The 41,996-nt window shown below is 74.4% G+C and carries 37 protein-coding genes (1 of these 37 only partly in view); 17 read left to right on the forward strand and 20 right to left on the reverse strand.

All coding sequences use genetic code 11. The features are described 5' to 3' along the window. From AC069X_RS32955 to AC069X_RS32965, 3 genes are all read right to left on the reverse strand, one after another. Positions 1–528, reverse strand: the 5' portion of a protein-coding gene (locus AC069X_RS32955; RefSeq protein WP_478734444.1) for an ATP-binding cassette domain-containing protein. The gene continues 471 nt to the left of window position 1, outside the view; the window shows 528 of its 999 coding nt (coding positions 1–528); it begins with the start codon at positions 526–528; its stop codon lies off the left edge, out of view. Between the two features lie 79 nt (positions 529–607). Further along, entirely contained in the window at positions 608–1,453 is an 846-nt protein-coding gene (locus AC069X_RS32960; protein ID WP_478734446.1) for a DUF4097 family beta strand repeat-containing protein, read from the reverse strand. Between the two features lie 81 nt (positions 1,454–1,534). After that, positions 1,535–2,050, reverse strand: coding sequence for a hypothetical protein (locus AC069X_RS32965; RefSeq protein WP_478734447.1), 516 nt, complete (start codon positions 2,048–2,050; stop codon positions 1,535–1,537). Positions 2,051–2,438: 388 nt separating this feature from the next. Here AC069X_RS32965 and AC069X_RS32970 point away from each other — a divergent pair, with 388 nt between their 5' ends. Together AC069X_RS32970 and AC069X_RS32975 are read left to right on the forward strand one after the other, a co-directional pair. Further along, on the forward strand, positions 2,439–2,804 hold the full coding sequence (locus AC069X_RS32970) for an STAS domain-containing protein (protein WP_478734449.1): 366 nt from the start codon (positions 2,439–2,441) through the stop codon (positions 2,802–2,804). After that, entirely contained in the window at positions 2,801–3,292 is a 492-nt protein-coding gene (locus tag AC069X_RS32975) for an ATP-binding protein (protein WP_478734451.1), read from the forward strand. Before AC069X_RS32970 ends, AC069X_RS32975 begins: the two co-directional genes overlap by 4 nt. Here AC069X_RS32975 and AC069X_RS32980 read toward each other — a convergent pair. Further along, on the reverse strand, positions 3,246–3,833 hold the full coding sequence (locus AC069X_RS32980; protein ID WP_478734453.1) for a hydrolase: 588 nt from the start codon (positions 3,831–3,833) through the stop codon (positions 3,246–3,248). The genes AC069X_RS32975 and AC069X_RS32980 overlap by 47 nt on opposite strands. A 143-nt stretch (positions 3,834–3,976) precedes the next feature. Here AC069X_RS32980 and AC069X_RS32985 point away from each other — a divergent pair, with 143 nt between their 5' ends. Then, positions 3,977–4,534: a DUF6434 domain-containing protein gene (locus tag AC069X_RS32985; protein WP_478734455.1), complete on the forward strand. Its 558-nt coding sequence runs from the start codon at positions 3,977–3,979 to the stop codon at positions 4,532–4,534. A gap of 7 nt (positions 4,535–4,541) precedes the next feature. On the opposite strand, the gene AC069X_RS32990 is transcribed toward AC069X_RS32985, so the two are convergent. Continuing rightward, on the reverse strand, positions 4,542–5,741 hold the full coding sequence (locus AC069X_RS32990; protein WP_478734457.1) for an MFS transporter: 1,200 nt from the start codon (positions 5,739–5,741) through the stop codon (positions 4,542–4,544). A gap of 54 nt (positions 5,742–5,795) precedes the next feature. On the opposite strand from AC069X_RS32990, the gene AC069X_RS32995 reads away from it, so the two are divergent. Beyond that, entirely contained in the window at positions 5,796–6,659 is an 864-nt protein-coding gene (locus AC069X_RS32995; RefSeq protein ID WP_478734459.1) for a helix-turn-helix domain-containing protein, read from the forward strand. A 45-nt stretch (positions 6,660–6,704) separates the two neighbouring features. Beyond that, positions 6,705–7,778 (forward strand): enoyl-CoA hydratase/isomerase family protein, encoded by a 1,074-nt coding sequence (locus tag AC069X_RS33000; RefSeq protein ID WP_478734516.1) that lies wholly within the window; start codon positions 6,705–6,707, stop codon positions 7,776–7,778. 95 nt (positions 7,779–7,873) lie between these two features. Here AC069X_RS33000 and AC069X_RS33005 read toward each other — a convergent pair whose 3' ends face one another. Next, positions 7,874–8,617, reverse strand: coding sequence for a TetR/AcrR family transcriptional regulator (locus AC069X_RS33005; RefSeq protein ID WP_478734461.1), 744 nt, complete (start codon positions 8,615–8,617; stop codon positions 7,874–7,876). A gap of 284 nt (positions 8,618–8,901) precedes the next feature. Here AC069X_RS33005 and AC069X_RS33010 point away from each other — a divergent pair, with 284 nt between their 5' ends. Continuing rightward, the gene (locus AC069X_RS33010; protein ID WP_478734463.1) at positions 8,902–9,648 is read left to right on the forward strand and encodes a class I SAM-dependent methyltransferase; all 747 of its coding nucleotides are present in this window, start codon (positions 8,902–8,904) and stop codon (positions 9,646–9,648) included. 34 nt (positions 9,649–9,682) lie between these two features. On the opposite strand, the gene AC069X_RS33015 is transcribed toward AC069X_RS33010, so the two are convergent. The 3 genes from AC069X_RS33015 to AC069X_RS33025 form a co-directional block, all read right to left on the reverse strand. After that, on the reverse strand, positions 9,683–11,260 hold the full coding sequence (locus tag AC069X_RS33015) for a molybdopterin-dependent oxidoreductase (RefSeq protein WP_478734465.1): 1,578 nt from the start codon (positions 11,258–11,260) through the stop codon (positions 9,683–9,685). Between the two features lie 68 nt (positions 11,261–11,328). Continuing rightward, entirely contained in the window at positions 11,329–11,508 is a 180-nt protein-coding gene (locus AC069X_RS33020) for a hypothetical protein (RefSeq protein WP_478734467.1), read from the reverse strand. 383 nt (positions 11,509–11,891) lie between these two features. Beyond that, positions 11,892–13,577, reverse strand: a complete 1,686-nt coding sequence (locus AC069X_RS33025; RefSeq protein ID WP_478734468.1) for a ricin-type beta-trefoil lectin domain protein — start codon at positions 13,575–13,577, stop codon at positions 11,892–11,894. Between the two features lie 211 nt (positions 13,578–13,788). Here AC069X_RS33025 and AC069X_RS33030 point away from each other — a divergent pair, with 211 nt between their 5' ends. The 3 genes from AC069X_RS33030 (at position 13,789) to AC069X_RS33040 (ending at position 15,879) form a co-directional block, all read left to right on the forward strand. Continuing rightward, the gene (locus AC069X_RS33030; protein ID WP_478734470.1) at positions 13,789–14,445 is read left to right on the forward strand and encodes a TetR/AcrR family transcriptional regulator; all 657 of its coding nucleotides are present in this window, start codon (positions 13,789–13,791) and stop codon (positions 14,443–14,445) included. A 22-nt stretch (positions 14,446–14,467) separates the two neighbouring features. Beyond that, positions 14,468–15,388, forward strand: a complete 921-nt coding sequence (locus tag AC069X_RS33035) for a serine/threonine dehydratase (protein ID WP_478734472.1) — start codon at positions 14,468–14,470, stop codon at positions 15,386–15,388. 131 nt (positions 15,389–15,519) lie between these two features. After that, positions 15,520–15,879, forward strand: coding sequence for a hypothetical protein (locus tag AC069X_RS33040; protein WP_478734474.1), 360 nt, complete (start codon positions 15,520–15,522; stop codon positions 15,877–15,879). Positions 15,880–15,907: 28 nt separating this feature from the next. Here the strand turns inward: AC069X_RS33040 and AC069X_RS33045 are convergent, their stop codons facing one another. The 6 genes from AC069X_RS33045 to mdlC are packed head-to-tail and all read right to left on the reverse strand — an operon-like array spanning position 15,908 to position 23,842. After that, entirely contained in the window at positions 15,908–16,117 is a 210-nt protein-coding gene (locus AC069X_RS33045; RefSeq protein ID WP_478734476.1) for a hypothetical protein, read from the reverse strand. Further along, entirely contained in the window at positions 16,114–18,033 is a 1,920-nt protein-coding gene (locus AC069X_RS33050) for a peroxidase family protein (RefSeq protein WP_478734478.1), read from the reverse strand. The genes AC069X_RS33045 and AC069X_RS33050 overlap by 4 nt, the downstream gene beginning before the upstream one ends. Positions 18,034–18,042: 9 nt before the next feature. Then, a complete protein-coding gene (locus AC069X_RS33055) occupies positions 18,043–19,407 on the reverse strand; it encodes an alpha/beta fold hydrolase (protein WP_478734480.1) in 1,365 nt (454 codons plus the stop codon). 12 nt (positions 19,408–19,419) lie between these two features. Beyond that, a complete protein-coding gene (locus AC069X_RS33060) occupies positions 19,420–20,772 on the reverse strand; it encodes a cytochrome P450 (RefSeq protein WP_478734482.1) in 1,353 nt (450 codons plus the stop codon). Further along, on the reverse strand, positions 20,769–22,184 hold the full coding sequence (locus AC069X_RS33065) for an FAD-binding oxidoreductase (protein WP_478734483.1): 1,416 nt from the start codon (positions 22,182–22,184) through the stop codon (positions 20,769–20,771). The genes AC069X_RS33060 and AC069X_RS33065 overlap by 4 nt, the downstream gene beginning before the upstream one ends. A gap of 47 nt (positions 22,185–22,231) precedes the next feature. Beyond that, complete coding sequence (gene mdlC / locus AC069X_RS33070; RefSeq protein ID WP_478734485.1) at positions 22,232–23,842, reverse strand: benzoylformate decarboxylase; 1,611 nt, start codon at positions 23,840–23,842, stop codon at positions 22,232–22,234. Between the two features lie 271 nt (positions 23,843–24,113). On the opposite strand from mdlC, the gene AC069X_RS33075 reads away from it, so the two are divergent. The 7 genes from AC069X_RS33075 to AC069X_RS33105 all read left to right on the forward strand — a co-directional run bounded on the left by AC069X_RS33075 (position 24,114) and on the right by AC069X_RS33105 (position 33,948). After that, positions 24,114–25,448, forward strand: coding sequence for an ABC transporter substrate-binding protein (locus AC069X_RS33075; protein WP_478734487.1), 1,335 nt, complete (start codon positions 24,114–24,116; stop codon positions 25,446–25,448). After that, positions 25,445–26,431 carry a carbohydrate ABC transporter permease gene (locus AC069X_RS33080; protein WP_478734489.1) on the forward strand — a complete coding sequence of 329 codons (987 nt, stop codon included), beginning with the start codon at positions 25,445–25,447 and terminating at the stop codon, positions 26,429–26,431. The genes AC069X_RS33075 and AC069X_RS33080 overlap by 4 nt, the downstream gene beginning before the upstream one ends. Beyond that, positions 26,428–27,297, forward strand: a complete 870-nt coding sequence (locus AC069X_RS33085) for a carbohydrate ABC transporter permease (protein WP_478734491.1) — start codon at positions 26,428–26,430, stop codon at positions 27,295–27,297. The genes AC069X_RS33080 and AC069X_RS33085 overlap by 4 nt, the downstream gene beginning before the upstream one ends. Positions 27,298–27,348: 51 nt before the next feature. Beyond that, positions 27,349–30,372 carry an alpha-mannosidase gene (locus tag AC069X_RS33090; RefSeq protein WP_478734493.1) on the forward strand — a complete coding sequence of 1,008 codons (3,024 nt, stop codon included), beginning with the start codon at positions 27,349–27,351 and terminating at the stop codon, positions 30,370–30,372. Positions 30,373–30,495: 123 nt separating this feature from the next. Then, on the forward strand, positions 30,496–31,089 hold the full coding sequence (locus tag AC069X_RS33095; RefSeq protein ID WP_478734495.1) for a DinB family protein: 594 nt from the start codon (positions 30,496–30,498) through the stop codon (positions 31,087–31,089). Positions 31,090–31,308: 219 nt separating this feature from the next. Then, positions 31,309–33,333: an oxidoreductase gene (locus AC069X_RS33100; RefSeq protein ID WP_478734497.1), complete on the forward strand. Its 2,025-nt coding sequence runs from the start codon at positions 31,309–31,311 to the stop codon at positions 33,331–33,333. A 201-nt stretch (positions 33,334–33,534) separates the two neighbouring features. Further along, positions 33,535–33,948, forward strand: a complete 414-nt coding sequence (locus tag AC069X_RS33105) for a PaaI family thioesterase (RefSeq protein WP_478734499.1) — start codon at positions 33,535–33,537, stop codon at positions 33,946–33,948. Between the two features lie 37 nt (positions 33,949–33,985). Here the strand turns inward: AC069X_RS33105 and AC069X_RS33110 are convergent, their stop codons facing one another. The 5 genes from AC069X_RS33110 to AC069X_RS33130 all read right to left on the reverse strand — a co-directional run bounded on the left by AC069X_RS33110 (position 33,986) and on the right by AC069X_RS33130 (position 39,990). Further along, the gene (locus tag AC069X_RS33110; RefSeq protein WP_478734517.1) at positions 33,986–35,545 is read right to left on the reverse strand and encodes an alpha/beta hydrolase; all 1,560 of its coding nucleotides are present in this window, start codon (positions 35,543–35,545) and stop codon (positions 33,986–33,988) included. Positions 35,546–35,758: 213 nt separating this feature from the next. Then, positions 35,759–36,238, reverse strand: a complete 480-nt coding sequence (locus AC069X_RS33115; protein ID WP_478734500.1) for a hypothetical protein — start codon at positions 36,236–36,238, stop codon at positions 35,759–35,761. Positions 36,239–36,343: 105 nt separating this feature from the next. Then, positions 36,344–37,408, reverse strand: coding sequence for an SCO0930 family lipoprotein (locus AC069X_RS33120; RefSeq protein ID WP_478734519.1), 1,065 nt, complete (start codon positions 37,406–37,408; stop codon positions 36,344–36,346). A 153-nt stretch (positions 37,409–37,561) separates the two neighbouring features. Further along, entirely contained in the window at positions 37,562–39,013 is a 1,452-nt protein-coding gene (locus AC069X_RS33125) for an NADH-ubiquinone oxidoreductase-F iron-sulfur binding region domain-containing protein (protein WP_478734502.1), read from the reverse strand. Then, positions 39,010–39,990, reverse strand: coding sequence for a hypothetical protein (locus tag AC069X_RS33130; RefSeq protein WP_478734504.1), 981 nt, complete (start codon positions 39,988–39,990; stop codon positions 39,010–39,012). Before AC069X_RS33130 ends, AC069X_RS33125 begins: the two co-directional genes overlap by 4 nt. Positions 39,991–40,445: 455 nt before the next feature. On the opposite strand from AC069X_RS33130, the gene AC069X_RS33135 reads away from it, so the two are divergent. After that, positions 40,446–41,798, forward strand: coding sequence for a PucR family transcriptional regulator (locus tag AC069X_RS33135; RefSeq protein ID WP_478734506.1), 1,353 nt, complete (start codon positions 40,446–40,448; stop codon positions 41,796–41,798). Positions 41,799–41,996: the final 198 nt, after the last annotated feature.

Here is a 41,996-nt window from a genome sequence, read left to right on the forward strand (position 1 = left end):
CTCGTCGAGGAAGATGATCCGCGGGCCGCCGACCAGGGTCATGGCGATGTCGAGGCGGCGCTTCATGCCGCCGGAGTAGCTCTGGGCGGGCTTCCCGGCGGCCTCGACGAGGTCGAACCGCTCCAGCAGCGCCGCGGCGACGCGCCGCCCCTCCCGCTTGGGCAGGTGGTGCAGGTCCGCCATGAGCAGCATGTTCTCCTCGCCGGTGATCAGTCCGTCGACGGCGGAGAACTGCCCGGTGACGCCGATCGCGGCGCGGACCCCGTCCGGGGAGGCGTTGACGTCGTGGCCCGCGACCCGGGCCCGTCCGCCGTCGGCGGTGACGAGCGTGGACAGGATCTTCACGGCGGTGGTCTTGCCGGCGCCGTTCGGCCCGAGCAGGGCGAACACGGATCCCGCCGGGATCTCCAGGTCGACGCCGTCGAGGACGGTCTTGTCGCCGTACGACTTGCGCAGGCCCACAGCGCTGATGGCGGCCTGCTCCCGGAGCAGGGAAGGGGTTGACGTGGGCATGACAGAAGAAGGCATGGAGCCCTCCGTTCGGTGGCCGAAGCGGCTGAAGTGGATGGGGTGGGGGGCGGGGGTGCCGGTGCCGGTCCCCGCGGGGTCAGGCCTTGGCGCGCAGGACGTCGATGTTGCCGTGGCGGGTGCGGGCGCGGACCCTGACGGTGTCCTCGGTCTCCCCCGGGGCCCCGGTCGAGCTGAGCATGTTGCGCACCTGGCCGGAGCGCGACTGGACGTCGAGCCACGCGGCCGTGCCCTCGCGGACGCCGACCTCGATGGTGCCGTAGCCGGTCTCCAGCTGGACGGTGCCGCGGGCGACCTCGCCGACCCGCAGGGCGCCGTGCGCGGTGGTGGCGGTGACGGAGTCCCCGGCGCGCCGGATGTCGATGTCGCCGTGGGCGCCGCTCACCCGGAGTTCTCCGGTCACGGCCCCCACGGTGGTGGTGCCGTGCGAGTTCTTCAGGACGCCGGGGCCGTCCACGAAGCCGACGCGCACGCTGCCGGAGCTGGTGGTGACCTCGGCCGCGCCCTCCACGCGCTCGACGGTGATCGAACCGTGCGAGGCCGTCAGCCGCAGCGGCCCGGTCGTGTCGAGCCGGACGTCACCCGACGAGGTCTTCACCCGGACCTCGCCGAGCCTGCCCTCTCCGAGTACCTGTGCCCAGGCGCCGGTCATGTCGACGTGCGAGCCCGTGGGCAGCCCGACCGTGACGTCGACGGTGCCGGGGCGGCGCAGTGAGTTGCGGTGCTTGGGCGTCCTGACGGTCAGGGTGCCGTTGGCGTACGTCACCTCGGTCTGCTCGGCGGCCCGTACGTCCCGGTCCTTCTTCGGGTCGCGCGGCAGCAGTTCGACGACGGTGTCGGAGCGGTCCGCCGCGGTGAAGCGGATGGAGCCGGCCTCGACGTGCGCCGTGACCGAGATCGGCTCGGGAGTGTCGAAAGAAGGCATGGCTGTCCCGTCCTCTTGGGTCTGGGTCTGGGTCCGTCCCCGCTGCGGGGTGCGGTGTGGCGTGGCGTGGGCTGGGTGCGCCTAACGCACCCAGCCCGTGACGCTCTGTCCGATGGTCTGGATCCGCTCCGCCGTACGCGGCCGGGAGCCGCCCTCGACCGCCGCCGACACCGCCCGGACCAGCCACGCGTTGACCGACGTCCCCTCGCGGCCGGCGGCCTCCTCGGCGCGGGCCTTCAGGTGGGCGGGCAGGCGCAGGTTGACCCGGGCGGTGCCGCCCTCGTCGCCCTCGGCCGGGGCCCCGAACGGTTCGGCCGGCGCGGCGGGAGCCGTCGTGGGGGCCGGTCCTTCGGCGGGCGGGAGCGTCACCACGAAGTCGGGGTCCAGTCCGCGCAGCCGTACGTCGACCGAGCCGGGGGCGAGTTCGCGGGTGATCTCGTCCATCGCGGCGGAGAGCACGTTGAGCATGGTCAGCCGGGTCGCCGACTCCAGGGGGGCGGTGAGCCGCTCGGCCAGCTGGCGGGCGTCGTCCCCGCCGGCCTCGGCGGCCACCGCCAGTTCGCGGCGGAGGGTGTCGATGTACGGCGTGAGGTCCATGGCGTCATCATGGCACCACTGTGGCGCCATGCGCAAGCCTGGATGGCACCTCTTGGGGCCGGCGGTCAGCTGAGCGGCTCTGACCTGCGGAAATGTGCGAGATGTTGCCTGGTGAGTGCGATGCCGGGGGTGCCGGGACGCTTCGGGTGGCGCAGGGTGGCGTCATGATGGCGCCATCGGATGTCGCGTCGGCGTCGTGCGGCGCCACAGGGGTCATGTGCTGCCGTGCGGTGCCGTGTGCGGGCGCGGGGTGCCGTGTGCGGGCGCGGGGTGCCGTGTGGGCGAAAACCGGAGGGTCCCGAGAGGGTCCCGGGAGGTCCCGCCCGCCCCGCATATAGCGTCGGGCCCTGGGAAGGCGTAAGGAGCAGCTGACGGAAGGTGATGCCGGATGGTCTCCGGAGCGGACGACAAGCGGTTCACCGTCGCGGTGCGCACGGTGGACGGAGCTGTACTCCTCACCCTCGGCGGTGAACTGGACCACGACACGGCCGCCCCGCTGAGGGAGGCCATCGACGCGGCGGCCGCCCGGGGCGGCCGGCTGCTGGTGGACATGGCGGGACTGCGCTTCTGCGACTCGACCGGGCTGAACGCCCTGCTGCACGGCCGTCTCGCCGTACAGGAGGCCGGCGGCAGCCTGGAGCTGGCCGGGCTGAGCGGTCCGGTCGCCAGGATGTTCCGCATCACCGGCGCGGACGGGGTCTTCGCGGTCCACGCCGACGTGACGCAGGCGCTGGGGTCCACGCAGGGGCGATGAGAGGGGCGAGAACCGTGGGGCAGGCCGGGTCGGATGTGCGCAACTGGCTCCTGGTCCTCGAAGGGATGCCCGACCCGGTCCTGCGCAGCCGTGACTTCACCCGGCGGGCCCTGACCGCATGGCACTGGCTGCCCGCCCGGGACCAGGGCGCCCGGGAGGCGGCCGAGGACGTGCTGCTGCTCGTCTCGGAGGTGGTCGCCAACGCCTTCCTGCACGGCGGGGGAGCCGGCGCCCTCGTCCTGGACTGCACGGACGAGCGGCTGCGGATCGAGGTCACCGACGCCGATCCGGAGCTGGCCATCCCGGCGCCGGGCCCCGCGCGACCCGGCCGGCCGGGCGGGCACGGTCTGATGATCGTGGACCGGCTGGCCCGGGCCTGGGGCACGCGGCCCGGGGCGCTCGGGAAGTGCGTGTGGCTGGAGGTGCCGTGCCCCGTCGCCCTCAGTGGAGCGAGTCCAGGGCGGCGAGGATCTCGCGGGTCGAGCTGACCCGGCCGATGCGCGGGAAGATCTTGCCGAAGCTGTGCGCGTGCGAGTCGGCGTCCAGGTCGGCCATGGCGTCCTCGGCGAAGACCAGGCCGTAACTGTGCTCCCACGCGGTGCGGGCGGTGGACTCGACGCCGACGCTGGTGGAGATGCCGGCCAGCACGATGCGGTGGACCCCGCGCCGGCGTAGCTGGAGGTCCAGCTCGGTACCGGTGAAGGCGCCCCAGTGCCGCTTGGTGACCGTGACGTCCCCCAGGGCGGCGAGCTCGGCCGGGATCTTCGAGAACGCGGCCGGCGGTGCGGTGGCCGGGCCGGGGCGGTCGACGTCGGTGGTGGGCAGGTCGCCGCCGTCGGGCGACCAGGCGACGTTCACCAGCACCACCGGCAGCCTGTGCGCGCGGAAGGCCTCGGCGAGGGCGATGCCTTTGCGCAGGATCTCGTCGCTGGGCCGGGCGGTGGGCAGGGCCAGGATGCCCTGCTGGAGGTCGATCAGCACGAGCGCGGTGCCGGGGTCCAGGGTCAGCGCGGAAGTCGAGGCGGTCATGGGGACGACGGTAGGGGCGGCCGCGCGTGCGCGGGCCGCCCGCCGCCGGCCGGGCGTGTCGCCGTCCCCGGGGTCCGTCGCCGGATTCCCGTCTGCCCCGCGGGTGACGACGGCGGTGGGCCGACGGGTCCTAGGATGGGAACATGAGTACGAATGACGAGGGCGGGGGCCGGCCCGAGCCCTCCCCGGAGCTGTCCGGGGCCGAACTGCTGCGCTGGTACTGGACTCTGGACGAACTGACCCGGCTCGCCCGGCGGATGGGGATCCCCGCCGGCGGCGGCAAGTCCGCGCTGACGGAGCGGCTCGCCGCCGCGCTCGACGGGCGCACCCCGCCCGCCCCGCCGCGGCCCGCCCGGCGCGGCGGCCGCCAGTTGACGGCGCCCGTCGACGGGACCACCGTCATCCCCGAGGGACAGCGGTGCAGCCAGGTGCTCCGGGAGTTCTTCGTCCGCGAGACCGGCCCGGGCTTCCACTTCGACGCCTCCATGCGGGAGTACGTGGCCCAGGGCGCGGGCCGCACCCTCGCCGAGGCCGTCGCCCACTGGCACGCCACCCGGCAGCGGGCCGCCGAACCCCAGCGGATCGGCGCCCAGTTCGAGTTCAACCGGTTCCTGCGCGACTGGCACGCCCGCAACCCCGACGGCGCCCGCGACCAGGCGCTGGCCGCCTGGCGGGAGCACCGCTCCCGGCCCCGCCACTGACGGCGGCTCACCTCCCGGCCGGCTCCGGCAGCCGCCGGGACAGCGCCCAGGCCAGCAGCGGCAGCACGGCCAGGGGCAGCAGCGCGGTGCGCAGCGAGGCCGCGTCGGCGGCGGCGCCGATCAGCGGGCTCGCCAGGCCGCCGACGCTCGCGGTCAGCCCGAGGGTGACCCCGGAGGCGGTGCCCATCCGGGTCGGCAGGTAGTCCTGGCCCAGGGTGACCTGGAGGGAGAAGGGCACGTACAGCGCGGCCGCCGCCAGCGCCGCGCACCCGATCGCCGCGGGCAGCGGGAGGTACAGGATCCCCGCGACGGCCGGGACGGACGCCGCGTACGCCCGGCGGACGGCCGTGACCCGCCCCCAGCGCCCGGCCAGCCACCCGCCCAGCAGGGTGCCGCCCGCACTGCCCGCGAACAGGGCCGACAGGGCCACGGCCCCCGCCGTCGGACCCCCGCCGCGCTCCCGCACGTACAGGGCGATGAACGTGCTCAGCCCGATGAACACCACGGACCGCACGACCACCACCAGCGACAGCCGCACGAACGCCCGCCGGTCCTCCGCCGCCGGCGCCTCCCGCACCGCCGCCGGGCTCCCCGCCCGCGCGCCGCCCCCGCGTCCGGCGCGCGGCGGCCGGTGGAGGAGCACCGCGGCCACCGCCGGGAGCGCCAGCAGCACCCAGCCTGCGGGCCCGGACACCGACAGCGCCCCGGCCACCAGCAGCGGCGCGCAGGCGAAACCGATGTTGCCGCCCAGGGCGAAACAGCTCATCGCGGTGTGCCCGTCGCCCAGGCCCGTCCGCACCAGCCGGGCGGCCGCCGGGTGGTACGCGGCGACCCCCAGTCCCGACAGTGCCACGGCGGCCAGCGTGGCCGGGTACCCGGCGTCGGCCCCGACCAGTGCGATGCCGAGCCCGGTGACGGCCGCGCTCAGCGGGATCAGCCACGGCACGGCCCGCCGGTCGGTGAGCGCCCCGAACAGCGGCTGGACCACCGAGGAGAGCAGCGAGGCGGCCAGCACGACGCCGGACGCGGCGGCGTATCCGTACGCCCGCTCGGCGACGAGGTAGGGCACGAGCGCGGCGACCGCGCCCTGGTAGACGTCCACGCAGGCGTGTCCGGCCGACACGGCGGCGATCCGCCGCCGCAGGCCCGGCGGACGTGCCGAAGGGGCGGGAACGGGGGCTGTTTCGAGAGTGTCGGCTTCTTCCACCGCCCGAGCATCGCCCTCGCCGCGCCGGTCCCGCTTCCGATAAATTGCCGGGTGATGCCGAAGAACCGCCAACCGGGGACCGCCCCGGGGGAAGCCGCCGGCCGGGGCGGCCGCCACCCGGGCGTCCGGCACGCCCGGCGCGCCCCGACGAACATCAACCACCTCGACACCCACGTCGGGATCGACGCCCACCACCACGATGACCATCAGATCGTCTACGCGGGCTCCGGCGTCCTCTCCGTCACCACCGGATCCGGCACCTGGGTGGCGCCCCCCACCCGGGCCCTGTGGATCCCGGCCGGGACGGTGCACGAGCACCGCGCGTACGGGCGTACCGACCTGCACTGCGTGGGCCTGCCCACCCGGCACAACCCCCTCGGCCTCGACGCCCCCGCCGTGATCGCCGTCGGGCCGCTGCTGCGCGAGCTGATCCTGGCCTACACCCGGGGCCCCGAGGACCACGGACCCGCCCGCCGCCGCATGTTCGGCGTCCTGCTCGACCAGCTGCGCGTCTCCCCGCTCCAGCCGCTGCACCTCCCCGCGCCGGCCGACCCCCGGCTGGCGGCGGTGTGCGCGCTGCTGCACGCCGACCCGGCGGACCCGCGCGGGCTCGCCGAGCTGGGGGCGGCGGCCGGGGCGGGGGAGCGGACCCTGAGCCGGCTGTTCCGGGCCGAGCTCGGCATGACCTTCCCGCAGTGGCGCACCCAGCTGAGGCTGCACCACGCCCTGCGGCTGCTGGCCGTGGACACCCCGGTGACCGCCGTCGCGCACCGCTGCGGCTGGTCCTCCGCGAGCGCCTTCATCGACGTGTTCCGGCGGGCCTTCGGGCACACCCCGGGCGCGCACCGCGACGAGCCCCGGTCCTTCGCGACGGCGCACGTTCCGGCCCGGGTTCACCCCGAATCCGATCAGAGTTGACAAGATCGTAAGAAACGATCTTCATGGGGCGCCGGACGATACATACTGACGGACGTGACCGAAGACACCGTTCTGATCGATACCGACGGCTGTACGGGGCTGATCACCCTCAACCGTCCCCAGGCCCTCAACGCCCTCACCCACGCGATGGTGCTGAGGATCGACGACGCCCTCACTGCCTGGGAGCGGGACCCGGCCGTCAGCCAGGTCCTCCTGCGCGGCGCCGGGGAGCGAGGCCTGTGCGCGGGCGGGGACATCCGGGCCATCCACGCCGACGCGAAGGCCGGCACCACGGGCTCCCTCGACTTCTGGCGCGACGAGTACCGGCTCAACGCCAGGATCGCCCGCTACCCCAAGCCGTACGTGGCCCTCATGGACGGGATCGTGATGGGCGGCGGCGTCGGGCTCTCGGCGCACGGCGGCGTCCGCGTCGTCACCGAGCGCTCCCGCGTGGCCATGCCGGAGACCGGCATCGGCTTCGTCCCCGACGTCGGCGGCACCTACCTGCTCTCCCGCGCTCCCGGCGAACTCGGCACCCACCTCGCCCTGACCGGCACCGCCGTCGGCGCCGGCGACGCCCTGCTGTGCGGACTCGCCGACCACTACCTGCCCTCCGACTGGCTGGAGGAGTTCACCGGGGAAATCGCCGCCGCGCCGGTCGCCGAAGTGCTGCCCCGGTTCGGCCGCGTCACCGGCCCCGAGGCCCCGCTCGCCGCCGAACGGGAGTGGATCGACCACTGCTACGCCGCCGACACCGTCGAGGAGATCCACAAGCGGCTGCTGGGCTCGGGCCTGCCGGCCGCGCGGGAGGCCTCCCAACTGCTGCACGCCAAGTCGCCCACCTCCCTCAAGGTCACCCTCGCCGCGCTGCGCCGCGCCCGCGAACTGGACTCGCTGGAGCGGGTGCTGGAGCAGGAGTACCGGGTCTCCAGCGCCGCGCTGTCCGCGCCCGACCTGGTGGAGGGGATCCGGGCCCAGGTGATCGACAAGGACCGCCGGCCGCGCTGGTCCCCGGCCGCCCTGTTCCAGGTGCGCCAGGCCTCGGTGGACCGGTTCTTCGCCCCGCTCGGCGCGGAACGCGAGCTGACCTTCCCGCAGTCCGGGGCCGGCCGCGGCTGATCCGGGTCGCCGGGCGTCCCGAACCGCCCCCGCCGGTCCGGGCCGCCCGGCCTCCCGCGTCGGCCATGCCCTTCGGCGGACGTCCGTCCGCCGCCTCAGATCCGGTCGAGCCGGGCGGCGAGGCCGTCGAGGACCCGCTGGAGCCCGTAGTCGAAGTTCTCCTCCCGCAGCCGCGCCGGATCCTGGCCGTGCCTGCTGTAGGCGTGGTCCTTCACCACCGGGTGGTCCTCCAGGGCCGCCTCGGCGGCGGGCAGCAGCGACGCCAGCCACTCGGCCTCGCTCATCCCGCTGCGGGCCAGCAGCGAGAGGTACGAGGCCTCGCTGGTCGTGGCGCCGATGACGTACGAGATGACGGCCTTCACCGCGAGGTCCGCCTCGCCCGGCGGGAAGCCGGCCGACACGGCCAGCCGCAGCAGCCGCTCCGACATCCGGATCAGGTTCGGGCCCAGGTGCGCCAGCCCCACCTGGCCGAGGACGGAGGCCACCCAGGGGTGGCGCAGGACCATGTCGCGCAGGCTGTGCCCGCACCCGGCCAGGGCCTGGCGCCAGCCGTCCGGGCCGCCGCCGTCCGGTACCTCCAGCTCGCCGTAGACCTCGTCCACGACCAGCTCGATCAGCTCGTCCTTGTTGGCCACGTGCCGGTACAGCGAGGTGGCGGCGGTGCCCATCTCGGTGCCGAGCTTGCGCATGCTCAGCGCCTCGATGCCCTCCGCGTCCAGCAGCCGTACCGCGGCCGCGACGATCTGCTCCTGGCTGAGCGCGGGCTGTTCCTTCTGGCGGCGCGGCCGCGTCCAGACGGAGGGCACGGCTGCGGACGTCTGCTGCTCTGGAGAGGACATACCCCCACCATAGTCCCTTGCGGACAGTGTACGCATCATGCGTACACCCGTCTTTGGCGTCCGTCCGGAAGGCCGCCCGGAAACCGGCCCGGGGGCGCCCCCGGAAGCCCCCCGGACGGCCCTCCACGGGGCCCCGGGGGGTCGTGCGCCCCCGGGCGGACCCGTCGGTCCGGGCCCTTCGCCCCGGGCCGCCACCGGCCCGTCCACGACCGCCCCGCACCCCCTCCTACCTGGGCTGACGTGCTCTCACCGGATATGATCTCCCCCTGCGGAAAGGGGAGTTGATGGACCGCGACATACGCTCGGTGGAGGACGTGCTGGACCTCCTGGACGGCCTCTTCGCCGAGGAGGCCGACCGCTGGACGGACGGCGGCGCCTCCTGGTGGGACGGCTTCTACGCCGACCGCTCCAAGCCGGTGCCGTTCTTCGTGGCGAAGCCGGACGAGAACCTCGTCTCCTACGCCGCAAGGGGACTGATCGGCCCCGGCCGCGCCCTCGACCTGGGGTGCGGGCCCGGCCGCAACGCCCTCCACCTCGCCTCCATCGGCTTCGAGGTGGACGCCGTCGACCTGTCGCCGGCCGCCGTCGCCTGGGCCGAGGAGCGCGCCCGCGCCACCGGCGCCACCGGCGTCCGCTTCCACCGCGGCGACGCCTTCCGGCTCACCGCCGCCGAACTCCGCGGCCCCTACGACCTGGTCTACGACTCCGGCTGCTTCCACCACCTGCCGCCCCACCGCCGCGTGAGCTACCTCGCCCTCCTGGACCGCGTCCTCGCCCCCGGCGGGCACTTCGCCCTCACCTGCTTCGCGTCCGGCTCCATGGGCTGCGAACTGCCCGACGCCGAGCTCTACCGCCGGGGCGGCCTCGGCGGCGGCCTCGCCTACACCCCGGAGTCACTGCGCCGGATCTTCTCCGGCCTGGAGGAAACCGAACTGCGCCGCATGCGCGACGAGGACGCCGGCTCCCCGCACTTCGGCGAACCCTTCCTCTGGACGGCCCTGTTCCGGCGCCCGGACGCCGCTCGGCGGTAGCCGGCGGGGCCCGCCGGCCGGCCCGGCTCCCGCACTACGGGCCGACGTCCACGGTGACGGAGTGCCAGCCAGTCGCCCCGTCGGGCAGGGTGCCCGTACGCAGTTCCGGCTGCACCTCGCCCCGGCCGTCGGTGGCGCGCACCTCCAGGGTGTGCCGTCCGGGCGCCGCCTCCCACGGCCACACCCACTGCCGCCAGGTGTCCACCCCGTCGGCGGCCCCGAGCCGCGCCTCCTGCCAGGGGCCGCCGTCGGCCCGCACCTCCACCCGCGCGATGCCCCGGTGCTGCGCCCACGCCACCCCGGCCACCGCGACCGGGCCGGCCGGGCGCCGGGAGAAGGGGCGCGGGGTGTCGATCCGCGACTGGGTCTTGACCGGGGCCCGCGGCGCCCACGACCGGCGCACCCAGTACGCGTCGTACGCGTCGAAAGTGGTCAGCCGCAGCTCGCGCAGCCACTTGCAGGCGGAGACGTACCCGTAGAGCCCGGGGACGACCATCCGTACGGGGAAGCCGTGCGCGAAGGGCAGCGGCTCCCCGTTCATCCCGACGGCCAGCAGCGCCTCCCGGCCGTCCATGACCGTCTCGACGGGGGTGCCGATGGTCATCCCGTCCACCGAGCGGGCCACCAGCTGGTCGGCCGGCCCGCCCCGCGACGGCGGCCGCACGCCCGCCTCGCGCAGCAGGTCCGCGAGGCGTACGCCGAGCCAGCGGGCGTTGCCGACGTAGGGGCCGCCGACCTCGTTGGACACGCAGCACAGGGTGACGTCGTGCTCGGTCAGCGGCCGGGCGAGCAGCTCGGCGAAGGTCAGGGAAAGGGGCCTGGCGACCCCGTCGCCGTGGATGTCGAGCCGCCAGGTGCCCGCGTCCACCCGGGGCACGACCAGGGCGGTGTCGACGCGGTAGAAGTCCCGGGCGGGGGTCAGGAACGGGCCCACGCCCGGCACGCGCAGGTCCGCCCCTGCGGGTACCGGCGGTGCCGGGACGGCGGGTGCCGGCAGGACCAGGTCCGCCCGGGAGGCGGTGGCCCCGGCCGAGCCGTGGGCGCCGAGCCGCCGGCCCGCGTACGCGGCCGTCGCCGAGCCGGCCAGGGTGGCCGTCAGCAGCCGGCCGAAGGCGCGCCGGTCCAGGGGCCAGGTGCCGCCGCTCCGGCCGGACGCGGGGCGGGGCCGGCGCAGGGCGGCGGCCAGGACGTACAGCACCCCGGCCGCGACGGCCCCGCCGGCCAGCGAGGGCAGCGCGTCCCGCCAGCCCGACTCCGGGCGGCCGAGCGCGGCCGCGGTCCCGAGCAGCCCCACCGAGGCGGCGAGGGCGCAGCCCGCGCGGGGGCGGCGTACCGCGAGGATCCCGGCGCAGGCGGCGAGCACGGCGAGCAGGACCACCGTACCGAGGGTCAGCACCAGCTTGTCGGAGGTGCCGAAGGTGCGGACGGCCCACTCCCTGACCGCCGTCGGAGTACGGTCCACCACGGCCCCGCCGACCGCCGTGAGCGGGGCCGCCTCGGGGCGGACGAAGGCCGCGGCGAGCCCGGCGACGGCCAGCCCGGCGCACGCGGCGGCCAGCCCGCCGACGGCCCCCGCCCAGGCGGGGGGCCGGGGCCCACGCGTACGGGTCATCCGGAGCCACCTCCGTCCTGCGGACCGGTCGGGACCCCCTCCGTCCTGTCACGGTAGCCCCCGCGCCCTCACTGGTGCGCGGCTCCCGGCGGCTGCGCCCGCACGGCTTCGCAGCCGCAGGCCCCGGCGCCGGCGCGTCCTTCGGGGGCGGGGCCGGCCGGGCGGCGTTTGCGCAGCTCCACGACGCCGTCGGTGATGCCGGCGGCCGGAGCGGGGGTGGGGGTGCGCTCGTGCGCGGTCTCGGACATGTCGGTGCACTCCTGTCGCCTCGTGGCCCGCATCGCGAGAGGGGCGGCCGCCGAATCGTTCCGGCGGCCGCCCCTCGGTCCGGGCCAGTGAACCCGGCACCCCCGCCGGACGGGGTCCGCCCGGCGCCGGTTCCCCCGGAAGTGTGATGCCGGGCGCCGGCGCCTGCCGGTCCGGCCCGGTGTGCGGGAGGGCCCGTACCCGGCGGGCCCTGCCGGGTCAGGGCCCGGCGGGGCCGGCCCCGCCGGGTGTGGCGGCAGACGTGGCCCCGCCGGGACTGGGCCCGGCAGACGTGGCCCCGCCGGGTCGGATTCCGCCGGGTCAGGCCCCCCGGGACTGGGTCCGGCGCGGCCCTGCCGGGGCCCGCGCCGTGTCCGGTGCCGGCTCAGACCGGCAGGGACCAGGCCTGGTCCACCTGGTGGTCGCCGCAGGCCGTCAGCCGCAGCCGTTCGGCCGTGGCGTCGGGGGTGGCGGGCGCCGCCGGGGCCGTCAGGCACTGGCCGCTCGTCTCCTCGACCAGGGTCCCCTCGCGCCGGTGGCTCCAGCTCTGCCCCGCCTGCCGCCCCGGCGCGCAGTCGGCCAGCTCCACCAGCCCGCCCGCGCGGGCCGTGAGGCACTCGCCGGCCAGCTTGAGCCGTCCGCCACCGCCCAGGGTCCACCGCTGGTCGGCCCCCGCGGTGCAGGTCCCCAGGACCACCGAGCCGACGCCGCTGGTGCTGGCCCCGTCGGCGCACTTCGCCCCGAGCCCGTTGATCTGCCCGGTCGGCACCGCCTCGCCGCAGCCGTGCGGGGTGAGCCGCCACACGGCCGTGTCGTGCGCGCCGAGCCGCCCGGTCAGCGCGTCCACCACCTCGGTGCGCCGCCCGGTCCACAGGTCCTCGGCGTCCGCCACGCACGCGCCCGGGAGCCCGATGTCGGCCAGCGGCACGGAGACGTCGCGCGCGCTGCCGGAGCGGTTGAGCACCGCCACGGCCCGGTCCCCGTCGGCCAGCGGCCGGACGAGCACCTCGAAGGTCGCGTTGGAGGAGACCACGGCCCCCTGGCGGCCCATCGGGTCCTGGTCCAGCTCGATCAGGCGGGTGTTGCCGAGCGCCGCGAGCCCGCCGGGGCTGAGCGCGGACACCTCGGACGACAGGATGAAGGGGGCCGCCATCATCGCCCACAGTCCGACCTGGCTGCGGCTCTCCGCGTCCGTGAGGCCGGGGGCGCCCGCGATCAGGAAGTCGGGGTCGTTCCAGTTGCCGGGGGCCGCGTACCGGCCGAGCCAGCGGTTGTAGCCGTAGTTGCCGAGCACCGAACTCCACCGGGAGGTGGCGGGGGCGCTCGGGTTGTAGACCTTGATGTCCCGGCCCTCGCGCCACAACTGGCCCGTCTCGCCGACCCAGTCGAGCACCTTGTGCCAGTCGGAGCCGCCCCATTCGCCCTGCTGGAAGTAGGCCGGGGCGGAGGCGGAGAGCACCATGGGGCGGCCGCTGTCGCGCAGCGCACGGGCGACGGAGTTGTAGGCGTCGCGGTAGGCCTGCTCCTTCGTCTTCCCGGGCGGCACCCACAGGTTGCAGCCGTCCATCTTGACGTAGTCCACCTTCCACGACGCGAACTGCCGCGCGTCGCGGGCGTAGTGGTCCGGGCCGCCGCCCTCGGGAGAACCGCTGCCCGGGTAGCGCTCGCAGGTCAGGGACCCGGCGTCCTCGTAGATGCCGAACTTCAGCCCCCTGGCGTGCAGGTACTCCCCGAGCCAGGCCATGCCGTGCGGGAACTTCTGCGTGTCGACGACCAGATTCCCCTGCGCGTCACGCTCCTTGAGCATCCAGCAGTCGTCCACGGTGACCGTGTCGTACCCCTTGGCGGCGAGACCGCTGGAGACCAGGGCGTCGGCGTTGGCGACGACCTTCGCCTCGTCGATGTCGCACATGTAGTGCGCCCAGTTGTTCCACCCCATGGGAGGGGTGAGGGCGAGCGGCGTGTCCCAGGTCGCGGTCGGCTCGGCGGCCGCCGGGGCGGGGACGAGGGCGAGGGCGAGCAGGGCGGCCGCGGTGAGGCAGGGGAGCGAGGCGCGCAGGCGAGGCGGCACGGGGTCTCCTTGGCGTGGGGGAGTACCGGCGGGTCGGCGTGGGGGCCGACGGGCATTAGTGCCTCAGTGCAGCGGTGCGACTACCCGCTGTCAATGCGAGCCGATGGTTACGGGTCGATAAGCAGCAATTTGGCCGCAGTCGATGTCACACGTCCGTGGCGGCCGACCGTGAGGGGCACCGTATGTGACAACGGATGATACGCTGTATCTCATGCCGAGGAGATCACCCGCCCTGGACCGCGCCACCCCCGGGGCCATCGCCGTCGCCGCCCTGCGCATCCTCGACGAGGAAGGCCCCGGCGCCCTCAGCTTCCGGGCCCTCGCCGACCGCCTCGACGTCTCCCACGCCACCGTCCAGCGCCGCTGCACCGACCTCGCCGGCCTGCTGGACCTCTGCACCGAACACCTCGCCGGACAGCTCCCCGAGGTCCCCGCCGGCACCGACTGGGCCGAGGCCGCCGCACAGCGTTTCGGCGCCCTCTACCGGCTGCTCACCGCCCACCCCGGACTGCTCGTCCTGCGCGGCGGCCGCCCCTGGCTCGGCCGGCAGCTGCTGGCCCGCCTCGTCGAACCGGCCCTCGCCGACAGCGTCGCCGCCGGCATGACCGCCGCCGAGGCCATGACCGTCTACCGGCGCATGTACCTGCTCACCCTGGGCAGCGCCGCCTTCGTCGACCACCGCGACCCGGCCGCCGTCACCGCCGCCTCCAGGGCCGCCCTCGCCGCCCTGGACCCGGCCGAGTTCCCGGTCCTCGCGGGCTCGCTGGCCGACGTACTGCCCCCGCTCACCGACCACGAGGTGTACTACGGCGCCCTGCGCCAGCTCATCGAGGCGTCCCGGCCCGCCGGCCCGCGCCCCGCAGCCTGAGACCGCGAAAGGCAGACCGACCGTGGAACAGCAGCTCGACTACGCCGCCGTACGCGCCGCCGCCGCCCGTACCGCCGCCGCCCTGCGGCCCGCCGCCGTGGTACCCGCCTCCGACGGCGTCTGGTACGCCCTGGAGTACCTCCAGCACACCGGTTCCTTCAAGGCGCGCGGCGCGCACAACTTCCTCGCCGCGCACCGCGAGGCCGGCGGCCTCCCCGACGCCGGCGTCACCATCGCCTCCGGCGGCAACGCCGGCCTCGCCTGCGCCTGGGCGGCCCGCGCGCAGGGAGTGCCCGCCACCGTCTTCCTCCCCGTCAACGCCCCCCGCGTCAAGGTCGACCGGCTGCGCGGCTACGGCGCCGACGTACGGCTCGTCGGCGACCGCTACGCCGAAGCCCTCGCCGCCTGCCGGGAGTTCGCCGCCGGCAGCGGGGCGCTGAGCAGCCACGCCTACGACCACCCGCTCATCGCCGCCGGCGCCGGCACCCTGCTCGACGAGGTCCGTGCCGCCCTGCCAGGCCTCGACACCGTCGTCGTCGCGGTCGGCGGCGGCGGGCTGTTCGCCGGCGTCGCGACCGCGGCCCGCGAACACGGCGTACGCGTCGTCGCCGCCGAGCCGGAACACTGCCGCGCCCTGAACGCCGCCCTGGAGGCGGGCGAGCCCGTCGACGTCCCGGTGTCCTCCGTCGCCGCCGACTCCCTCGGCGCCACCCGGGTTTCCGCCGACGCCCTCGCCGCCGCACGGGCGGGGAACGCCGTCTCGGTCCTCGTCCCCGACGAGGCCGTCACCGCCGCCCGGCGCGCGCTCTGGGAGGAGCACCGGATCGTCGTCGAAGCCGGGGCCGCCACCGCCCTCGCCGCCCTGCGCACCGCACCGGAGCCGCTGGGCGAGCGCGTCGCCGTCGTCCTCTGCGGGGCCAACACCGACCCCGGGGACCTCTGAACGGCGGCGCAGCGACGATCGTCGCCCGGGCCGAAGACTTTCGAGTACGGCGCGCGCCCCCCGCGCTTGCGAGGCTCTGACACGACGGTGCGCGCCGCACCGGAACGTCGAGGGCACGGAGGACCGGAGCCATGGCTCAGCGCAAGGGTTGTCTCATCGGGTGCGGTATCGCGCTGGTGCTGGGGGTGGGGCTCGTCGTGGCGCTGTTCTTCGGGGCGTCCAAGGTCCTGGAGGTGGCGGACAAGACCCTCCTCGACCCGAAGGTCTACGAGGACTTGCGCGTCGGCGACGCCGAGGGCGAGGTCCGCGCCAAGCTGCCCTCCGGCGAAAGCTTCGTCAAGGACGCCCTCAAGGGCGGCGGTCCGGCCGAGCCCGCCGGCAGCGTCTGCGCCTGGTACCTCTCCGCCGGCGAGGGGCAGACCGAGGACGTGCTCCGCTTCTGCTTCAAGGACGGCAAGCTCGCGGAGAAGGCCCAGTACCGCATGAAGTAGCGGCGGGACCGGGCCTTCCCCCGCGCCGCTACTCCCGGCCGTCGAGCCGGGCGGCGGAGCGCGCCAGCCCGTCGGCGGCCGTGACGCAGCGCCGGGCCAGCTCGTCGACGCGGGCCCGGAAGGCGTCGGCCTGCGGGCCCCGCCACTCCAGGTCGTCACAGGCGCCGCGCAGCCGGTCCGCCCGCGCGCGCAGGGCCGCGGCGTGGCTGCGCAGACCGTCGGCGGGGTGCCCCGTCACGACTGCTCCTTCCAGGGGGCGAAGGCGTTGGTCACTCCGGCCAGGGCCGGCGCCAGCTCGGGGTGGTGCCGCAGCAGGACCGTGACCATCGAGTTCCGGTCGATCCAGCGCAGCCCCTCCGGCGTGTACACCTCCGGCCGGTAGTCGGTGGTGAAGAACCGGTCGCTCTTGATGCGGCGGGTGGCCATCAGCACGAACACCCGGAACAGGGTGTCGCTGAACCCGAAGCCCGCCGGGCGGGGTTCGGCCAGGTTCCCGACCAGCGTGTCGACCCGGTCGAGGCGGCCGTCGTACAGCTCCCGCAGCAGCGGGGTGTCGCCCGGGTGGCCGCCGGTGAGCTCCTCGAAGGAGGTCACCGGCCGCTTGCGCAGCGTCCGCCGCTGGGCGTTGTAGCGGGGGATGCCGCGCTCGCGGTCGCGCAGGATGTCGACCGTCCCGAGGTCGATGTGCTCGCCGGAGAGCCGCTTCAGGTTGCGCAGCGCGTCCGGGTGGTTGTGCAGGACCAGCGCCCCCGGGTGCGAGACGCCGAAGGTGTAGAACAGGTCGCTCATCCCGTAGGCCTCGACCGAGGTGCGCGTGGTCGCGCCCTGCATGTCGTCGAAGCCGACGACCTCGCGCCGCGCCCCGCGCCGGTGGTCGCGGACGGTGATCTCGTCGGGGATCAGCGGGTGCAGCCGGTACGCCGAGACGAACTCCTCCGTCATGGAGAAGGGTGCCGCGTGGTGGTCGGTGGCGGAGCCGCGGGATCCGCTGAGGGCCTCGCCGCCGATGCGGCCGAAGGTCCTGGTGACCCAGCGGGGCAGCAGCCCGTTCCAGTTGGCGCGCATCGCCTGGTGGACCACCGGGTGGTCGAGGATGCCCGGCGTCCACTCCACGGTGTGGATCTTCGCCATGAGGGCGGTGTTCACCAGCCGCGCCGTGTGGAAGAGCCGCTCGTCGTCCCAGGTGGGGTGGTGCGAACGGACCAGGTCGCAGATGGAGTTGTGCTCCTTGGCGAAGAGCGTGTGCAGCAGCGACAGCCCGGTCCAGTAGTCGCTGTTCATGCCGGTGGCGTCGAGGCAGTCCATGCCGGGCCGCGGATCGGCCGGCAGTCGCCCGCCGTCCAGGATCAGATGGCCGTGCTCACCGGTGCGCAGGGAACGGCAGCGGGCCTCGTCCGAGCCGTAGATCTGCGAGCCGTCCCACCAGTGGGTGACGGTGTTCTCGTACGTCGGCGGGACGTCGGGGGTGGTGTGCGCGACCGGGTCGGGCCGGGTGCGGTTCACCCGCATCGGGCAGGTGCCGCCCTGCTCGGCCCAGTCGTCGTCGGCGGCCAGCGGGACCGTGAAGGGCTCGGCCTCCTCGTTGTCCCCGTGGTTGGCCCAGCCGTGGTTCTGGAACTGGATCCACGCGGCGGCCAGCAGGTTCAGCGTGGGCGCGGGGGTGAAGCCGCGCCGGGCCAGCAGCTGCCGGCTGACCTCGCGGGGACTGGGCGCCATCAGCACCTCGTCCTCGTCCGGATACGCCAGGTGCAGCGGGGTGTTGCGGTCCAGGCGGGTGCCCACCCGGCCCATGTCCTCGTCGTACGGGTCGTAGCCCGAGCCGTCGTACGAACGGTACGGCGCGAGGTTCCCGGTGGGGCGCCGGTCGCGCTCGCCGCCCGCGCCGAAGGTGTCGTGCAGGTTGTGGCGGCGCAGGTCCTCGCGGATCACGGAGAGGTTCAGCAGGCCGAGCGGGCCGGGCAGTTCGTACCACTCTCGGGTGCGGTTGATCCGGGCGAACGCCGCCGACTCCAGCCGCTCCAGCAGCCCGGGCGGGCCGTACGGCTGCGGAGGCGCGGGCGGCGCCGGCCGCTGCGGGCGGGAGGTCTGGGCGGGCAGCCCCGGCGCGGCCGGCGCCGTATCCGTGGGGGGAGTGTGGGAGTCGGTGTCGGTCATGCGGGGTCCTCAGCGGTCGTGGAGGGTGAAGAGGTGCGTGCCGGTGACCCGGCCGCGGAAGGCGGCGAGCTCGGAGTCGACGTGCGTGCGCGCGTGGGGGACGTCGTGTTCGAGGTTGTGCGCGTACCGCTCGGCGGCGTGGCACAGCGGGAAGGCGTGGGTGTCGTCGGTCCAGGTGAACTCGGTGAACTGTTTGGGCAGTTCGTACGGAGACACCGACGAGCGGCCTTCCAGGCTCGGCACGATGTCGTGCTCGTTGACCAGCGAGACCACCCGGGTGCGCGGATCCGCGGCCCGCTTCTGGTCGATGGGCGAACCGATCGCGACGACGTGCGTCACCGTGTACAGCGCGTTGAAGTCGCGGCTCGCCGCCAGGTTCATCGCCGTGATCCCGCCCTGGCTGTGGCCGACCAGCGCGACCTGCGCCCCGGAGGGGACGAGCCGGCGCAGGGCCCGTACCACCGCACGGGTGTACGTGGTGTCGATGGAGCCCACCGCGTCGATGCCGCCCAGCAGGTCCTGCGGGCTCTCCTGGTTGAAACTCGGCCCCATCCCGGCCAGTTGGACGACGTAGCGCCGCTCCCCGTCCGGTCCGGCGACCTGCTGGACGAGGAGCAGGCCCCGGGTGCCGATCCGGCCGATGTTGCGTACGTAGCCGACGATCGTGCCCGAGGTGTCGATGCTGCCCAGCAGCGCGGCCGAGGGGGTGTGCGGTTCGGCCCGGCCCTTGCCCCGGTTCAGGAAGGCCCACACCGAGCTGCTGACCCCGACGAAGTAGTCCGAGGTCAGCGGCCGGCCCGTGGCGATCTGCCAGCCGGCGGTGTCGTTGAAGGGGTTCTCGTCGGTCAGCGCGTTCCAGGCCATGATGTCCGTGAAGGACGGCGCCAGCAGCGCGAGCGCGTACTCCGCGCCCTTCTCGGTCAGCAGGCCCCTGAACAGCCGTACCGCCTCGGCCTGGCGGTCCTCGTCGATGGCGCGCAGCACCCGCGAGGTGGTCGGGTTGTCGAGGAGTTCGGGGTGGCGCACGGCGGCGGCCCGGATGCGTGCCTTGAGGCCGGTGACGGCGAGGCTCACGGCCAGGCTCTCCCGGCTGGTGAGCACCCCCGCCAGCCACAGGGCCCCGGCGAGCGGGGCGTTGCCCTGCGGGGACCAGCCCAGACCCTTCGGGTCCGTCAGGGTGCGCAGCAGCTCGCGCTGCGCGGAACGGGCCCGGCGCGGCCCGGCCGCCGCCAGCGGCAGCCGGGAGCCCAGCGCGACCCGGGAGGCGTACCGGGCGGCGTCGCGCACCGCGTCGGCGGCTTCGGCGAGCTCGCGGCAGACGTGGTGCAGTGAGGCGATGTCCGGCTGGGTGACGGACGGTTCGGCTTCGGTCATGGCGGCGTCCTCCTACAGCCGGCCGAGGCGCAGCCGGATGGCGGTCGTGTCGACCATCCCCGGCAGCGGCCGTCCCGGGTCGAGCACCGGACGGGCCCCGGTGAGGCGGTGGCCGCGCAGCACCTCGGCGCAGACCTGGGAGGTCAGCAGCAGGGCGACGTACTCGCCCGGGCAGCGGGCGCCGCCGTGGCTGAAGGGGCCCATGCGGGTGTCGCTCTGCGCGTCCGGGACCAGCCAGCGGCCCGGCGCGAAGAGGTTCGCGCCGTCGACCTGCTCGGGGTCGCGCTGGTGGAACCCGATCGGGACCAGCACGTCGGTGCCCGCCGGGTAGCGCACCCCGCCCCACTCGGTCTCGGTACGGGTCACCCGTACGAGGTCGGACACGAGCGGGTAGAGCCGCACCGACTCCTCCAGGCAGGCCCGCAGCCTCGGCAGCCCGGGAACGCGGTCGGCGGCCTCGGCGTGGGCGGCCTCCTGCTCGGCCGGGTGGTGGGCGAGCAGCAGCAGGGTGCGGGCGACGACGGGGGTGGCGAGGTCGATGCCCAGCAGCCAGTGGTGGGTCTGGCCGAGCGGGTCGGTGCCCTCCGGGGAGGGCACGGCCAGCGCGCGGGCCGCCAGGGTGTGCGGGGGCGCTTCGGCCGCGTACCGGGTGACCCGGGCCTCGATCCTGGCGTAGAGGGCCTTGGCCGCCTCGGGCTTGCTGCGGCCCATCCAGTTGGCCTGCCGGCGCAGGGCGGCGAGCCAGTCGGAGAGCTCCTGGTCGTCGGAGGCCTGGTCGCCGAAGACCACCCGCCGGGAGATCCGGGTCATGGTCTTCCACAGCAGCGGGAAGTCCACGACCGTGCGGGAGGTGAGCCGCCGGCACTCCTCCTCGACGACGGTCCGGAACTCCTCGCAGGAGGGGTGCACCGGCCGGTCGGCGGCGAGGGCGTGGTCGTTGACCCGGCGGCGGTCCTCGCGGACCGGGCCGTGCGAGCAGATCACGCCGGTGGGCTCGAAGACGGACAGGGTCTTGTACTTGTCGTCCGCGTCCATGGCGAGGTCCGAGACCGGCTCCGCGAAGAACCGCCGGATGTCGGCCTGGTCGAACAGGACGAGCACCTGGCCGGAGATCCCGCGCACCATGACGGGCGCGCCGCGGTGCCGGGCCCGCATCGCCCGCAGGGTCGCGCTCGACCAGGCGGACTGGTTGACGCGGGAGTACAGCGCCAGCACCGCGAAGCGGGGGTCGATGACCCCGCGGGCAACCGCCGGCAGGGTGTGGGTGGCGGCGAAGCGGACCGTCTCCGCCAGGCCGGCCCGGACCGGGGGAAGGCCGGGGGACGGGTCGCGCGTGATGTCCGGGACGTCGGTGGACTGGGTCATGCCGTGACCACCTTGCCGGGGTTCAGCAGGTTCTTCGGGTCGAAGAGCCGCTTGAGGCCGCGCTGGAGCTCCAGCGAGACCGGTCCCAGCTCGCGCTCCAGCCACTCCCGCTTGAGGGTGCCGATGCCGTGCTCGCCGGTGGTGGTGCCGCCCAGTTCGAGGCCGGCGGCCATGATGGCGTCGTACGCCTCGTGGGCGCGGCGGAACTCGTCCGCGTCGGACTCGTCGAAGACGACCGTGGGGTGCAGGTTGCCGTCCCCGGCGTGGCCGAGGGTGAAGATCCTCAGGTCGTACCGCCCGGCGATCTCCTCGATCCGCCCGATCAGCGTGGGGAGCGCCGTCCTGGGCACCGCGACGTCCTCGATGAACGCGGTGAGACCGCTGCCCCGGGAGGCCATGTACGCGGCGAGGGCCGGGCTGACCAGCCGGCGCGCCTCGATGATCTCGTACGCCTCCTCGCTGGTGGCGGATCCGGCGATGTGCTCGGCCCCGGCCTCCTTGCAGAGGATCTCCATGGCGGACAGCTCCGACGAGGGGTCGGCGCCGTCGCTCTCCACGATCAGGGTGGCGGCGCTGCTGGCCCGCAGCAGCCGGTGGGTGCCGAGGTCCACGACGGCCTGCGTCGTGGCCCGGTCGAGGAGTTCCAGCGCGGAAGGGGTGTGGCCGGCGGCCGTGATCGCGGCGACGGCGTCCCCGGCGGCGGTCAGGGTCGGGAACTGGGCGAGCAGCGACAGTGCCGGGGGCCGGGCGGGCCGCAGGGCGAGGGTGGCGCCGACGACCACCGCCAGGGTGCCCTCGGAGCCGACGATCAGGCGCGTCAGGTCGTATCCGGCGACGCCCTTGGCGGTGTCCCGGCCGGTGCGCATGCGCCGTCCGTTGGGCAGGACGAGGTCCAGCCCGAGGACGTAGTCTGCGGTGACCCCGTACTTCACGCAGCAGATGCCGCCCGCGCCGGTGGCGATGTTCCCGCCGATGGTGCAGCGGTCCCAGGAGGCCGGGTCCGGCGGGTACGTCAGCCCGTGCTCGGCCACGGCCTCCGCGAGGCGCCGGGTGGTGACGCCGGGCTCGCAGCGCACCAGCCGGTTGGCGGGGTCGACGGACAGGATCCGGTCCATCGCGGCGGTGGACAGCACGACGCAGCCGTCGACGGCGTTGGCGGCGCCGGCCAGGCCCGTACGGGCGCCCTGCGGGACGACGGGGACGTCCAGCGCGTAGGCGGTGCGCATGACGTGCTCGACCTGCTCGGCGGTGCGGGGCACGGCGACCGCGGCGGGGGTGCCGCACTCGGAGAAGGGAGCGGAGTCCCGGGAGTGGGCGGCGAGTTCCGCCGGGTCGGTGAGCAGGGCCTCCGCGGGGAGCGCGGAGCGGAGCCGTTCGAGCAGCAGGGAGGTGGTGTCGCGGGTGAGGGGCATGCCGGCCTTCCGGGGCGGTGCGGTGCGGGGGGACGACTGGGGGTGGGCTACAGGGTCGGGAGCTCGGTGGTCACCGGTACGTCGATGAGCACCGGGCCGTCCTGCTGGAGGGCCGACTCCCGCACGAGCTTGGACAGTTCGCCGAAGCCGGTCGCCCGGTGGGCGCGGACCCCGTAGCCGGTGGCGATCGCGGAGACGTCGAGGCCCGGGATGTCGAGGCCGGGGGCGCCCTGGGCGCGTTCCACCTGGGCGAACCACTGGAGGATCGCGTAGCTCTGGTTGCTCAGGACGACGAAGGTGACCGGGACCTTGTACGCGGCCGCGGTCCACAGCGCCTGCACGGCGTAGTGGGTGGAGCCGTCGCCGATGACGCAGACCACCGGCCGGCCGGGCGCGCCGAGCTGGGCGCCCACGGCCGCCGCCAGGCCGAAGCCGAGACCGCCGCCCGCCGTGAAGAGGAACGAGCCGGGGGTGTCGATGCGGGTGGCGTCGTGGAACTGGCTCAGGTTGGACGGGGATTCGTTGACCCAGAGGGTGTTGTCGGGGGCGCCCTGGGCGATGGCCGTCATCGCGGCGAGCGGGGTCAGCGCCCCGTCGGCCTCCTCGGCGGACGCGGCCCGCTCGATCCGGGCCGCCGGGGCCGCGGTCTCCCGTACGGGCAGTTCCGCGAGCAGGGCCCGTACCGTCAGGGCGAGGTCGGCGACCAGCGCGTCCCCGACGGGGGCGCGGGCGGCCTCGTCGGCGTCGCGGGTCAGCTGCACCAGCTCGGTGCCCTCGGGCAGGTAGGCGCCCGGGACGTACGGGTAGTAGCAGAACACCGGCGCGCCGATGACCAGGACCAGGTCGTGGCCCTCCAGGCAGCGGGACAGCGGTGCGATGGCCGGGGGCAGCATCCCCCGGTACTGCGGGTGGGACTTGGGGAAGGCCACCCGGCCCTCGGTGGGCGCCGACCACACGGGCAGGCCGGTGCGCTCGGCCAGTTCCACGACGGCGTCCCAGGCCCCGGCGGCGTCCACGTCGTTGCCGGCGACGAGGACGGCGCTGCGGGCACCGGCCAGCCGGGCGGCCAGCTCCCGGACCGCCTCGGCGGAGGGGGCGGCGGCGTGTGTCACCCGGCGGGCCGCGGTCCGCTGGGCGGCCCGGTCGTCGGCCTCGTCGAGGACCACGTCGAAGTCGTCCATCGGCAGGGAGACGAACACCGGCCCCTGCGGAGGGGTTTCGGCGATCTGCACGGCCCGGGCCAGGGCGGGGGCGACGTCCGCCGCGCGCGGGGGCTCGTACGCCCACTTCACGGCGGGCTGCGGCAGCAGGGTGGACTGAGGGTTGGTGAGCAGCGCCTCCATGGTGAGCATGGAGCGGACCTGCTGGCCGGCGGTGACGACCATGGGGGTGCGGTTGGCGCGGGCATTGAGGATGGCGCCCATCGCGTTGCCCGTGCCCGGACCGGTGTGCAGGTTGACCAGGCCGGTGGTGCCGGAGGCGAGGGCGAAGCCGTCCGCCATGCCGACGACCACGGCCTCCTGGAGCCCCAGTACGTAGCGGAAGTCGTCGGGGAACTGCTTGAGCATGGGCAGTTCGGTCGATCCGGGGTTGCCGAAGACCGTGGTCATCCCACGGGCTCGAAGGACGTCGAGGACCGACTCGCGGACCGTGCGCATGGGGGTTCCTTCGCGGATCAGACGGAAGCGGTGGGTGATCAATCCATCACATTGCGTTGATCAAGGCAAAATCCATGATCCGTTCGGGTCGGACGCCGGAGAAGCCCTGGCGACCGCCCGTTCCGCGTGCTACCGGAGCCCCCGGGCCGGGCGGGGAGACGAACCGCTTCAGGCCAACGGCGCACAGGCCTCGTTGACGGCCCCGGGCACCGGCGCCAGCGTGGGAGCGCCCTCCGGCAGCGGAGCCGGAACCTCCCCGAAGGCGGCGACGATGACGCGTTCCCCCGTGACCCGCACGGCCCTCGCCGCACTGGCGGCCGCCGGACTCCTGACGGCGACCGCGTGCGGTCTGAGCGGAGGCGGCGTTGACGCCGCGGAGGCCCGCAGAACCGGCGAGGTCTCCGGCGAGATCGGCTTCCGGACCCTCCAGCTGAAGCCCAGGTACACCGCGTACGTCCAGGGCGTTATCGACTCCTTCGAGGCCAAGTACCCCGAGGTGAAGGTGAAATGGGAGGACGTCCCCGGCGACGGCTACAACGAGAAGCTCGTCGCCGACGCCCAGGCCGGGGCCCTGCCCGACGTGGTCAACCTCTCCACCGACTCCTTCCAGCTGCTCGGCGACCGCGGCATGCTCGCCGACGTGTCCCGGCTCGACGGCCAGGTCGCCGCCGAGTACGTGCCGGGCGCCTGGGAGCAGTTCAAACTGCCCGGCAAGGGCGACGGCGTGTACGCCTACCCCTGGTACGTGACCCCCGAGATCCTCACCTACAACAAGGACCTCTTCGCGAAGGCCGGCCTGGACCCCGACAAGCCGCCCGTCACAGTCGAGCAGTTCTTCGACTACGCCGAACAGATCGCCGCGCGTTCCGGCGGCGAGTACGCCGCCTTCATGGCCGATCCCAAGGGTCGGCTGCCCGGCGACTGGCAGAAGATGGGCGTCCCGCTGCTCAACGGCGCACGGGACCGGTTCACCTTCGACACGGACCGGGCCGTCGCCTGGGTCGAGCGGATGAAGGACCTCTACGCCAAGGGCGCCATGCCCAGGGAGTCCCTCCTGAAGTCCGACGACATCAACCAGCTCTACGGCGCCGGGAAGCTCGTCTTCGGCCCCGGCTCCCCGGGTTTCGTCAGGGACATCAGGCAGAACGCCCCCCAGGTCTACGAACGCACCGGCGTCGCCGGCGCCGTCACCGGCAGGCTCGGCCACATCGGCATCTACGCCCAGTCCCTCGGCATCCGCAAGGACACCCGGCATCCGGACGCGGCGGCCGAGTTCGCCAAATGGGTCACCAACGGCCCCAACCAGGTGGAGTTCTCGAAGAACGCCACGATCTACCCCTCGAACGCCCGGGGCCTGGCCGACCCCCGCTTCGCCGACCGCGGCGACGGCAAGGACGCCGAGACCCTGGCCCGGGCCATCGGAGCCGAACAGCTGAAGACGGCGGACCTCGACGCCAACACCCCCGTCCAGTGGACCAGCCAGGTCGGCGACGCGGTGGTGCGGGAGGTGCAGAAGGCCATCCAGGGCGAACAGGACGCCCGCGTGGCGGTGCGCAAGGCACAGGAGGAGGCCAACCGGCTGCTGGCCGCCGGGACGCGCAAGTGACCGCTCCCGCCCCGGCGGCCGCCGCCGCGCACCCCGCCGCGCCGGCCGGCCGGCGGGAGCGGAAGCGCAGGCGCCGGGCGGGACGGGCCATGGAGGCCGACACTGGCCTGGTCCACCGCAGGTGGTGGACCCCCTACCTGTTCCTCGCCCCCGGCCTGCTGATGGTGGCCCTGTTCAGCCTCTGGCCCTTCCTCAACACCGTCGTCCTGTCCTTCACCGACGCCCGGATCCTCAGCGGAGGCTCCTTCGTCGGCTTCGGCAACTACACCCGGGCCCTCGCCGACCCGGACTTCTGGACCGCCACCGGCAACAGCGTGCTGTACCTGCTGGTCGTCGTCCCCTGCCTGGTGCTCCTGCCCCTGGCCCTCGCGGTGCTCGTCCGTACGAAGGTCCCCGGGATCGGCCTCTTCCGCTCCGCCTTCTACACCCCGGTGATCGCCTCGGCCGTCGTCGTCGGCCTGATCTGGCAGTGGGTGCTGCGCAGCGACGGACTCGTCAACACCGTCTTCCGGGCGCTCGGGCTGGTCTCCGAGCCGGTCCCCTTCCTCACCGACAGCACGCTGCTGCTGTTCTCCGCCATGCTCGTGACCGTCTGGAAGGGCCTCGGCTACTACATGGTGTTCTACCTGGCGGCCCTCGGGAACGTCCCCGCCTCCCTCCACGAGGCCGCCGCCCTCGACGGCGCCGGCCCCGTACGCCGCTTCTTCAGCATCACCGTCCCCCAGGTGAAGCCGATGATGCTGCTCGTCGGCACCCTCTCCGCGATCTCCGCGCTGCGCGTCTTCACCGAGATCTACATCCTCGGCGGCGAGAGCGGCGGCCCCGGCGGCGGCGCCCGCACCCTGCCCTTCCTCATCCGGCAGGTCGGCCTCGGCTTCGCCGGGGAGACCGGCTACGCCTGCGCCATCTCCCTGCTGCTGTTCCTGCTGACGCTGGCCTTCAGCCTGCTGGGCCACCGGCTGTCGAAGGGGGACGTGGTGTGAACGCCACCGGCACCGCACCGGGACGCCGCCGGAGCGGACGCGGCCGCGGGCGCCGCCGGACCGGCCTCGCCGCCCGGTACGCCGTGCTCCTGCTGACGCTCGTGCTGATGCTCGGGCCGATCGTCTGGCAGTTCCTCACCTCGGTCCGCGGCCGCACCGAGAACGTCTACGACGGGCTGCTGCCCTCGCGGCCCACCCTGGAGAACTACCTCCGGGTCGCCGAGTCCTTCCCCCTCGCCCAGTACGTCGGCAACACCCTCGTGGTGGCGCTGCTCGCGGTCGCCTCCAACACGCTGTTCGCCGCGATGGGCGGCTACGCGCTGTCCCGGGCCTCCTGGAAGGGGCGCAAGACCGTCTTCACCGTCCTGGTGGCGACCCTGATGTTCCCCTTCGAGTCCGTGATGATCTCGATGTTCCTCACGGTCCGCGGAATGGGCCTGGTCGACACCCTCGTCGGGGTGTGGCTGCCCGGCGCGGTCTCCGTCCTCAACATCATGATCATGCGGGCGGCCTTCCTCGCCGTCCCCAAGGAGATCGAGGAGGCCGCCGTGCTCGACGGCGCGGGGGAGTGGACCCGCTTCACCCGGGTCTTCCTCCCGGGTGCCCGGGGCGCCCTCGCCGTCGTCTGCATCACCAGCTTCATGGGCGCCTGGGACGACTTCCTCTGGCCCCTGCTCGTCCTCACCGACAGCGAGCACTACACCCTCCAGCTCGGCCTGAAGACCCTGGCCGGCGCCACCACGACCAGCGACCAGCGGATCGTCGCGGCCGGCGCGATGGCCGCGCTCGTCCCGATGATGCTGCTCTTCCTCGCCCTCCAGCGTTTCTTCTTCAAGGGAGTGGGCGAGGGGGCCGTCAAGACCTGACCCCGACCGTCCGCCGCCCACGCCGCCGTACGACCTCCTGGAGCCGCCGTCATGCACGACGACCGCAGCATCACCGAACACCGCCTCCGCCGGGTCCTCAGGGAGCGCATCCGGCCCGCCGTCCACTCCCGCCCCGTCCCCCTCACCGTCGAGCGCTGGGAGGCCCCCGGCGAACCGGTCCCGGTCGCCGAGGCGCTGGCCGCCCCGTACGGGCCGTGCGCGGCGGGCGACGCCTGGGGCCCGGCCTGGGGCACCACCTGGTTCAAGGTCACCGGCGCCGTACCCGCCGACTGGGCGGGCCGCACCGTCGAGGCCGTGCTCGACCTCGGCTTCGACCGGATGATGCCCGGCTTCCAGTGCGAGGGACTGGTCCACCGGGCCGACGGCAGCGAGGTCAAGGCCCTCAACCCGTACAACGACTGGGTGCGCGTCGCCGACTCCGCGGCGGGCGGCGAACGCGTCGAGTGGTACGTCGAGGCGGCCTCCAACCCGGTCCTCGTCGAGCACGCCCCCACCCGCGAGGGCGACCGGCTCACCAGCGGGGACCGGCCGCTCTACCGGATCGCCCGGATGGACCTCACCGTCTTCGAGCCCGAGGTCTGGGAGCTCGTACAGGACCTGGAGGTGCTGTACGACCTGATGACCCAGCTCGGCGAGGACGACGCGCGGCGCTACGCGATCCTGCGCGCCGTCGACTCCGCCCTCGACGAGGTCGACCTCGGCGACGTGGCCGGTACGGCCGCCGCCGCCCGCGCCCGCCTCACCGGGGTGCTGGCCTCGCCGGCGCACGCCTCCGCGCACCGGATCAGCGCCGTCGGCCACTCCCACATCGACTCGGCCTGGCTGTGGCCGCTGCGCGAGACCGTCCGCAAGGTGGCGCGCACCACCTCCAACATGGTCGCCCTCATGGACGAGCACCCCGAGTTCGTCTTCGCCATGTCGCAGGCCCAGCAGCTCGACTGGATCAAGACCCACCGGCCGGAACTCTTCGAACGGGTCAAGAAGAAGATCGCGGACGGGCAGTTCGTGCCGGTCGGCGGCATGTGGGTGGAGTCCGACACCAACATGGTCGGCGGCGAGGCCATGGCCCGCCAGTTCCTCTACGGCAAGAAGTTCTTCCTGGACGAGTTCGGCATCGAGACCAGGAACGTCTGGCTGCCCGACTCCTTCGGCTACACCGCCGCGCTGCCCCAGATCGTCCGGCTGGCCGGCAACCAGTGGTTCCTGACCCAGAAGATCTGCTGGTCCCAGGTCAACGAGTTCCCCCACCACACCTTCTGGTGGGAGGGCATCGACGGCACCCGCGTCTTCACGCACTTCCCGCCCGTCGACACCTACAACAGCGACCTCGGCGGCGCCCAGCTGGCCCACGCCGCCCGCAACTACCGCGAGAAAGGCCGGGGTTCACGCTCGCTCGTCCCCTTCGGCTGGGGCGACGGCGGGGGCGGCCCCACCCGCGAGATGCTGGCCCGGGCCAGGCGGCAGCGGGACCTCGAAGGCTCCCCGCGCGTGGAGGTCGAGCGGCCCGACGCCTTCTTCGAGAAGGCCCGCGCCGAGTACGAGGACGCGCCCGTCTGGGCCGGCGAGCTCTACCTCGAACTCCACCGCGGCACCTACACCTCCCAGGCCCGCACCAAGCAGGGCAACCGGCGCAGCGAGTCGCTGCTGCGCGAGGCCGAGCTCTGGTCGGCGACGGCCGCCGTCCGCGTCCCGGGCTTCGGCTACCCGTACGAGGAGCTGGAGCGGATCTGGAAGACCGTCCTGCTGCACCAGTTCCACGACATCCTGCCCGGCTCCTCCATCGCCTGGGTGCACCGCGAGGCCCGCGCCACCTACGAGACGGTGCGCGAGGAGCTCACCGCCCTCACCCTGGCGGCCCAGAGCGCCCTCGCGGGCCCGGGTGAGGAGGAACTGGTCTTCAACTGCGCCCCCCACGAGCGGCACGGCGTCCCGGCCGGCGGGGCGGGCCGCGCCCGGGCGGCCGAGCAGCCGGTCACGGTGGAGGAACGGCACGGCGGCGGACACGTCCTGGCCAACGGGCGGCTGCTCGTGGAGATCGACGGGCGCGGCCTGATCGTCTCCGCGTACGACCTGGAGGGGAGCCGCGAGGCCCTCGCCCCGGGCGGCGCGGCGAACCTGCTCCAGATCCATCCCGACTTCCCGAACATGTGGGACGCCTGGGACATCGACGCCTTCTACCGCAACAAGGTCACCGACCTCACCGCCCTCGACTCCCTGGAGGTCACCGAGCGGGAACGCGCCTCCTGCACCGTCACCGTCACCCGCTCCTTCGGCTCGTCCGCCGTCACCCAGGCGGTCACGCTGCGGGCCGGGGCCAAGACCGTGGACATCACCACCGACGTGGACTGGCACGAGACGGAGAAGTTCCTCAAGGCCGCCTTCCCGCTCGACGTCAAGGCCGAACGGACCGCTTCCGAGACCCAGTTCGGTCACGTCCACCGTGCCACCCACACCAACACCTCCTGGGAGGCGGCCAAGTTCGAGATCTGCGCCCATCGCTGGATCCACGCCGGGGAACCCGGCTGGGGCGTGGCGCTGCTCAACGACTCCACGTACGGCCACGACGTCACCCGGCAGGTCCGCGACGACGGCGGCCAGACCACCACCGTCCGGCTCTCCCTGCTGCGCGCCCCCCGCTACCCCGACCCGGAGACCGACCAGGGCCGCCACACCCTGCGGTACTCCCTCGCGCCCGGCGCCGGCATCGGCGACGCGGTGCGCGAGGGGCACGCCTTCAACCTGCCCGAACGCCTCCTGCGCGGCGCGGGGCCGGTCGCCCCGCTGCTGGCCGTCGACAACGACGCGGTGGTGGTGGAGGCGGTCAAGCTGGCGGAGGACCGAGGCGGGGACGTGGTCGTGCGGCTCTACGAATCCCGCGGAGGCCGTGCGAGGGCGGTCCTGACACCCGGCTTCGCGGTCGCCGGGGCGGTGGAGAGCGACCTCCTGGAGCGCCCGCTGGCCGGCTCGGCGGTCGCCGCCCCGGCCCCGGACGGCTCGGTGGCCCTGACGCTGCGCCCGTTCCAGATCGTCACGGTCCGCCTGCGCCGCGGCTGAGCCCGCCGGCCCCGGCGGGGCGGGGGGACGCCCGGCCCCCAGGGGGTGTCCGGGCGCCTCCCCCCGCCCGGGCGGCGGGTAACCCGCAAGACGCCGGGGGCCGTTGGTGCCAGACTCGGCCGCATGAAGACCGATGATCCCAAGGACGACCTGCACCGTTACCTCGACGCGGCCCGCGAGGCCCTGCTCTGGAAGGTGGAGGGACTGTCCGAGTACGACGTCCGCCGCCCCCTGACACCGACGGGCACCAACCTCCTCGGCCTCGTCAAACACCTCGCCGGCGTCGAGCTCGGGTACTTCGGCCCGACCTTCGGCCGCCCGCACGGCGAGTCCTACCCCTGGCACGACGACGACGCCGAGCCCGACGCCGACATGTGGGCGACCGCCGACGAGTCGCGCGAGGACGTGCTCGGCCTCTACGAACGCGCCCGCGCCCACGCCGACGCGACGATCGGGGCGCTGCCGCTCGACGCCCGGGGCCACGTCGCGTGGTGGGGCGAGAACGGCGACGTGAGCCTCCAGCGGGTCATGCTGCACGTGACGGCCGAGACGCACCGGCACGCGGGCCACGCCGACATCGTCCGGGAGCTGATCGACGGCAAGGCCGGGATGCGGGCGGGCAACGACAACATGGCCGGCGGCGACGAGGCCTGGTACCGGGACCACCGGGGCCGGGTGGAGGCGTCCGCGAGGGAGGCACAGGCCAGGCGGGGCTGAGCCCGGCCCGGCAGCCCGGCCCGCCGTCCCCGCCCCGTGGCCGCAGGGGCACGGCGGGCCCCCGGAGGACGTGAACTGTGCCACAGGCCGGGGCGGCGGGGCCCGGGGTTGCGGGAGTCCGGGGCGGGGGGCGCGGGACCGGGTTTTGCACTTAGTTGCAAAACCTGGTGCGCCTCGCTAGAACAGGTTCACCACCCCCCGCGCGAGGAGGCGCCCCTCATGAGTTCCCAGAGCCGGTACCCGAACCTGCTGAGCCCCCTGGACCTCGGTTTCACCACCCTGGCGAACCGCGTGATCATGGGGTCGATGCACACCGGCCTCGAAGAGCACGCACACGGCTTCGAGCGCCTGGCCGCCTTCTACGCCGAGCGCGCCCGCGGCGGCGCCGGCCTGATCGTCACCGGCGGCATCTCGCCCAACGACGCCGGACGCCCCTTCGAGGGCGGCTCCCGCCTCACCACCGAGGACGAGGCCGCCGAGCACCGGGTGATCACCGACGCGGTGCACGCCGAAGGCGGGAAGATCGCGATGCAGATCCTCCACTTCGGCCGCTACGCCTACCACAAGGACCTCGTCGCCCCCAGCGCGATCCAGGCCCCCATCAGCCCCTTCGTCCCGAACGAGCTCACCGACGCCGAGGTCGAGGGCACGATCGAGGAATTCGTCCGCGCCGCCCGCCTCGCCAAGCTCGCCGGCTACGACGGCGTCGAGATCATGGGCTCCGAGGGCTACCTGATCAACGAGTTCATCGCCGCCGCCACCAACCGGCGCACCGACCGCTGGGGCGGCGCGTACGAGAACCGCGTGCGCTTCCCGCTGGAGATCGTCCGGCGCACCCGCGCCGCCGTCGGCGACGACTTCATCCTGATCTACCGGCTCTCCATGCTGGACCTGGTCCCCGGCGGTTCCACCCTCGACGAGGTCGTGCACCTCGCCAAGGAGATCGAGGCGGCCGGCGCCACCATCATCAACACCGGCATCGGCTGGCACGAGGCCCGCATCCCCACGATCGCCACCTCCGTCCCGCGCGGTGCCTACACCTGGGTCACCAAGCGGCTGATGGGCGCGGTGAGCGTGCCGCTCGTCACCAGCAACCGCATCAACACCCCCGAGAAGGCCGAGGAGATCCTCGCCGACGGCCGCGCGGACCTGGTCTCCCTCGCCCGCCCCTTCCTCGCCGACGCCGACTTCGTCGCCAAGGCCGCCGCCGGGCGCTCCGAGACCATCAACACCTGCATCGGCTGCAACCAGGCCTGCCTCGACCACACCTTCAGCGGCAAGATCACCAGCTGCCTGGTCAACCCGCGCGCCTGCCACGAGACCGAGCTCGTGCTCTCGCCCACCCGCACGAAGAAGCGCGTCGCGGTCGTCGGCGCCGGCCCGGCCGGCCTCGCCTGCGCGGTCACCGCCGCCGAACGCGGCCACGCCGTCACCCTCTTCGAGGCCTCCGGCCACATCGGCGGCCAGCTCGACGTGGCCCGCCGCATCCCCGGCAAGGAGGAGTTCGAGGAGACGATCCGCTACTTCGGCACCCAGCTCACCGCCCGCGCCGTCGACGTCCGCCTGGACACCCGCGCCGACGTGGACGCCCTGCGCGGCTACGACGAGGTCGTCGTCGCCACCGGCGTCACCCCCCGCACCCCCGCCATCGAGGGCGTCGACCGGGACAACGTCGTCAGCTACCTCGACGTGCTGCGCGACGCCGCGCCCGTCGGACGGCGCGTGGCCGTCGTCGGCGCCGGCGGCATCGGCTTCGACGTCGCCGAGTACCTCACCGACAGCGGTGAGGGCGCCGCCCAGGACCCCGAGGTCTACTTCCGCCACTGGGGCGTCGACACCGCCTACACCGGCCCGGGCGGCCTCACCGCCCCCGAGCGGCCCGCGTCCCCCCGCCAGGTGACCCTGCTCCAGCGCAAGACCACCAAGGTCGGCGCCGGCCTCGGCACCACCACCGGCTGGATCCACCGCGCCGAGCTCAAGCACCGCGGGGTCGTCTCCGTCGCCGGGGCCACCTACGAGCGCATCGACGACGAGGGCCTGCACATCACCGTCGGCGGCGAACCGCAGCTCGTGCCCGCCGACACGGTCGTCCTGTGCACCGGCCAGGAGCCGCGCCGCGACCTGTACGAGGCGCTGCGCGCCGAGGGCGTCGAGGCGCACCTGATCGGCGGCGCCGACGTGGCCGCCGAACTCGACGCCAAGCGCGCCATCCGCCAGGGAACCGAACTGGCGGCCTCCCTCTAGTGCTGTGACCGGAAAGGCTCACCGGGTCGCGGCGCCCGGCACGGCACCTCGCGGCGTTGTCGGACCACGCAGGTACGTCCAGTACGAGCCGTGGCCCTCCGCCTTGCGATGCACCGCACCGGACACCGCGACCCGGCAAACCTTCCCGGCCACAGCACTAGGGAGTTGTGGCGGCTCGCTCCGGGCCGCCACAATCGGCGGGTGACGTTGACACCGGCAGACGCGGACAAGATCCTCTCCGACAACTTCGCCCCCTGGGTGCTCGCCCTCGGCCTCACCGTCGAGGAGACCGGCGAGCGGCACGCCGTGCTGCGGCTGCCCTGGTCCGACGCCCTGGCCCGCGACGGCGGCGGCCTCTCGGGCCAGGCCCTGATGGCCGCCGCCGACACCGCCACCGTCATCGCGATCTCGGCGGCGCGCGGGGCGTACGGTCCGATGACCACCGTCCAGCAGTCGACGAGCTTCCAGCGCCCGGTGACCGGCACCGACGTGCTGATCGACGTACGCGTCACCAAGCTCGGCAAGCGCATGGCCTTCGCCGACGCGACCATGACCCCGGAAGGCGCCGCGGACCCGGCGGCGAAGGCCTCCACGGTCTACGCCCTGCTGGGCTGACCGGGCCGGCCGGACCGACCCGGCCGGCCCGGCGGCGTCAGAAGCGCCTCGGCCCGGCCGGGAACGGCAGCGGCTTCGGCGACGGCAGGACCTCCTGCCGCTGGGCCGGTGCCGGAACCGCCCGGCAGGTCACGTCCCGGGCGGGCAGCCGGCCCGTGACCAGGTAGGAGCTGACCGGCGCGTTGGCGCACGAGTTCGGGTCGGCCAGGTACACCCCGTGGCCCTCGCCGCCCGCCGCGAGGACCATCCGCGAGCCCTTCAGGGACCGGTGCAGGCCCTGCCCGCTCACGAGCGGCGTCTGTGAGTCCCACTCGTTCTGGACGGTCAGCACGTTCGCCCGGGTCTTCATCGGGGTGGCCGCCTCGGCGGGCCGCTGCCAGAAGGCGCACGGCTTGATGTTCGACGCGAAGTCCCCGTACAGCGGGTACCGGGCCTTGTCGCGCGCCGCGTCCCGCGCGTACTGCCCGGGATCGCGCGGCCAGGAGGTGTCCCCGCACAGCACCGACCAGAAGACGGCCGTCCCGTTGTCCGAGGCCGGCTCGGAGCCGCGCAGCACCCTCTTCACGTCCGGCACGGTCAGTCCGGCGGGCTGCGGGGTGCCCTCCGCGGCCGCCTTGAGCGCGGCGACGAGGGGAGCGGCCTGCTGCGGGTAGAAGAACAGGGCGCGTGCCGTGCGGATGTCATCGCCCGTCAGCTTCAGCCCCTGGAACTCGATCGGTTCGCGGTCGGCCCGGGCCACCAGCCCCCAGAACGACGCCGACACCGCCTCCGCGGTCGCCCCGAGCCGGTACTCGGCGTCGCGCTCCGCCGTCCAGCGCGCCCAGCGGGCGAAGGCCGGTTCGGCCTCCGTGGCCCACGCCTGGAGCATCCCGCGCCAGAGCAGCTGCGGGTCGACCCCGCTGTCCAGGACGAAGCGGTCGGTCCGGGACGGGAACAGCTGCGTGTAGACCGCGCCGAGGTAGGTGCCGTACGAGTAGCCCACGTACGAGATCTTCCGCTCGCCGAGGGCCGAGCGGATCGCGTCCATGTCGCGCGCGGTGTTGCGGGTGGTGATGTGCGGGAGGACCGCACCGGCCTTCTCCCGGCACTTGTCCGCGACGGTACGCGCCCAGGCCACGTCGGAGGCGAAGGTCTCCGGGTGGTAGGCGCGTTCGAAGTTCTGCTCGGTTTCGTTCAGCCCGCAGCTGACGGGGCTGCTGGCCCCGACTCCCCGGGGGTCGAAGCCGATCAGGTCGTACCGCTCCCTGACCTCCTTCGGCATGGCCTCGTCCATCATCAGCGGCAGGTCGAGTCCCGGGCCGCCGGGCCCGCCGGGGTTCAGGAGCATGATCCCGTGCCGTTTGGCGGGGTTCGGGCTCTTGATCCTGGATATCGCGAGGTCGAGGGTGGCGCCGCGGGGCCGCTGGTAGTCGAGCGGCACCTTGATGGTCGCGCACTCGTACGCGGCCGGCTGGTCGGGGCCGCACCGGTGCCAGGAGGGCTGCCGCGGCTGGTAGTCCCCGGGAGCGGGGGCGGCGGCGGCCTGGGTGGCGGCGAGCAGGGGCACGGAGGTCGCGAGGAGTCCGGCGGTGGCGAGCAGGGGCGCGAGGCGTTTCATGCGCACGAAGAGCCGTTCCTTTCGGAGAGGGGCGATTCCCTGCACACCTTGGAGGAAACGGGCGGTGCGGCGAATCATCCCTCAGGGCGGCTCTCGTCCCCGTGCGTGCAACTCGCGAATGAGCTGATTTCCGGACAACTGGCCGACGCGCCACGGGCGTTGCACCTGTGGTCCCGGCGGGGCGCGACGGTCGCGCCCCCCCCGGCCGGGAGGTCAGTGGCCGGTGTGTCCGGTGCCGGACTCCAGGGTGCCGCCGAGGCGTTCGCGCAGCGGGGCCAGTGCGTCCGCCGACTGGGCGGTGACCGCCCAGCGGTTCCCCACGAGGTAGACCCCGCCGTACACCCGGGTCTCGGCCAGCCAGGCGCGCAGACCCTTTTCGGTGGTGAAGGTCGTCATGCGGTAGGCGTTCGGCCCGGTCCCGCACGCCCCCTGGCGCAGCTCGTCGGCCTGCGTGCCGATCTCGGCCCGGCAGCCGAGGGCGGCGGCGAGTTCCTCCACGGTCGCGGTCTTCCCGCCGGGCGCTCCCGCGGTGCCGGCGTCCCCCGGGCCGGCCGGGCTTCCCGCGTGAGCCGCGTGGGCCGCCGTACCGCCGGGCGCGGGCGGGGCTCCGGCGCAGCCGCCGGCCAGCAGCGCGCCGCACAGCGCGGCACCGGCCGCGAGGGGGCGGCGGATCCGGCGGTGGGAGGGGGGCATGGTGACCTCGCTGGCTGCTGGGAGGGGGAGGAGAGGGAGGGGTGTGGTGCCCGGCGGGGAGGGAGGGGGGCCGGGCACCACGGCATGAGGGGTGTTCCGGCCGGCTCAGCCGGCCGCCTGCGCCTTCTTCCCCTTGTCGGTGACGGCCCACCACAGGCCCTGCTTGCCCTGCCCGTTGACCTCACCGGGCGCCTTGTCGCCGGTGAACGTGTAGACCGGCCAGCAGTCGATCGTCAATTGCTCCGTTCCGTCGGGCCGCTTCACCGTCCCGACGAGTTTCGGGTCGATTCCGGACACCTGCGTCCTGTCGACGGGCTCGGCCGGCTTCCAGCTGTCCGTGCAGGAATCCACGCAGCCGACCTTCATCGGCCAGGCGCTGTCCTTGTCGAACCGGTACAGGGTCCAGCCCTCCGCGTTCTGCACGATATTGCCGAGCCGGTCGTCCTGCCGCACCGAAAGGGCGACCCCGGCCGCCTTTTCCGCTCCGCTGCCCTTCTCTGTTCCGCCCTTTTCCGTTCCGCCCTTTTCTGCTCCCCCTTCCTTCGCCATTCCCATTCCGTGTCCCGCCATTCCGGGGGCCTTGGCGGCGCCGGCCGCCTTCCCGTCGGGACCCAGGACGTGCCAGGTGCCGCCGACCCCCTCGCCGAGGGCGTCGCCCGCCTTGGTGTCCTTGGCGTAGCGGTACACCGGCCAGCCCCCGACCGTCAGCTGTTTCGTGCCGTCGGCCCGGGTCACCGAGCCGAGCGCGGCCGCGTCGACGCCGGCCCCCGCCGAGGCCTCGTCCGCCGGGACCACCGGCCAGGCCTTGGCGCAGTCTCCCTCGCAGTTGGACTTCGGGGGCTTGGCGGTGTCCTTGTCGAACCGGTAGAGCGTGAACCCCTCGCCGTCGGTGACCCCGGAGCCCACGTTCGCCAGCTCCCGCACCTGGAGCCTGCCGGCCGGGCCGGTCCCGGCGCCGCCCGCCGGAGCGGCACCGGATCCTTCGCCGTATCCCGATCCGGATCCCGCCCCGTATCCCGCACCGCCGTCGGAGCCGTATGCGCCGAGCTGATTCCCGGATCCAGCGGGCTGTACCGCATTCGCCTTCGAGGCGGGTTTGTCGCCCATTCCGCAGCCGGCCGTCAGCAGCAGTACCGCGACCGCCGAACCGGCGAGGATTTCCCGGCGCATTGTCTTCACGATCTCTCCTTGGAACGGGGTCCCGTGGTGCTCTTGCCTGAGTTCATTGATACGGGGAGACCGGTGGCCGGAGCCGATATCCACGGGAATTTGTCAGATCGCGCCAAGAATGAACTCCCGGGCGCTCCCCGCACGTGCGCCCGCTCATTCCTGGATGCGCAGCGCCAGGGCAGGGCAGCGCCGCACCGCCCGCAGCGCCTTGGGCCGCAGCCGGCCCGGCACGGGCATCGAGGCCTCCGCCGGGAAGCCGTCCGCGTCCAGCCGGACGACATCGGGGAGGATGTCCACGCACAGCCCGTGCCCCTTGCACAGGGTCCAGTCCACCACCAGCCGCTCCGGCGGACTCTCGTCCCGCGGCAGCGGCAGCGCCCCCACGACGCGCCGCCCGCAGCCGCTGCCGAGGGCGTGGTCGCGGAACTCGTCGGGGAACGCGGCGAGCGCGGAGGCCACGAAGTGCGAGGTGCCGTCGGGGTGGCTGCACGCGCCGCGGCCCCGGACGGCCCTCAGCCGCGCCTCCACCGCGTCGAGGGCGCCCCGGCCCCCGCCCCGGACGGCGTCCTCCAGTACGTCGGCCAGCGCGGGCAGGCCCCGTACGCAGGGCCCGCACTGCCCGGCGGACTCCTTCGCCATCCACCGCGCCACCCGCGCGACCTCGCCCGCCGGGCAGGTGTCCTCGGGCAGCGGCAGCACCGCCCCCGCCCCCAGCACCGCGCCGAAGGCGGAGAGCGAGCCCCGGGACACGTCCGCCGAGCGGGCGGCCCCGGGCTCCAGCCACCGGCCGTGGTAGCCGCCGACCAGGACGCCCTGGCCGGTACGGGTGCCGCACAGGTCGAGGATGTACGCCAGCGAGGTACCCGTCGGCGTCTCCACCACCGTATGGCCGGCGACGGTCAGCAGCACGGTGCCCGGCTCGGAGGGCAGGCCGGCCGCACGGTAGCCGGGGGCGCCCATCCGGGCGGCGACGGCGAGCTGCGCGTACGTCTCGGTGTTCGACAGCAGGGTCGGCACCCCGCCCAGCCCCCGTTCGCTGGTCCGCACCCGCCGCCCCGACGGCAGCGCCGCCCCGCCGTTGAGCCCGCCCACCATGGCGGTCCCCTCGCCGGTCACGAACCGCTCGGGCAGCCGCGCCACCCGGACCCGGCGGCCGCCCGGCCCCCGCTCGGCGACGGCGTCCCGCACCGAACGCTCCACGTCCGCCCGGGTGACGGCGACCACCACCTCCTCCGCCGCGACCGCGCCGGCGGCCAGCAGGGCTCCGTCGAGCACCAGGTGCGGGGCGTGCAGCAGCAGGGCCTTGTCCTTGAGGCAACTGGGCTCCCCCTCACTGCCGTTGACCACGACGGCCGTCGGCCCCTCCCGCTCCTGCGCGGAGCCGATGACGGCGCGCAGCTTCCGGGCGAAGGGGAAGCCCGCCCCGCCGCGGCCCCGCAGGTCGATGTCGGCGGCCAGGCCGACGAGTTCGTCCGGACCGTAGCGGGGCAGCGGGCCGTGCGCCGCCAGGTGCGCCTCGCGGTCGAGCCGCGGGTCCCGGTCGAGCCCGGCCAGCAGTCGGGGGGTGCCCACGCAGCCGAGGCCGGGGCGTGCCGTACCGCTCACGACCACCGCTCCCCGTCCCGGAGTCGCCCGGAGCGCCGGGCGGTGCCCGGGCTCGCGGCGGCGGCCGCGTAGGGCGCGCGCTCGGGCCTCGGCGGCGCGGCGGCCCCGCCCTTGCCGGAACGCGGCCGCACCAACAGGTCCGCCAGCGGCAGGTCCTGGATGAAGAACGGGCGGACGCGCGAAGGCTGGGCGGGGGTGTCCGCGCCGCTGTTCTGCGGCGCGGACGGCTGCCAGGCGGCTCCGAGCCCGCGCGCCCGGAGCCGGAACACGAGCAGGCCGATGACCCCGGCCAGGCACAGCCCGTACGCGGCCGTCACCCAGGTGTCGGCGGCGCGGCCGGCCTTCAGCCCGTGCAGCAGGGACGCGCCCCACGCCGGGTACGCGCCGATGTGCAGGGCCCGCCACCACAGGGAGCGGCTTTTGGTGGCGAACACACTACGCAGGGCGCCGGAGGCCGCCACGGCCACGAAGAGATATCCGGCCAGGGTGCCCAGGCCGATGACGAAGGGCCGGCGGGAGTCCGCGAACGGCACCACGGCCGCGGCGGCGTCCGCCTGGCTCCCGGCCACCTTGACCCAGACGTGCAGGGCCAGGAAGCCCAGGCCGCCCACGGCGAGGCCCCGGTGCACCCCCTGGGCCAGCAGCCGGTGGCCCGACCCGAGCAACACCCGGTCGGTGGCCACCAGTCCCCACAGGACGGTGCTGGTCAGGCAGACGAGCGAGAGGACGCCCGACCCGTAGTCGAGGAACTCCCACAGGCGGGTCAGGGCGCCCGCGCGGGCCGCCACGAGGAGCGAGACGAGGGCGGCGCCGACGGCGCACAGCGCGCTGGCGCGCAGCCGTCCGGCGGCGGGCAGCAGGGAGGGCCGCCGGACGGCCCGCCGCCCGGCGGCCGGCGCCGAGGCGGCCTCCGCCGCGTGGCGGCTCCTGCGGCGCGCCCTGTGGGAGCGGGGTATGTGCGGCTGGGGGAGGGGCATGCAGTTCTCCTGAGCACCCGGGCTCCGAGCGGTCCACCTGGCGCTCGGCACCCGGGGGTTGGGGGACGGTGACGGCCGGCGGCGAAGTGGAATTCCCGCGCCGGCCGAAGGGCTCGGGGGCCGGAGTGCAGCAGCATCGTGGAGCTACGCAGCATCTCCACAGGATTTATCGAAACGTGATAATTTCTCGCACCGCGTCTACGGCGCATCGAACAACCCCGGAAGATTCCCCTCCAGTGGAGGTCGTGACAGGCCACCGCGTCGCCTGCCATCCATGCGTTCCCGAGGGCAAAAACAAGGCAAACCCGCGGGGCCAAAAGTGGCCGGAACCCTCCAGAAGGGGGCGTGGGGGCTGCAACTCTCTTGACAGAAAGGGTTGTTGGCGAGGCAGACAACCCGGCGGGCCCGTCACCCCTGCACCGGACAGGCCTCATCCCGGCACGAACGAGGAAACGATGTGCGAACTTCTGAACCGCATCTGGTCCCGCCCGCGCGGAGAGTGGACCCGCGTCCTGCGCAGGGAACTCCCCGCGCTGGCCGCGGAGATAGTGGAGGAGCTTCTGCATGGAATTCCGGAATTTTCCGCCCTTGTCGATGACAACGATGCCATCGATGACGATCTGCTCAGGCTGAGGGTGGAGGAAGCCCTTCTTTCCGCCCTCGGCTACCGCGACGCCCCCGACCCGGACGACCGCTGCGCGGACCCCCTGGCCGGACCCGTGGCGACCGCGGCCGGCACCTCCCCCGGGGCCCCGGTCCGTCCCGCGCCCGGCGCCGACGAGGACCGCCACGACGGCCGCCTCGACGACCACCGGGCCGCCGCACGAGAACCGGCGCGCGAGCACGGACGGGACCACGTGCGCGACGCCGCGCGCGAGCACGGACGGGACACCGCCCGCGAGCACGCACGCAACCCCGAGCACGACCACGTACGCAGCTCAGCGCACGACCACGTACGGGACACCGCGCGCGAGCACGTGCGCGAGGCCGCGCACGAGCCGGCCTCGCCGCCCGACCGGGCCCGTCAGGAGCTGTTCCGGGCCCTCACCGACGACCGCACCGCGGCCGAGGGCTCCCTCACCGAACTCGCCGAGGCCGCCCACTGGCCCCTCCCGCCCGCCGTCCGGGCCATCGCGCTGGCCACCCCCGGCGAGACCCAGCAAGTGGCCGCCGTACTCGACGACGCCCTCGCCGGCATGTTCGCGGGCCGGCCCTGCCTGCTGCTCCCCAGCCCCGACCCCGACGCCCGCGCCGCCCTCGAACCCCCGCTGCGGGGCAGGTTCGCGGCCGTCGGCCACGCCGTCCCGCTGCGCGACACCGCCTCCTCGCTGCGCTGGGCGCTGCGGCTGCTCACCCTGACCCCGAACCGCGGCGGCCTGGAAGCCCGGGCCGTCTTCGTCGACGACCACCTCTCGACCCTGCTCCTGCTCCAGGACGAACCCCTCGCCCACGCCCTGGCCGCCCGCTGGCTCCGGCCGCTCGCCGACCTGACCCCGCGCCAGAGCGAACGCCTGGAGGTCACCCTGCTCGCCTGGCTGGAGGGCGGCGGCGCCCCGGAGGCGGCCAAGGCCCTCAGCGTGCACCCGCAGACGGTGCGCTACCGGATGCGGCAGCTGGAGAAGCTCTTCGGGCCGGGACTGCGCGACCCCCGCACCCGCTTCGAGCTGGAGATGGCCCTGCGCAGCCGACGGCTGATGGCCCAGGTACGGCGGCAGAACTCGCGGGCCGGCCGCAGGAACGGACGCGTGGTCACCGCCGACTTCACCCCCCTGGTCGTCGGCCGGATGGCCCGCGTCAACGGACTCTGAACCCCGGCGGCCGTCCGGCCCCCGGCACACGTGAACGGGCGGGGGGGGGGGGGGGGGGAGGGGGGGGGGGGGAGGGGGGGGGGGGGGGGGGTGGGGGGGTGGGGGGGGGGGGGGTGGGGGAGGAGGGGGGGGGGGGGTCTGCGTGGGAAGGGTGGGGTCGGGCTGCTGGGGTCCCGGGAGGAAAACGGCTCCCTACAC

The organism is Streptomyces sp. NPDC043896 (assembly GCF_056435605.1).

Bases quoted from the DNA above. Each gene is read 5' to 3' on its own strand.
- AC069X_RS32960 (WP_478734446.1), bottom strand. From the start codon at position 1,453: ATGCCTTCTTTCGACACTCCCGAGCCGATCTCGGTCACGGCGCACGTC.
- AC069X_RS32965 (WP_478734447.1), bottom strand. From the start codon at position 2,050: ATGGACCTCACGCCGTACATCGACACCCTCCGCCGCGAACTGGCGGTG.
- AC069X_RS32970 (WP_478734449.1), top strand. From the start codon at position 2,439: ATGGTCTCCGGAGCGGACGACAAGCGGTTCACCGTCGCGGTGCGCACG.
- AC069X_RS32975 (WP_478734451.1), top strand. From the start codon at position 2,801: ATGAGAGGGGCGAGAACCGTGGGGCAGGCCGGGTCGGATGTGCGCAAC.
- AC069X_RS32980 (WP_478734453.1), bottom strand. From the start codon at position 3,833: ATGACCGCCTCGACTTCCGCGCTGACCCTGGACCCCGGCACCGCGCTC.
- AC069X_RS32985 (WP_478734455.1), top strand. From the start codon at position 3,977: ATGAGTACGAATGACGAGGGCGGGGGCCGGCCCGAGCCCTCCCCGGAG.
- AC069X_RS32995 (WP_478734459.1), top strand. From the start codon at position 5,796: ATGCCGAAGAACCGCCAACCGGGGACCGCCCCGGGGGAAGCCGCCGGC.
- AC069X_RS33005 (WP_478734461.1), bottom strand. From the start codon at position 8,617: ATGTCCTCTCCAGAGCAGCAGACGTCCGCAGCCGTGCCCTCCGTCTGG.
- AC069X_RS33010 (WP_478734463.1), top strand. From the start codon at position 8,902: ATGGACCGCGACATACGCTCGGTGGAGGACGTGCTGGACCTCCTGGAC.
- AC069X_RS33015 (WP_478734465.1), bottom strand. From the start codon at position 11,260: ATGACCCGTACGCGTGGGCCCCGGCCCCCCGCCTGGGCGGGGGCCGTC.
- AC069X_RS33020 (WP_478734467.1), bottom strand. From the start codon at position 11,508: ATGTCCGAGACCGCGCACGAGCGCACCCCCACCCCCGCTCCGGCCGCC.
- AC069X_RS33030 (WP_478734470.1), top strand. From the start codon at position 13,789: ATGCCGAGGAGATCACCCGCCCTGGACCGCGCCACCCCCGGGGCCATC.
- AC069X_RS33040 (WP_478734474.1), top strand. From the start codon at position 15,520: ATGGCTCAGCGCAAGGGTTGTCTCATCGGGTGCGGTATCGCGCTGGTG.
- AC069X_RS33050 (WP_478734478.1), bottom strand. From the start codon at position 18,033: ATGACCGACACCGACTCCCACACTCCCCCCACGGATACGGCGCCGGCC.
- AC069X_RS33055 (WP_478734480.1), bottom strand. From the start codon at position 19,407: ATGACCGAAGCCGAACCGTCCGTCACCCAGCCGGACATCGCCTCACTG.
- AC069X_RS33060 (WP_478734482.1), bottom strand. From the start codon at position 20,772: ATGACCCAGTCCACCGACGTCCCGGACATCACGCGCGACCCGTCCCCC.
- AC069X_RS33065 (WP_478734483.1), bottom strand. From the start codon at position 22,184: ATGCCCCTCACCCGCGACACCACCTCCCTGCTGCTCGAACGGCTCCGC.
- mdlC (WP_478734485.1), bottom strand. From the start codon at position 23,842: ATGCGCACGGTCCGCGAGTCGGTCCTCGACGTCCTTCGAGCCCGTGGG.
- AC069X_RS33075 (WP_478734487.1), top strand. From the start codon at position 24,114: ATGACGCGTTCCCCCGTGACCCGCACGGCCCTCGCCGCACTGGCGGCC.
- AC069X_RS33090 (WP_478734493.1), top strand. From the start codon at position 27,349: ATGCACGACGACCGCAGCATCACCGAACACCGCCTCCGCCGGGTCCTC.
- AC069X_RS33095 (WP_478734495.1), top strand. From the start codon at position 30,496: ATGAAGACCGATGATCCCAAGGACGACCTGCACCGTTACCTCGACGCG.
- AC069X_RS33100 (WP_478734497.1), top strand. From the start codon at position 31,309: ATGAGTTCCCAGAGCCGGTACCCGAACCTGCTGAGCCCCCTGGACCTC.
- AC069X_RS33110 (WP_478734517.1), bottom strand. From the start codon at position 35,545: ATGAAACGCCTCGCGCCCCTGCTCGCCACCGCCGGACTCCTCGCGACC.
- AC069X_RS33115 (WP_478734500.1), bottom strand. From the start codon at position 36,238: ATGCCCCCCTCCCACCGCCGGATCCGCCGCCCCCTCGCGGCCGGTGCC.
- AC069X_RS33120 (WP_478734519.1), bottom strand. From the start codon at position 37,408: ATGCGCCGGGAAATCCTCGCCGGTTCGGCGGTCGCGGTACTGCTGCTG.
- AC069X_RS33130 (WP_478734504.1), bottom strand. From the start codon at position 39,990: ATGCCCCTCCCCCAGCCGCACATACCCCGCTCCCACAGGGCGCGCCGC.
- AC069X_RS33135 (WP_478734506.1), top strand. From the start codon at position 40,446: ATGTGCGAACTTCTGAACCGCATCTGGTCCCGCCCGCGCGGAGAGTGG.